54 protein-coding genes and 1 tRNA gene (2 of these 55 only partly in view) are annotated in these 56,310 nt (G+C 65.2%); 22 read left to right on the forward strand and 33 right to left on the reverse strand.

Annotated features, from left to right (window positions below; genetic code table 11):
• Positions 1-51: the 5' end (the start) of a mycothiol-dependent nitroreductase Rv2466c family protein gene (locus ACWW36_RS28005; RefSeq protein ID WP_456139172.1), read on the reverse strand. The gene continues 558 nt to the left of window position 1, outside the view; 51 of the gene's 609 nt are visible here — the first part of the coding sequence; it begins with the start codon at positions 49-51; its stop codon lies beyond the left edge, outside the window.
• 201 nt (positions 52-252) lie between these two features.
• Between ACWW36_RS28005 and ACWW36_RS28010 the strand changes: the two genes are divergently transcribed.
• The 3 genes from ACWW36_RS28010 to ACWW36_RS28020 are packed head-to-tail and all read left to right on the forward strand — an operon-like array spanning position 253 to position 3,640.
• On the forward strand, positions 253-588 hold the full coding sequence (locus tag ACWW36_RS28010) for a DUF732 domain-containing protein (RefSeq protein WP_456142653.1): 336 nt from the start codon (positions 253-255) through the stop codon (positions 586-588).
• 42 nt (positions 589-630) lie between these two features.
• Positions 631-3,228 carry an aminopeptidase N gene (gene pepN, locus ACWW36_RS28015; RefSeq protein ID WP_456139173.1) on the forward strand — a complete coding sequence of 866 codons (2,598 nt, stop codon included), beginning with the start codon at positions 631-633 and terminating at the stop codon, positions 3,226-3,228.
• A gap of 28 nt (positions 3,229-3,256) precedes the next feature.
• A complete protein-coding gene (locus tag ACWW36_RS28020) occupies positions 3,257-3,640 on the forward strand; it encodes an HNH endonuclease (protein WP_456142654.1) in 384 nt (127 codons plus the stop codon).
• Here the strand turns inward: ACWW36_RS28020 and ACWW36_RS28025 are convergent.
• The 3 genes from ACWW36_RS28025 to ACWW36_RS28035 are packed head-to-tail and all read right to left on the reverse strand — an operon-like array spanning position 3,629 to position 5,011.
• The gene (locus ACWW36_RS28025) at positions 3,629-4,096 is read right to left on the reverse strand and encodes a DUF5130 domain-containing protein (protein WP_456139174.1); all 468 of its coding nucleotides are present in this window, start codon (positions 4,094-4,096) and stop codon (positions 3,629-3,631) included. The two genes, ACWW36_RS28020 and ACWW36_RS28025, sit on opposite strands and share 12 nt — an antisense overlap.
• Entirely contained in the window at positions 4,083-4,328 is a 246-nt protein-coding gene (gene ctaJ, locus ACWW36_RS28030) for an aa3-type cytochrome oxidase subunit CtaJ (protein ID WP_456139175.1), read from the reverse strand. The genes ACWW36_RS28025 and ctaJ overlap by 14 nt, the downstream gene beginning before the upstream one ends.
• Before the next feature lie 26 nt (positions 4,329-4,354).
• Positions 4,355-5,011 carry an HNH endonuclease gene (locus ACWW36_RS28035; protein WP_456139176.1) on the reverse strand — a complete coding sequence of 219 codons (657 nt, stop codon included), beginning with the start codon at positions 5,009-5,011 and terminating at the stop codon, positions 4,355-4,357.
• 130 nt (positions 5,012-5,141) lie between these two features.
• On the opposite strand from ACWW36_RS28035, the gene ACWW36_RS28040 reads away from it, so the two are divergent.
• A complete protein-coding gene (locus tag ACWW36_RS28040) occupies positions 5,142-5,546 on the forward strand; it encodes a globin (protein ID WP_456139177.1) in 405 nt (134 codons plus the stop codon).
• Entirely contained in the window at positions 5,546-7,117 is a 1,572-nt protein-coding gene (locus tag ACWW36_RS28045) for a glycoside hydrolase family 13 protein (RefSeq protein WP_456139178.1), read from the forward strand. Before ACWW36_RS28040 ends, ACWW36_RS28045 begins: the two co-directional genes overlap by 1 nt.
• 97 nt (positions 7,118-7,214) lie before the next feature.
• Here ACWW36_RS28045 and ACWW36_RS28050 read toward each other — a convergent pair whose 3' ends face one another.
• The 8 genes from ACWW36_RS28050 to ACWW36_RS28085 all read right to left on the reverse strand — a co-directional run bounded on the left by ACWW36_RS28050 (position 7,215) and on the right by ACWW36_RS28085 (position 18,501).
• Entirely contained in the window at positions 7,215-7,895 is a 681-nt protein-coding gene (locus ACWW36_RS28050) for a hypothetical protein (RefSeq protein WP_456139179.1), read from the reverse strand.
• The gene (locus tag ACWW36_RS28055) at positions 7,892-8,254 is read right to left on the reverse strand and encodes an acyl-CoA thioesterase (RefSeq protein ID WP_456142655.1); all 363 of its coding nucleotides are present in this window, start codon (positions 8,252-8,254) and stop codon (positions 7,892-7,894) included. The genes ACWW36_RS28050 and ACWW36_RS28055 overlap by 4 nt, the downstream gene beginning before the upstream one ends.
• A 44-nt stretch (positions 8,255-8,298) precedes the next feature.
• Positions 8,299-13,155, reverse strand: a complete 4,857-nt coding sequence (locus tag ACWW36_RS28060; RefSeq protein WP_456139180.1) for an NAD-glutamate dehydrogenase — start codon at positions 13,153-13,155, stop codon at positions 8,299-8,301.
• A 52-nt stretch (positions 13,156-13,207) separates the two neighbouring features.
• Positions 13,208-14,881, reverse strand: coding sequence for an energy-dependent translational throttle protein EttA (gene ettA, locus ACWW36_RS28065; protein WP_456139181.1), 1,674 nt, complete (start codon positions 14,879-14,881; stop codon positions 13,208-13,210).
• A gap of 79 nt (positions 14,882-14,960) precedes the next feature.
• The gene (locus ACWW36_RS28070) at positions 14,961-15,437 is read right to left on the reverse strand and encodes a single-stranded DNA-binding protein (protein ID WP_456139182.1); all 477 of its coding nucleotides are present in this window, start codon (positions 15,435-15,437) and stop codon (positions 14,961-14,963) included.
• Between the two features lie 198 nt (positions 15,438-15,635).
• Complete coding sequence (locus ACWW36_RS28075; protein ID WP_456139183.1) at positions 15,636-16,340, reverse strand: hypothetical protein; 705 nt, start codon at positions 16,338-16,340, stop codon at positions 15,636-15,638.
• A gap of 19 nt (positions 16,341-16,359) precedes the next feature.
• Positions 16,360-17,802 (reverse strand): class I adenylate-forming enzyme family protein, encoded by a 1,443-nt coding sequence (locus tag ACWW36_RS28080; protein ID WP_456139184.1) that lies wholly within the window; start codon positions 17,800-17,802, stop codon positions 16,360-16,362.
• Positions 17,803-17,811: 9 nt separating this feature from the next.
• Entirely contained in the window at positions 17,812-18,501 is a 690-nt protein-coding gene (locus ACWW36_RS28085; protein WP_456142656.1) for a hypothetical protein, read from the reverse strand.
• Between the two features lie 107 nt (positions 18,502-18,608).
• On the opposite strand from ACWW36_RS28085, the gene ACWW36_RS28090 reads away from it, so the two are divergent.
• Genes ACWW36_RS28090 through ACWW36_RS28100 form a run of 3 tightly spaced genes read left to right on the forward strand, consistent with a single transcriptional unit; the run spans position 18,609 to position 20,221 of the window.
• Positions 18,609-19,091 carry a carboxymuconolactone decarboxylase family protein gene (locus tag ACWW36_RS28090; protein ID WP_456139185.1) on the forward strand — a complete coding sequence of 161 codons (483 nt, stop codon included), beginning with the start codon at positions 18,609-18,611 and terminating at the stop codon, positions 19,089-19,091.
• A gap of 3 nt (positions 19,092-19,094) precedes the next feature.
• On the forward strand, positions 19,095-19,727 hold the full coding sequence (locus ACWW36_RS28095) for a nitroreductase family protein (RefSeq protein ID WP_456139186.1): 633 nt from the start codon (positions 19,095-19,097) through the stop codon (positions 19,725-19,727).
• Positions 19,727-20,221 (forward strand): SRPBCC family protein, encoded by a 495-nt coding sequence (locus ACWW36_RS28100; protein ID WP_456139187.1) that lies wholly within the window; start codon positions 19,727-19,729, stop codon positions 20,219-20,221. Before ACWW36_RS28095 ends, ACWW36_RS28100 begins: the two co-directional genes overlap by 1 nt.
• Positions 20,222-20,242: 21 nt before the next feature.
• On the opposite strand, the gene ACWW36_RS28105 is transcribed toward ACWW36_RS28100, so the two are convergent.
• The 4 genes from ACWW36_RS28105 to ACWW36_RS28120 are packed head-to-tail and all read right to left on the reverse strand — an operon-like array spanning position 20,243 to position 27,762.
• A complete protein-coding gene (locus ACWW36_RS28105; protein WP_456139188.1) occupies positions 20,243-22,246 on the reverse strand; it encodes a cytochrome c oxidase assembly protein in 2,004 nt (667 codons plus the stop codon).
• A gap of 49 nt (positions 22,247-22,295) precedes the next feature.
• The gene (locus tag ACWW36_RS28110; protein ID WP_456139189.1) at positions 22,296-24,644 is read right to left on the reverse strand and encodes a glycerol-3-phosphate 1-O-acyltransferase; all 2,349 of its coding nucleotides are present in this window, start codon (positions 24,642-24,644) and stop codon (positions 22,296-22,298) included.
• Positions 24,641-26,281, reverse strand: coding sequence for an HAD-IB family hydrolase (locus tag ACWW36_RS28115; RefSeq protein WP_456139190.1), 1,641 nt, complete (start codon positions 26,279-26,281; stop codon positions 24,641-24,643). Before ACWW36_RS28115 ends, ACWW36_RS28110 begins: the two co-directional genes overlap by 4 nt.
• Positions 26,278-27,762 carry a wax ester/triacylglycerol synthase family O-acyltransferase gene (locus ACWW36_RS28120; RefSeq protein ID WP_456139191.1) on the reverse strand — a complete coding sequence of 495 codons (1,485 nt, stop codon included), beginning with the start codon at positions 27,760-27,762 and terminating at the stop codon, positions 26,278-26,280. Before ACWW36_RS28120 ends, ACWW36_RS28115 begins: the two co-directional genes overlap by 4 nt.
• A 131-nt stretch (positions 27,763-27,893) precedes the next feature.
• Here ACWW36_RS28120 and ACWW36_RS28125 point away from each other — a divergent pair.
• From ACWW36_RS28125 to ACWW36_RS28140, 4 genes are all read left to right on the forward strand, one after another.
• Positions 27,894-27,967 (forward strand) — tRNA-Arg (locus tag ACWW36_RS28125).
• 140 nt (positions 27,968-28,107) lie between these two features.
• Positions 28,108-28,608, forward strand: coding sequence for an Rv2253 family sensor-like surface protein (locus tag ACWW36_RS28130; RefSeq protein ID WP_456139192.1), 501 nt, complete (start codon positions 28,108-28,110; stop codon positions 28,606-28,608).
• Between the two features lie 121 nt (positions 28,609-28,729).
• Positions 28,730-30,139, forward strand: a complete 1,410-nt coding sequence (locus ACWW36_RS28135) for a PE-PPE domain-containing protein (RefSeq protein ID WP_456139193.1) — start codon at positions 28,730-28,732, stop codon at positions 30,137-30,139.
• A gap of 34 nt (positions 30,140-30,173) precedes the next feature.
• Positions 30,174-30,473, forward strand: coding sequence for a hypothetical protein (locus tag ACWW36_RS28140; protein ID WP_456139194.1), 300 nt, complete (start codon positions 30,174-30,176; stop codon positions 30,471-30,473).
• 1 nt (position 30,474) lies between these two features.
• Here the strand turns inward: ACWW36_RS28140 and ACWW36_RS28145 are convergent, their stop codons facing one another.
• Together ACWW36_RS28145 and ACWW36_RS28150 are read right to left on the reverse strand one after the other, a co-directional pair.
• Entirely contained in the window at positions 30,475-31,062 is a 588-nt protein-coding gene (locus ACWW36_RS28145; protein ID WP_456139195.1) for a sensor domain-containing protein, read from the reverse strand.
• Between the two features lie 100 nt (positions 31,063-31,162).
• Positions 31,163-31,693 carry a hypothetical protein gene (locus ACWW36_RS28150; protein WP_456139196.1) on the reverse strand — a complete coding sequence of 177 codons (531 nt, stop codon included), beginning with the start codon at positions 31,691-31,693 and terminating at the stop codon, positions 31,163-31,165.
• 396 nt (positions 31,694-32,089) lie between these two features.
• Here ACWW36_RS28150 and ACWW36_RS28155 point away from each other — a divergent pair, with 396 nt between their 5' ends.
• From ACWW36_RS28155 to ACWW36_RS28180, 6 genes are all read left to right on the forward strand, one after another.
• Complete coding sequence (locus ACWW36_RS28155; protein WP_456139197.1) at positions 32,090-32,764, forward strand: MspA family porin; 675 nt, start codon at positions 32,090-32,092, stop codon at positions 32,762-32,764.
• Between the two features lie 29 nt (positions 32,765-32,793).
• On the forward strand, positions 32,794-33,456 hold the full coding sequence (locus tag ACWW36_RS28160) for an MspA family porin (RefSeq protein ID WP_456139198.1): 663 nt from the start codon (positions 32,794-32,796) through the stop codon (positions 33,454-33,456).
• Positions 33,457-33,513: 57 nt separating this feature from the next.
• Positions 33,514-34,206, forward strand: a complete 693-nt coding sequence (locus ACWW36_RS28165; protein WP_456139199.1) for a hypothetical protein — start codon at positions 33,514-33,516, stop codon at positions 34,204-34,206.
• Between the two features lie 124 nt (positions 34,207-34,330).
• Entirely contained in the window at positions 34,331-35,545 is a 1,215-nt protein-coding gene (locus tag ACWW36_RS28170) for an MFS transporter (RefSeq protein ID WP_456139200.1), read from the forward strand.
• Between the two features lie 137 nt (positions 35,546-35,682).
• Positions 35,683-36,435 (forward strand): enoyl-CoA hydratase, encoded by a 753-nt coding sequence (locus ACWW36_RS28175; RefSeq protein WP_456139201.1) that lies wholly within the window; start codon positions 35,683-35,685, stop codon positions 36,433-36,435.
• 60 nt (positions 36,436-36,495) lie between these two features.
• Positions 36,496-36,753, forward strand: coding sequence for a hypothetical protein (locus ACWW36_RS28180; RefSeq protein WP_456139202.1), 258 nt, complete (start codon positions 36,496-36,498; stop codon positions 36,751-36,753).
• Here ACWW36_RS28180 and ACWW36_RS28185 read toward each other — a convergent pair whose 3' ends face one another.
• From ACWW36_RS28185 to ACWW36_RS28205, 5 genes are all read right to left on the reverse strand, one after another.
• Positions 36,754-37,950, reverse strand: a complete 1,197-nt coding sequence (locus tag ACWW36_RS28185) for a dihydrolipoamide acetyltransferase family protein (RefSeq protein ID WP_456139203.1) — start codon at positions 37,948-37,950, stop codon at positions 36,754-36,756.
• A complete protein-coding gene (locus ACWW36_RS28190; protein ID WP_456142657.1) occupies positions 37,947-38,942 on the reverse strand; it encodes an alpha-ketoacid dehydrogenase subunit beta in 996 nt (331 codons plus the stop codon). Before ACWW36_RS28190 ends, ACWW36_RS28185 begins: the two co-directional genes overlap by 4 nt.
• A gap of 64 nt (positions 38,943-39,006) precedes the next feature.
• Positions 39,007-40,107, reverse strand: a complete 1,101-nt coding sequence (gene pdhA, locus ACWW36_RS28195; protein WP_456139204.1) for a pyruvate dehydrogenase (acetyl-transferring) E1 component subunit alpha — start codon at positions 40,105-40,107, stop codon at positions 39,007-39,009.
• Between the two features lie 225 nt (positions 40,108-40,332).
• A complete protein-coding gene (locus tag ACWW36_RS28200) occupies positions 40,333-41,634 on the reverse strand; it encodes a DUF1214 domain-containing protein (protein WP_456139205.1) in 1,302 nt (433 codons plus the stop codon).
• Positions 41,624-42,769 carry a sulfotransferase family protein gene (locus ACWW36_RS28205; protein ID WP_456139206.1) on the reverse strand — a complete coding sequence of 382 codons (1,146 nt, stop codon included), beginning with the start codon at positions 42,767-42,769 and terminating at the stop codon, positions 41,624-41,626. Before ACWW36_RS28205 ends, ACWW36_RS28200 begins: the two co-directional genes overlap by 11 nt.
• A gap of 56 nt (positions 42,770-42,825) precedes the next feature.
• Between ACWW36_RS28205 and ACWW36_RS28210 the strand changes: the two genes are divergently transcribed.
• Complete coding sequence (locus ACWW36_RS28210; RefSeq protein ID WP_456139207.1) at positions 42,826-43,692, forward strand: LLM class flavin-dependent oxidoreductase; 867 nt, start codon at positions 42,826-42,828, stop codon at positions 43,690-43,692.
• A gap of 150 nt (positions 43,693-43,842) precedes the next feature.
• On the opposite strand, the gene ACWW36_RS28215 is transcribed toward ACWW36_RS28210, so the two are convergent.
• The 6 genes from ACWW36_RS28215 to ACWW36_RS28240 are packed head-to-tail and all read right to left on the reverse strand — an operon-like array spanning position 43,843 to position 50,337.
• Positions 43,843-44,307 carry a MarR family winged helix-turn-helix transcriptional regulator gene (locus ACWW36_RS28215; protein WP_456139208.1) on the reverse strand — a complete coding sequence of 155 codons (465 nt, stop codon included), beginning with the start codon at positions 44,305-44,307 and terminating at the stop codon, positions 43,843-43,845.
• 16 nt (positions 44,308-44,323) lie between these two features.
• Positions 44,324-45,130 carry an HpcH/HpaI aldolase/citrate lyase family protein gene (locus tag ACWW36_RS28220; RefSeq protein ID WP_456139209.1) on the reverse strand — a complete coding sequence of 269 codons (807 nt, stop codon included), beginning with the start codon at positions 45,128-45,130 and terminating at the stop codon, positions 44,324-44,326.
• A complete protein-coding gene (locus tag ACWW36_RS28225; protein WP_456139210.1) occupies positions 45,130-45,618 on the reverse strand; it encodes a MaoC family dehydratase in 489 nt (162 codons plus the stop codon). Before ACWW36_RS28225 ends, ACWW36_RS28220 begins: the two co-directional genes overlap by 1 nt.
• On the reverse strand, positions 45,615-46,778 hold the full coding sequence (locus ACWW36_RS28230) for an acyl-CoA dehydrogenase family protein (protein ID WP_456139211.1): 1,164 nt from the start codon (positions 46,776-46,778) through the stop codon (positions 45,615-45,617). Before ACWW36_RS28230 ends, ACWW36_RS28225 begins: the two co-directional genes overlap by 4 nt.
• Complete coding sequence (locus tag ACWW36_RS28235) at positions 46,771-48,783, reverse strand: acetyl/propionyl/methylcrotonyl-CoA carboxylase subunit alpha (protein ID WP_456139212.1); 2,013 nt, start codon at positions 48,781-48,783, stop codon at positions 46,771-46,773. The genes ACWW36_RS28230 and ACWW36_RS28235 overlap by 8 nt, the downstream gene beginning before the upstream one ends.
• A 3-nt stretch (positions 48,784-48,786) precedes the next feature.
• Positions 48,787-50,337 carry a carboxyl transferase domain-containing protein gene (locus ACWW36_RS28240; protein ID WP_456139213.1) on the reverse strand — a complete coding sequence of 517 codons (1,551 nt, stop codon included), beginning with the start codon at positions 50,335-50,337 and terminating at the stop codon, positions 48,787-48,789.
• A 92-nt stretch (positions 50,338-50,429) separates the two neighbouring features.
• Here ACWW36_RS28240 and ACWW36_RS28245 point away from each other — a divergent pair, with 92 nt between their 5' ends.
• Entirely contained in the window at positions 50,430-51,053 is a 624-nt protein-coding gene (locus ACWW36_RS28245; RefSeq protein ID WP_456142658.1) for an SACE_7040 family transcriptional regulator, read from the forward strand.
• A 3-nt stretch (positions 51,054-51,056) separates the two neighbouring features.
• On the opposite strand, the gene ACWW36_RS28250 is transcribed toward ACWW36_RS28245, so the two are convergent.
• The 3 genes from ACWW36_RS28250 to ACWW36_RS28260 form a co-directional block, all read right to left on the reverse strand.
• On the reverse strand, positions 51,057-51,212 hold the full coding sequence (locus ACWW36_RS28250; protein ID WP_456139214.1) for a hypothetical protein: 156 nt from the start codon (positions 51,210-51,212) through the stop codon (positions 51,057-51,059).
• A 39-nt stretch (positions 51,213-51,251) separates the two neighbouring features.
• A complete protein-coding gene (locus ACWW36_RS28255; RefSeq protein ID WP_456139215.1) occupies positions 51,252-51,461 on the reverse strand; it encodes a hypothetical protein in 210 nt (69 codons plus the stop codon).
• A gap of 94 nt (positions 51,462-51,555) precedes the next feature.
• Positions 51,556-53,433, reverse strand: a complete 1,878-nt coding sequence (locus tag ACWW36_RS28260) for an alpha/beta hydrolase family protein (RefSeq protein WP_456139216.1) — start codon at positions 53,431-53,433, stop codon at positions 51,556-51,558.
• Between the two features lie 119 nt (positions 53,434-53,552).
• Between ACWW36_RS28260 and ACWW36_RS28265 the strand changes: the two genes are divergently transcribed.
• Positions 53,553-54,299, forward strand: a complete 747-nt coding sequence (locus ACWW36_RS28265) for an MmpS family transport accessory protein (protein ID WP_456139217.1) — start codon at positions 53,553-53,555, stop codon at positions 54,297-54,299.
• On the opposite strand, the gene ACWW36_RS28270 is transcribed toward ACWW36_RS28265, so the two are convergent.
• Positions 54,296-55,624, reverse strand: coding sequence for an MFS transporter (locus ACWW36_RS28270; protein ID WP_456139218.1), 1,329 nt, complete (start codon positions 55,622-55,624; stop codon positions 54,296-54,298). The two genes, ACWW36_RS28265 and ACWW36_RS28270, sit on opposite strands and share 4 nt — an antisense overlap.
• Before the next feature lie 26 nt (positions 55,625-55,650).
• Between ACWW36_RS28270 and cmrA the strand changes: the two genes are divergently transcribed.
• Positions 55,651-56,310: the 5' portion of a mycolate reductase gene (cmrA, locus tag ACWW36_RS28275; RefSeq protein WP_456139219.1), read on the forward strand. It continues 147 nt past the right edge of the window; only the first 660 of its 807 coding nucleotides appear in the window; its start codon is at positions 55,651-55,653; its stop codon lies beyond the right edge, outside the window.

Here is a 56,310-nt window from a genome sequence, read left to right on the forward strand (position 1 = left end):
CCACGGGCACAACGGGTCGAACCAGAAATCGGCGACGGACTTCTCGGGCATTGACGCATCCTCTCGAGGTCGAACGACAGAACTTCGTTCAGCACAACCATGCTGTCGGTGGAGCTGTTCCCGCTACGACGCCTTTCGCACAGCTGCAACACAGGACACGCATAAGTGCGCAACCGTTATGCAACCGTGTTATCAATGTGACCGCTGTGAACCACTGTTGCTCCCGTGACTAAATCGAAACGATATCTCGCCATGACCCTGGTCGGGGCCGCGACGGCAGTAACGCTCGCGGCGCCGGCATCCGCCGACCCCCTCACCGACACCTCGTTCCTCAATGCGCTGACCAATGCCGGAATCGGCTACAACGATCCGGCGAGCACCGAGCAACTCGGACAATCGCTTTGCCCGATGCTGGTCGAACCGGGCAAGTCCCTCGCGTCGGTCTACTCGACCGTCTCGAACAACGGGATCAACCCCGGCATGGCGGCGTTCTTCACCGGCATCGCCATCTCGATGTACTGCCCACAGATGATGTCCTCGATCGGCAGCGGCACGTTCCTGAACTTCCTGCGACCGCTCGGCCAGTAGCACCGCCAGGCCGCTTTGCGCGCCAGCCGATAGGTTGGACGCGTGGTTCTTCCCAATCTCACGCGCGAGCAGGCCGTCGAACGCGCTGCCCTCGTCACCGTCGCCAACTACCGGATCGTCCTCGACCTCACGGACGGGACAGGTAAGCCGAGCGAAAACACGTTCCGCTCGGTGACCATCGTCAACTTCGACGCGCTGGCCGGCGCCGACACCTACATCGACCTCGCCGCCGACACTGTGCGCAGCGCGATATTGAACGGCCGCGACATCGACGTATCCGGTTATGACGAGTCCACCGGCCTCGCGCTGACGGGCCTGGCCGACCGCAACGTGCTCGTCGTCGAGGCGGACTGCTACTACTCCAACACCGGCGAGGGACTGCATCGGTTCGTCGATCCCGTCGACGGTGAGGTCTATCTCTACTCGCAGTTCGAGACCGCCGACGCCAAGCGGATGTTCGCCTGCTTCGACCAGCCCGACCTCAAGGCCGCCTTCGAAGTCACGGTCACCGCGCCGGCGCATTGGGAAGTGGTGTCCAACGGCGCCACGGTCACGGTCGAGGACGACGGCAGCCAAGACGGAAAAGCCAAGCGGCACATCTTTACCCGCACGCCGAGGATGAGCACCTATCTGGTGGCGCTGATCGCCGGCCCGTATGCGCGGTGGGACGACACGTACACCGACGAACACGGCGACATTCCGCTGGGCCTGTTCTGCCGCAAATCGCTCGCCGAGTTCATGGACGACGAGCGGCTGTTCACCCAGGCCAAGCAAGGATTTGGCTTCTACCACAACAACTTTGGCGTCCCCTACGCGTTCGGCAAGTACGACCAGCTGTTCGTCCCCGAGTTCAACGCCGGCGCGATGGAGAACGCCGGGGCGGTGACGTTCCTGGAGGACTACGTCTTTCGCAGCAAGGTCACCCGCGCCTCGTATGAGCGACGCGCCGAGACGGTGCTGCACGAGATGGCGCACATGTGGTTCGGGGATCTCGTCACGATGCAGTGGTGGGACGACCTGTGGCTCAACGAGTCGTTCGCGACGTTCGCGTCGGTGCTGTGCCAGGCCGAGGCCACCGAGTTCACCGAGGCGTGGACGACATTCGCGAACGTGGAGAAGTCGTGGGCTTACCGGCAGGACCAGTTGCCGTCGACGCACCCGGTAGCCGCTGACATTCCTGACCTCGCCGCCGTCGAGGTCAACTTCGACGGCATCACCTACGCCAAGGGCGCCAGCGTCCTCAAGCAGCTGGTTGCCTACGTCGGCTTGGAGGAGTTCCTATCGGGTCTGCGGGATTACTTCCGCGACCACGCTTTTGGCAACGCCACATTCGGCGATCTGCTGGGCGCGCTGGAGAAGGCCTCCGGCCGCGACCTGTCGGGCTGGGGGCAGCAGTGGCTCAAGACGACGGGGCTCAACACGCTGCGGCCGTCGTTCGATCTGGACGCCGACGGGCGGTTCACCCGGTTCGCGATCGAGCAGAGCGGGGCCGCGCCCGGCGCCGGGGAGACACGGGTGCACCGGCTCGCCGTCGGCGTGTACGACGACGACGGCAGCGGCAAGTTGGTGCGGACCCATCGGGAAGAGCTCGACGTCGAGGGTTCGGTAACGGATGTTCCTGCCCTGCAGGGAGTTTCGCGGGGCAAGCTGATCCTGGTCAACGACGACGACCTGACGTACTGCTCGCTGCGGCTCGACCCGGACTCACTGCAGACGGTGCTGACGCGGATTGCCGACATCGCCGAGCCACTGCCGCGCACGCTGGCCTGGTCGGCGGCATGGGAGATGACCCGCGAGGCGGAGCTGAAGGCACGCGATTTCGTGTCGCTGGTCATGGCCGGCGTGCACGCCGAAACCGAAGTCGGTGTGGCACAACGGCTGCTGTTGCAGGCGCAGACCGCACTCAATGCGTACGCCGACCAGGACTGGGCGTGCGCGCAGGGCTGGCCGAGTTTCGGCGACCGGCTACTGGAGTTGGCGCGCGCCGCCGACGCCGGTTCGGACCATCAGCTGGCATTCGTCAACGCGCTGTGTGCGTCGGCGTTGTCACTGCGCCACGTCGCGGTGCTGGCGTCGCTGCTGGACACCGATCCCGCCGAAGCCGGCCTGCTTGGCCTGGTCGTCGATACCGACCTGCGGTGGCGGATCGTCACGGCGCTGGCGGCTTCGGGCGACGTGGACAGTGACGGGCTGGAGACGCCGTTCATCGACGCGGAGGCGCAGCGGGACCCGACCGCCGCAGGCAAGCGGCATGCCGCGCAGGCGTCAGCGGCACGGCCGCAGCCCGCAGTGAAGGCGGCGGCGTGGGAGCAGGTGATCGAGGACGACACGCTGGCGAACATCACCGCACGATCGATCATCGGCGGCTTTGTGCAGCTCGGCCAGTCCGAACTCCTGAAGCCGTTCACGCCCAAGTACTTTGACGCGATTTCCGGCGTGTGGGAGCGACGCTCGAGCGAAGTCGCGCAGACAGTCGTGATCGGGCTGTACCCGTCATGGGACGTCAGCCAGGCGGGTCTGGACGCCGCCGATCAGTTCCTCGCCGATCCAGAGGTGCCGCCAGCTCTGCGCAGGCTGGTGATCGAGGGCCGCGCGGGTGTCGAGCGGGCGTTGCGGGCCCGCGCGTTCGACGTGAGCTAGCCGCGACACGCCGACCTCTTTCGGCATTCTGCGCGCGCTCGGGCTGCATGCTCTTGGGGTGGCGGTCAATCAAAGTCGCAGGGCACGTGCTGCGCGCAAGCGGAAGCGCCGCATGGACCTCGCCGACAACGATCTCACCGCTGCACAATGGGCGACGCTCAAGGAGTCCTGGAACGGCTGTGCCTATTGCGGCGCGACCAACCGTCCGTTGCAAAAGGATTGCGTGATGGCGATCTCCCGGGGCGGGCGATACACCATCGACAACGTCGTGCCTGCCTGCGCGTCCTGTAACACGAGCAAGTGCAATGAAGAGGTCACAACCTGGCTGCGCCGCAAACGGCTTGACGAGCGCGCGTTCCTGGAGCGCTACGTGCAGATCCGCGCGGCGTTAGTTCAGATATCAGCGGGGTGAGACGCCGGCGCTCAGCACGCGGACGGCGCTGATCAGCCCGTCCATCAGGTTGCCGTCCTTGAACGACGCGGCCGCCGCAGAGACGCCCAACGGTGCCGCCTCCTCGATGCCACGGCCCTTGACCTCGGCGCCGTAGACCACCTCGATCGCGCGCTGATTCGGCGAGACCGCCAGCAGTACGGCGTTGTCGGGCGTCGGCACGGTGGCCAGGATCTCGCGCGCCGTGGCGGCGGTGTCCTCGCCGAGTTCGCCGAGGTAGACCGCGAAGCGGGCCTTGGCCGCGCGCGAGCCGTACTTCAGCGCGTCGTCGAGGACGACCAGGTCCTTGACGGGGAAGGGATAGGTGACCGACACCTCCCCCGGCTGGGTGACTCCGGAGACCCGTCCGCTGGAAGTTACGACGAAACCGACTGGGAGATCGGCCCGTTCGATGGTCGCGATTTCACCACTTGCCACTGGCGCCGCCTCCAATCGTCACCGGGTGCGAGCCATGGCCGCCATGGCCGTGGTCGGCGGGTTCGTCGGACGCCCACAAGATGGGTTCATGCGTCCAGGGCTCGGACAGTTCGTAGGTCGCCGGGTGCGGGCCCTTGCGGTGCTTGCCGACGCCCCAGATCAGCGCGACCAACACCAGCGTGATAGCCAGCGGAACGCCCCCGAGGAGCGAATGAGTCAATGCGGTGCTCACGTCGCAAACCGTATAACAGGCGGGGACTAGGCCGCGCCCTCACCCAGGTATCGCACCCACGCCGGGTCGAGTTCCTTCACGCTCGACAGCAGCCGCCAGTGCTGTCCCTTCGGCGGCACCGGCACCGAGTGCAGTGTCCAGCCGAGCTCGGCGAGCAGCCGGTCGGCCTTGCGGTGGTTGCAGGTCGAGCAGGCCGCGACGCAGTTCTCCCAGGAGTGGGCGCCGCCGCGGCTGCGCGGAACCACGTGGTCGACGGTGTCGGCCTTGGACCCGCAGTACGCGCAGCGGAACCGGTCACGGTGCATCAACGCCGCCCTGGTCATCGGGATGCGGGCTCGATACGGCACGCGCACGTAGGCATGCAGCCGGATCACCGACGGCACCGTGATCGACCGGGTCGCTGAGTGGATGACCGGGCCGTTCGGGTCGTCGTGCACGACGGTCGCCTTGCCGCACATCAGCATGATGACCGCCCGCCGCATGGGCAGAGCGGTCAACGGTTCGTAGGTGGAGTTCAGCAGCAGCACGCGCCGCCTGCCCCAGATGGAGCCGTCGTTGGTACTAGGCGGATGCGTATCGACGCTGTGCAGGACGCGCGACTGCGCATGGGGTACCGCGGGCCCGGATAAGCCCGCCGCGGCTCCGTGGCTTCGGTGGCCGCGACCCTTTTTGCGCTGCGCCATACGTCCTCCGACCGACAGTCCACCATGGATTGGGATCGAACGCACGACAATTCTGCCCGTGTTCGCTGGTCAGTCCAGTGAACAGCATGTGACATCACCGGTTGGGCGCCGGTTACCTGCGATAGGGACAATGGAGCGCGTGACTGTTCCGCAGCGCTCGTTCTACGACGAAGTCGGTGGCCACGACACCTTCCACGCCATTGTGTCGCGGTTTTATCAACTGGTCCGCGAGGACGAGATCCTGCTTCCGCTCTACCCGCCAGACGAGCTCGACGCCGCCGAAGAACGATTGCGGATGTTCCTCGAGCAATATTGGGGAGGGCCGCGGACGTATTCCGATCGGCGCGGACATCCGCGCCTGCGGATGCGCCACGCCCCATTCCGGATCGGCTACATCGAGCGCGACGCGTGGCTGCGATGCATGCACACCGCCGTCGGCGAGATCGACTCGGAGAGGCTCGACGACGAGCACCGCAAAGAGCTGCTCGCCTATCTGGAAATGGCCGCCCATTCGATGGTGAACTCGCCCTTCTGATGAGCAAATCGCTTCCGTGGTGGTCGAACGCGGTGTTCTACCAGGCGTATCCGCGTTCGTTTTGTGACAGCGACGGCGACGGCGTCGGCGACCTCGATGGTGTGACCGCCAAGCTGGACTACCTCGAGTGGCTCGGCGTCGACGCGATCTGGCTCAACCCCGTGACGGTCTCCCCGATGGCCGATCATGGCTACGACGTGTCCGATCCGCGCGACATCGACCCGCTGTTCGGCGGGATGGCGGCGTTCGAGCGCCTGATCGAGGCCGCACACCGCCACGGCATCAAGATCACCATGGATCTGGTGCCCAACCACACCAGCTCGCAGCATGCGTGGTTTCAGGCGGCACTGGCCTCGAGCCCAGGCAGCGACCAGCGCGAACGCTACATCTTCCGCGACGGGACGGGCCCCGGCGGCATCCATCCACCCAACAATTGGGTGTCGATTTTCGGCGGGCCGGCCTGGACCAGGATCACCGAGCCCGACGGCAACCCCGGCCAGTGGTATCTGCACCTGTTCGACTCCGAACAACCCGACCTGAACTGGGACAATCGCGAGGTCTACGACGACCTGGAGAAGACGCTGCGATTCTGGCTGGAGCGCGGCGTCGACGGGTTCCGCATCGACGTCGCGCACGGCATGGCCAAACCGCCGGGACTTCCCGATATGGAGGTCATCAAGGCCGAAGTCCTTCTCGCCGACATGGACGACGATCCGCGGTTCAACCACGACGGCGTGCACGACATCCACCGCCACATCCGCACGGTGCTCAACGACTACCCGCACGCGGTCGCCATCGGCGAGGTCTGGGTATACGACAACGAGCAGTTCGCCCGCTATTTGCGGCCCGACGAACTGCACCTGGGCTTCAACTTCAGGTTGCTCCGCGCCGAGTTCGACGCAGCCGACATTCGCGGAGCAATCGAGAACTCGTTGGCAGCGGCCGCGATCGAAGGCGCCACACCGACCTGGACGCTGGCCAACCACGATGTCGAGCGTGAGGCCACCCGCTACGGCGGCGGCCGCACCGGCCTGGCGCGAGCTTGGGCGATGGCCCTGGTGATGCTTGCGCTGCCGGGGGCGGTGTTCATCTACAACGGCGAGGAACTTGGGCTGCCGAACGTCGAGCTGCCCGACGAGGCGTTGCGCGACCCGGTGTGGGAGCGGTCAGGGCACACCAGGCGGGGCCGCGACGGCTGCCGTGTGCCGATGCCGTGGGCGGGCGACACGCCTCCGTTCGGGTTCTCGGCCAATACCGATACTTGGCTGCCGATCCCGCCGGAGTGGTCGAAGCTGACGGTGGACATGCAGCGCGACGATCCCGACTCGACATTGACGTTCTTCCGACGTGCGATCGAATTGCGCAGGGACCGAACAGAATTCGACGCCACTGCCATCGAATGGCTGGACTCCCTCGCGGACACTCTGGTGTTCCGGCTCGACAGCGGATTGGTATGCGCGCTGAACGCGGGCCGTCGCGGGATGGCGTTGCCCGCCGGCGAGGTGCTGTTGGCCAGTGGTCCGCTGGTCGACGGCAAGCTACCGCCGAACACCGCGGCGTGGCTGGTCTAGTTCTTCCGCCGAGCTGGGCCCACGCGAAGCTGGGGAACGCAAAGTGCTCCAATCCCTCGGCGTGTCGGGGACTTTTGCGTCTGCTCGCGGGAAGAAGTTACCTCAAGACCAAGGCGGGGTCGCCGCGACGGCGATACACCGACCCGAATCGGGCGTCGATGCGCAGCCATGACGGATGCACACGAACCCGCACGATCTCGTCGGCGGCCACAGTGCCGGGGTCAAGCTGCTCGGACGCCTCAGATTGCGGTAGGAAACCCATTGCGGTCAAAGCAAATACGCAGCGCATCGGGATACCGACACTGACGTCGCCGGAGTGGACCGCCACCACCTCCTGGTCGAGCAGCGACGCAGGCGGTCCATGCGCGCTCGAATGTTCCTTGGCCAGCGCGACACCGCTCTGCGCCAGATCGAGCACCACGCGTGCAGGCACGTCGTCGAGATGGACGAAACCCGACTCGGGAGGAAGCACACCCCGCCACGCCGAATCCATCGGAAACCCTGGCTCCACATAGCCGCCGCGGCTCATCGCGTTCAACCCCGACGCAAGTGTGTCGGCGCCGGCACTCAGGTCCGCCGGCCTGATCCGCCCGCCCACCACCCGGCTGGCCAGAACGTCGAAACCCGTTGCCACCCAAGCGACGACGAGGCCGCCCGATCGTTCCCGCAGCCGGATGACCGCGGCATCGTCGAGCCGCAACGCCCGATCGACGAAGGTCGCGAGGTCTTCGCGGTGAGTGGCGTCATCGAGCCAGATACCGCGTTCGGGGCTGCTCATCGCAACCAGCGTTGCAAGTACCCTCGTTGTTCGGGAGAAAGCCGTTGCAGCCGTTGCTCTTTGATGTGTACGGCGGCCAACTGCGTTTCAGCTATTACCGACGGTTTCGAATCAGGTGCCGCGGTCAGCGACCGCACCTCGTAGCCGATGGTGAAGTCCACGGCGCGCACTCGCTTCGACCACATGGTGACCTGCAGCGGTGAGTCGACCAAACGCAGCTGACCCTTGTAGAGGATGTTCACCTCGTGGATCAGCAGGCCGATGGTTTTGATGTCGGCCTCGAACGGCTCACGCAGAAAAGGGATTCGGGCCTCTTCGAGGATGGTGACCATGGTCGCGTGATTGATGTGCTGGTACATGTCGATGTCCGACCAGCGCACATGCACCGGCGCAACAAACCCTGTCACCCAGAGGACCCCGTTCCACTCGTTCTTGTCATGCTTCGAATCTGGCGCGCCGCGACCGACAACGTCGCCAGGTCATGCTCGCCACTGTCATAAATCTCCGTCAACGTGCGCCGGGCACGCGAGACGCGGGAGCTGTTGGTCATCTCCCACTCAGCGATCTTCTCCTCGCCACTTTCGGTCGGCTCTCCGACGGCCAGCACATCGAAGCACAATGCCCGCAGCGATCCATAGATGTCGTCGCGAATCGCCAAGCGGGCCAGCGAATGCCAGCGATCGTCGCGCTCAAGCCGCGATACCGCCGTGAGCAGGCCGTCCGTACCCAAATGGTCCATCAGCGCGAAGTACGCGTCGGCGACCTCGGCCGGGTCGCGGTCCTTGATGTCGGCGATGTCGATGACGTCGAGGAGACTGTACTGATAAAGGCCCGTCGCCACCAGGTACGCCAGATCCTCCGGGATTCCGTGCGAACAGAATTCGCCCGCTTCCTTGGCGACGATCGCCTTGTCGGCGCCGCGCAGCCACTCCGACATGCGCGGCGTCAGCGTCGCGACTTTCTGTGCGAAACGGTTGATTTCGGCGCCGACGGCCAACGGTTGAGGGCGGTAGTTGAGCAGCCAGCGGCCGGCGCGGTCGATGAGCCGCCGCAGATCCAGCGTCATCCTGTCGGTCACCGCCACCGATACCCCGCTCTCGCCGGACGCCCGGATCTGCCGCCACACCTCGCCGACGCGGAAGATCGCATTGGTGGCGACATAGCTGCGCACGGCGTCGGCCGGTCCGACGCCGACGTCCTCGGAGATCCGATAGGCGTAGCTGATGCCGGCGGTGTCGACGAGATCGTTCACGAGCATGGTCGCGACGATCTCGCGCCGCAGCTGATGCGAACGGATGTCGCTGCCGAACTGGTCGCGCAGTTTGGTCGGGAAGTACGACGGCAGCCTGGAGGCGAACACCTCCTGGTCGGGCAGCTCGCTGCCCAGCACATCGTCCTTGAGGGCGAGCTTGACGTGGGCCATCAGCGTCGCGAGTTCGGGCGATGTCAAGCCGATACCGGCTTCGGTGCGCCGCCGGATCTCCTTCTCCGACGGCAACGCCTCCAGCTCTCGGTTCAGCCCGCGCTCCTTGACGAAGTCCTTGATCATGCGCGCGTGCACGGGCAGCAGGCTGGCCGCGTTGGCGCGGCTGGTCCCCATCAGATCGTTCTGGTCCACGTTGTCTTCGAGCACCAGCTGCCCGACCTCGTCGGTCATCGACAAGAGCAGATCGGTGCGTTCCTGCGGGCTGACCTTGCCGGAGGTGACCAACGAGTCAATCAAGATCTTGATGTTGACTTCGTGATCCGAGCAGTCGACGCCGGCCGAGTTGTCCAGCGCGTCGGTGTTGATTCGGCCGCCCGCCAGGTCGAACTCGATGCGGCCCAGCGACGTCACACCGAGGTTGCCGCCTTCTCCGACGACCTTGGCGCGCAGCTGGTTTCCGTTCACGCGCACCGGATCGTTGGCGCGGTCACCGACGTCGGCGTCCGACTCCGTCTCGGCCTTGATGTAGGTGCCGATGCCGCCGTTGAAAAGCAGGTCCGCAGGCGCCTTGAGTATCGCCTTGATCAGAGCCGGCGGCGTCATCTCCTCGGCGGCGTCATCGATGCGAAGAGCGGCCCTGGCCTGCCTGCTGATCGGGATGGCCTTCTGCTGGCGGCTGTACACGCCGCCACCCTCGCTGATCAACGAGTGGTCGTAATCCTCCCAGCTGGACCTGGGCAGCTCGAAGAGCCGTTTACGTTCGTCCCACGACCTCGCGGCGTCGGGATCGGGGTCGATGAAGATGTGCCGATGGTCGAACGCGGCCAGCAGCCGAATGTGCTTGGACAGCAGCATGCCGTTGCCGAACACGTCGCCGCTCATGTCGCCGATGCCGACGACCGTGAAGTCCTCGGATTGAGTGTCGACGCCCATCTCGCGGAAGTGTCGTTTGACGGATTCCCACGCCCCTTTGGCGGTGATACCCATCGCCTTGTGGTCATAGCCGACGGAGCCACCGGAGGCGAACGCGTCGCCCAGCCAGAAGCCGTATGACTTTGCGACGTCGTTGGCGATATCGGAGAACGTCGCGGTGCCCTTGTCGGCGGCCACGACGAGGTAGGCGTCGTCGCCGTCGCGGCGCACCACCTCAGGAGGGCTGACAACCTTGCCCGTGGCCTTGTCGACGTTGTCGGTCACGTCGAGCAGGCCGGCGATGAACAACTTGTAGCAGGCGACACCCTCACTGCGGGTCGCGTCGCGGTCGGCCGCGGCATCACCGGTGGCCACGGGCGGCTGCTTGACGACGAAGCCACCCTTGGCGCCGACGGGAACGATCACGGCGTTCTTGACCGCCTGGGCCTTGACCAGTCCGAGGATCTCGGTGCGGAAGTCTTCCCGCCGGTCCGACCAGCGTAGGCCGCCGCGCGCGACGTATCCGAACCGCAGATGCACACCCTCCACGCGGGGTGAGTACACGAAGATCTCGAATTTCGGCCGGGGCAGCGGCAATTCATCGATCAGGCCGGGATTGAGCTTGAACGACACCACGTTCTGCAGCCTGGCCGAATCCGGCCCGGTGACAAAGTAGTTGGTGCGCAGGGTGGCCTGGATCATCGACGCGAATGCGCGCAGCACGCGGTCGGTGTCGAGGCTGACCAGCGCGTCGATGTCGGCCGCCACGGCCGCGGCGGCGGCCTGCGCGTCGCGATGATTCGGCGAGTCCGACGGCGCGAACAGCGCTTCGAAGAGCTCGATCAACGACCGTGCGGTGCCGGCGTTTTCGATGATCACCGACTCGATGTGGGCCTGGCTGTACGGAAAACCCGCCTGTCGCAAGTACTTTGCGTAACTGCGCAGAATGACTACCTGCTGCCACGTCAGAGCCGCACGCAGGACAAGCTCGTTGAAGCGGTCTATCTCGACGCGGCCGTGCCATATCGCGGTCACCGCATCGGCGAACCGGTCAGCCATGGCATCGCGTTCCGGACCTTTGGGCGCCTGCGGGATGGTCTGATGCGGCGAGATCTTGAGCTGATAGATCCACACCGGCAACCCGTCGGGCCGCGTGACGGTGAAGGGTCGTTCCTCGAGCACCACCACGCCCATGGACTGCAGCATTGGCAGCAGTTCGCTCAATGACGCCGAACGGCCACCGAGATACCAGGTGAGCTGCGCGATGCGCTCCTCGTCACTGTCGGCGAGGACGAGCTTGACCGAATTGTCTTGCAGCTCTTCGATGATCGCGATGTCGTTGATGGCAGCAAGTGGCGAGACGGCCTGCTTGTAAACCTCGGGGAACGCGACAGCGTAGTGTTCGGCCTTGGTCTGGCTGATCGAGCCGTCCTTGACCGCGCCAAGCAACCGGTCGCCCCAGGTCCGCGCGGCCTCGGTCAGCAGGTTCTGGATGCGCGTTTCGTTGTCCAGCGAGACGTCGATGCTCTGCGGGCGAGACCCTTCGGGTAGACGAACAGTGAAATGAACGACCGCCCAGGGCGATTCGCTGACTCTGGCGGCATAGTCGATGCTGACGCCACCCAGCTCGCGCACCAGGATGTCTTGCATCGCCAGCCGCACCGCGGTGGTGTAGCGGTCGCGTGGCAGGTACACCAGGCAGGACACGAAATGGGCGAGTTGATCGGCGCGCAGGAACAGCAGTGTGCGTCGACGCGACCCGAGGTCGACGACGGCCATCGCCATGTCGAGCAGCTCCTTCGCGGAAAGGGCGAAGAGCTCCGATCGAGGGATGGTTTGAATGATGTCGAGCAGCAGCTGTCCGGGATGGCTAGGATCCCGGTGCGCCATGGCGAGCGCGTCGTTGACTCGCCGCGAAATAAGCGGAATTTCAAGCACATTGGCGTTCATCGCGGCAACGGTGAACAGGCCGACGAAACGATGCTCGATCGCCGTGTTCCCTGCGCGTTCGCGGACCACGACGATGTACGGATAGGCACCGTAGCGCATATAGCTCGGCATGGTGGCCTGGGCCAGCACGAGTGGGTCGTCGCTGCTCGTGAGTGGCGGCAGCACGTCCTCGCGCAGCCGCAGCACGCCAAGGCGGCTCGACGGGTCCACCGATGAGTGACCGTCGCGAACCGGACAGCGTTGGTAGCCCAGCAGCACAAAGTGCCCGTCGGCCAGCCAGCGCAGCAGCGCGGCGACGTCCTTGCGATCGTGCCCGGGGAACCGGCCTTCGTGATCGCTGTCGAGTTCGGCGGCCACGCTGCGCAGCGCCGCGCCCATCGCCATCGAGTCGAGGGCCACCTGCCGCGCGTCGGCGAGCACGCTGGGCAGCAGACGCTCTGCCTCTTCCAGCGACTTGCCCTCCACCGAGCCGGCGAGCTGGACGTGGATCCACGACTCGTCGATGCCGTCACGGAACGCCGCAGCCGACGCCGGCTCGATCTCGAGCAGCTCCCCCGCCGGTCCGCGACGGACCCGGAATACCGGGTTCATGATCGCGGTGTAGGCGACGCCGAGCCTGTGCAACAGCACGGTGACGGAGTCCATCAGCATCGACGCGTAGTCGGTGACGATCTGCAGCGACGGGCCGAATCCACCTGGGTCGTTTTCGCCGTAGATGGCGACGCGGGTATCGCCCATTCGCCGGCGCCCGCCCAATCGGTAGTGGGCCTGGATCAACGACGGTGACAGCAATCCCGCGGCCGTGCGGTCGACGGGACCAGTAACGGCTGCATCGGCTCCTGGCGCGTCGGCATGCGGTCCGCGGTACGTCGCAAGGTAGGCACGCGCGAGCCGGGCAAGGGTGTCCTGACTCAACGTCGGCGAGTGGGCCTGTCCGTCAACACCTGTGCCAGTACGCGGATTGACCGACATGCGACACTCCTGACTCACACCTGTGGACCGGCACTGGCCCACAATTTGGACACTAGTCGCGTGTCAGTCGGCGGTGGGTCACCCTATGCGGACGGGCCGCATCGATACCAAGTCGTTCCACTTTGTTCTCTTCGTAGGCAGCGAAGTTGCCCTCGAACCAGAACCATTTGGCTTCGTTGTCGTCGTCGCCCTCCCACGCCAGGATGTGCGTGCAGGTGCGGTCGAGGAACCAGCGGTCGTGGGAAATCACGACCGCGCAGCCGGGGAAGTTCTCCAACGCGTTCTCCAACGAGCTCAGTGTCTCCACGTCGAGATCGTTCGTCGGCTCGTCGAGCAGGATCAGGTTGCCGCCCTCCTTGAGGGTGAGCGCCATGTTGAGCCGGTTGCGTTCACCGCCGGACAGCACGCCGGCCGGTTTCTGCTGATCAGGCCCCTTGAACCCGAACGCGGAGACGTAGGCCCGCGACGGGATCTCGTTCTGGCCGACCTCGATGTAGTCCAGCTTGTCGGACACGACCTCCCAGACCGTCTTCTTGGGGTCGATGCGCGCCCTGGACTGGTCGACGTAGCTCAGCTTGACGGTCTCCCCGACTTTGACGGTGCCGCTGTCGGGCTGCTCGAGGCCGACGATCGTCTTGAACAGCGTCGTCTTGCCGACGCCGTTGGGCCCGATGACGCCGACGATGCCGTTGCGGGGCAGCGTGAACGACAGGTCCTTGATCAACGGCCTGCCGTCGAAGCCCTTGTCGAGGTGATCGACCTCAACGACCACGCTGCCCAGCCGCGGCCCGGTCGGGATCTGAATCTCCTCGAAGTCGAGCTTGCGGGTCTTCTCGGCTTCGGCAGCCATCTCTTCGTAGCGCTGCAGACGCGCCTTGCTCTTGGCCTGCCGCGCTTTGGCGCCGGACCGAACCCATTCCAGCTCGTCCTTCAGCCGCTTCTGCAGCTTGGCGTCCTTACGGCCCTGAACCGCGATGCGCTCGGCCTTCTTTTCCAGGTAGGTGGAGTAGTTGCCCTCATAGGGGAACGCGCGGCCGCGGTCGAGTTCGAGAATCCATTCGGCGACGTTGTCGAGGAAGTACCGGTCGTGGGTGACGGCCAGGATGGCGCCCTTGTATTCAGCGAGGTGCTGTTCTAGCCACAACACGCTCTCGGCATCGAGGTGGTTGGTCGGCTCGTCGAGCAGAAGGAGATCGGGCTTGGACAGCAGCAGCTTGCAGAGCGCGACGCGGCGGCGCTCGCCACCCGACAGGTGGGTGACGGGCTCGTCGGGCGGCGGGCAGCGCAGTGCGTCCATCGCCTGCTCGAGCTGAGAATCGATGTCCCATGCGTCGGCGGCGTCCAGTTCCTCCTGCAGATGGCCCATCTCCTCCATCAGCTCGTCGGTGTAGTCGGTGGCCATCAGCTCGGCGACCTCGTTGTAGCGGTTGAGTTTGGCCTTAATGGCCACGCCGTCCTCGACGTTCTCGCGCACCGTCTTTGTTTCGTCGAGCTCGGGCTCCTGCTGCAGGATGCCTACCGACGCGCCCGGCTGCAGCAGCGCGTCGCCGTTGTTGGGAACGTCCAGTCCGGCCATGATCCGCAAGACGCTCGACTTACCGGCCCCGTTCGGGCCGACGACGCCGATCTTCGCGCCTGGAAGGAAGTTCAGACTGACGTCGTCAAGGATCACCTTGTCGCCGTGCGCCTTGCGGACCTTCCGCATCGAATAGATGAATTCGGCCATGCCGTGTGGTTGCCTTTCCGCGAAGCAATGTGAGTCTTTGGTAATGCTCGCGGACCATCGTAGGCGTGGCCGAATCTAGCTACGCCGACAGAGGCAGCGCCTTCGCATCGGGTGCAGACTCGTCATCGCCGCTGGCCGTGGATTCATCGGCAGTTTCAGGGGCTGACGAGTCGGCCTCGTCGACATTGCTGCTGGTGTGGCTCGTCTTTTCGATGATGCGCACGATGCAGCGTGCAAGATCCGGTCCCACCGAGGTGGCCCGCATTTCCACCGATGAGCGTCGGACGCCGTCGCGGTCCTCGTACTCGCTGGTGTACACGTGGCCAACAACGATCACGGGCGAACCCTTCCCCAACGCAGCGCCGACGCCGGTGACGAGGCGACTCCAGCAGTTGACCGTGACGAACAGCGAGTTACCGGGCTCCCACGTGCCATCGGCTGTGCGCCGCCGCGAATTGCTCGCGACGCGGAACTTGATGACCTCCTGGTCGCCGACCTGGCGGCGGACGGGGTCGTTGACGATGGTGCCGACGACTGTGATCGGTGTCTCGAACATTTCTGATTCCTTCTGTCATTGATTCATCTGAGTCCGACGAAACGCCGGTACCAGCCATTGACGTCGGGGTCGCTGACAGATCGACGACCGCACAGGGCGGACTGGCCTGGGCTGTGGATGAATTGCGGACTGTGGATGGCCCGCTGGCCGCGGAAGGGGACTTTCGACACTCGGGTTGGCGAGGGCGCCGTACCGGTCTTAGTACAGAGGTGACCACGCCGAGGTTCGCAGAAGCCGGCTCTCCCATTGGTCGCGGTATTTGAGCGCCTCGAACATGTACGTGCCCGGCCCTCGGTGCTCGGGTGGAATCTCGGCGGTGAGCAGATGGACGAGGGTGGCGTAGTCGTTGGCAGATGAAATCCTCTGCCACAGCATGGCTTCTCGCCTCTTGTAGCTGCCGTGCGCGACCTGAAAGCACGCCTGGATGTCCAGTATCTGCGATGTCTTTGACAGCGGTCGGTAGTAGATCTCATCCCATGCGCGGATGTAATCGTCTAGCGGCGCGGAGGGCCACCCGGTGTCCTCCATGAAGAGGCTCAACGGATGCGTAGCCCCGTCGGTCGGCACCCTGGCCAGGTCCACCTCCTGCAGTGGCGACCAGTCGACCGGAAGCAAGATCTTGCCCGTCACCTCGTGACGCAGGTTGTCCAATTCGCTCATCCACGGCTGCAGATCGCCCGCTTGTGCTCGACGTCCCAGCCGCTCCCACGCGGCGCCGTCGGCGATCGCGGTGATGGTGACGACGTTGTAGGACAGTCCGGAGCCGTGAGCGTGGTTGGTGTACCAGAGAAGACGCGCCTCATCGCCCTCGGCCAGTGTGGGCATCCAGCCCTCGCGGTAGGCGGCCTCGAACTCGTCCTCGCGCGCACCTACCACCTTGTGCGTCTCGTGAAGGAACAGCACGGCAGCTCCTCTCGCTGGCTTAGGCCCCGTCGGCAATCAGAGCGGCGAGCCGACGTCGGTTCACCTTGCCGGTGTCGTTGTACGGAATGTGGTCGACGATCCTCAGGCGCTCCGGCAGCTTGAAGTAGGCGATCAGCTCGCGGCAGTGCGAGCGCAGTTCGTCGAGCGTCAGCGACGTCCGCGCCACCACCGCTGCACCCACCCGCTGACCCATCTCTTCGTCGGCGATACCGGCGACCGCCACGTCGCTCACGGCTGGATGCGTCCGAATGGCCTCCTCGACCTCGATCGGACCGAACTTTTCTCCTGCGCGGTTAATGGTGTCCTTCAGTCGGCCGCTCGGATAGATGTAGCCGTCGGCGTCCCGGTGCGCGAGATCCCCGGTGTGTAGCCAGCCGTCGACGACGTTCTGGCTCGTGTTCACCCACAACTCCCCGACAGTTCCCGGCTCGACATCGATACCGGTGTCGGGGTCGACCACTCGGACCTCGACGCCCGGCAGCGGTCGGCCGACAGAACCCACGCGGTTGGGATCTCGGTGATCGTCTGGCAGCAGAGTCGTGTACGCGCCCAAAGTCTCGGTCTGCCCAAATACATTGGCGAATCCCACATGTGGCAGCGCGTCCATCGCCCTGCGCACCAACGCGGCAGGCGCGGCCGCGGCCCCGTAGGCGATGACGGCCAGCGACGAGAGGTCGGCGTTCTCGAAGTCGGGATGATCGAGGATCCGCTGCAGCATCGTCGGTACCATGAAAGTGGAAGCCACCCGGTGTTCTTGCACCAGGCGCAACCACTCTCCGGCGTCGAACCGGTCCTGCACCACGTAGGTGTTGCCCGAGTACAGGTTGCCGAGCACGCCGACGGCGCCGCCGACGTGGAAGAAGGGGACGCTCATCATGCTCACCGTGGGCGCGGCGTCTGCCCGAAATGGTGTGGCGACTCCCTTTATTCGCGCTGTCAGCTGCCGGTTGGTGATGCCAATCGCCTTCGGCAGACCGGTTGTGCCACTGGTGAACAGGACGAGGCCGTCGCGGTCATCGACATCGTCGGCCGTCGAAGGCGTGGCAGCCACACCGTCGAGCAACAGGTCACTGGCCGTAAGCGCCTGAGCCACACCGGCTTCCACCAAACGTGCCGCATATGCCTGCCCTGCGACACCCACATCGGCGCAGTCGGCGTTGGCGACGAGACCGCGAATCTCAACAGATGTCAGGGCGGGGTTCATCAGTGCCGCCGCGGCACCGATCCGCGCGGCGCCCAACATCGTCGCGATCGACAGCTCGCTGCCGACGTCCACGACGGCGACGCGCCGACCCGTCAGCCCATGGGCGGACAGCCGGGCTGCGCAGCGATCGACGGCCGCTGCCAGTTCGCGGTAGGTGATCGTTCGCCCACCGATGATGAGCGCGGCGCGGGCAGGATCGCCGGCCGCGGGCGCGTCGAGGATTGTGCTGATGTTCATCTGCCGCGCTCAGTAAAGGGGTGACCAGGCGGAGGTTCGCAGCAGCCGGCTGGTCCACTGATCGCGCAGCTCGAGCGCGTCGTGCATCCACGTCCCTGGGCCGCGGTGCTCAGGAGGAATCTCGGTCTGAATGAGCTTCAGAAGCGCCTGTGGGTCGTGGATGCGCTGCATCAGCGCCACCTCGCGGCGCAGCTGGCTGCCAAGGGCAGGCTGGAAGGCGGCCTCAATGGTGAGCAGCGGGTTAGGCCGGTCCAGGCTCTTGGAGTACACCTCCCCGCATCGCTCGATGTACTCACCAAACTTGTCCTCGTAGGGCCACATGGTGTCTTCCATGTAAAGGGTCAGCTCATGCTCCCGGCCATCCGCGGGAACCTGGTCGAACTCCACGTCCTTCAGTGGCGACCATGCAAGTGGGACAAGCAATTTGGCTTCGACGTCGTGGCGGAGCTCATCGAGGTCGCGCATCCACTTCCGCAGATCTCCACTCTGTATCCGCAGCGCCAGGCGCTCCCACGCGCTGCCGTCCCGAACCGCAGTCACCGTCACGACCGTGTAAGCGGGCCCGGTCCCATGCGCCTGGTTCGCGTACCACAGCAACCGGGCATCGTCGCCGCTGCCGAGCAAAGGCATCCAAGCGTTACGAAAAGCGGCTTCGAAGCTGTCTTCGGCGCGACCGCGCACCTTGTGTACCTCATGCATGAAAAGCACGCCGAGACCTCCAAGCGCGGGCGCTGCATCTGGACAGCGACACCGAGAGTCTGGTTTCCTCACAAGGGTAACGGCCCTCGCATGCAGGGAGTTCGATGATGGCAAGGCTCGATGTGCCCGACGGCCCCGGCGGCGAAGCCGCGATGATCTGGACGTTACGACCTCAGCTCTGCGCCATGGTCGAGCGGATGATCCGCGGCGCCTATCAGGACAGCATCCTGCCTGCGAACGAGCGTGAACTCGCCAGGATGCGAATCGCCCAGATCAACGATTGCACCGCGTGCTCGGACTTTCGCGCGCCGTCAGTGCTGGACGCGGGCATCGCACCAGAGCTCTACGAGAACGTAGCTGCGTACGCCACCTACCCCGGTTACACGCCGCGCCAGCGCCTTGCGATTGAGTACGCCGATCGCTTCGCCATTGACCACGCCTCCATCGACGACGCATTCTTCGAACGACTACACGAGCTGTTCAGCGACGAGGAGATCCTCGACCTGACACTGTGCGTCGCTGTCTTTCTCGGCCTCGGTCGGACGTTGACCGTGCTCGGCGTCGATCAATCCTGTGCGATCGACGTCTGACCGGTGGACATCGCCTCGGTCGACGAACTTCTCACCACCACACGGTCGGTGCGCAAACGCCTCGACCTGACGCGGCCGGTCGAACGTCACGTCATTCTGGAATGCGTGCGGCTCGCGATGCAGGCACCCACCGCGAGCAATGCCCAAGACTGGCGCTGGCTGGTGGTCACCGACGCCGACAAGCGCACCGCGATCGCCGAGATCTACCGCAGCATCGGTGCCGAATATCTTGCGCACGCCGCCTCAACGGAATCCGACTCCCAGACCCGACGCGTGTATGAAAGCGCCCTCGGGCTCACCGAGACCCTGGCGAAGGTTCCGGTTCACGTAATCCCTTGTCTGACAAGCCGTATCGACGGCAGCAACCAGGTGGCCGCCGCGTCGGCGTGGGCCTCGATCATCCCTGCCGGCTGGAGTTTCCTGCTGGCGCTTCGATCACGCGGTCTGGGGTCCGTGTGGACGACCATGCATCTGGCCAAAGAACGCGAGGTCGGGGAACTCCTGGGAATCCCCGCCGGCGTGACCCAGGCGGCGCTGTTCCCGGTGGCCTACACAATCGGCAATGACTTCCGGCCGGCCTCGCGGCCACCACCGGAGACCGTCACGTTTTGGAACTCCTGGGAAGGAGAGCACTGATGCAGTCCTACACCGTGCGATTCCACATCGACGCACCTCCGAGAAGGGTGTGGCGCGTGCTGCATCCCCCGGTGCCCCCGAACTCGCCAAGACCGCGCGTCCTCAAGTGGCCTACGGGCAGCATGGAGATCCTCCACGAAGGCGACGAGGCCGGTGAGGGTCTCGTGCGCACCTGCATCTTCGAGGTACCCAAGTATCTGTTGTCGGGGGGCAAGGGGCGGTCGTTTGAAACGGTGACCGAAGGCAAGCTCAACAAGCTGTCGCGGTACATTGCGGTCGGTGCGCCGCTGTGGTCACGCGCCGAGGGCTATCACGAACTCGAGGAACAGTCCGACGGCACAACGGTGCTCACGTTCCACGAGACGTATCACGCCTATAACCCCGTGCTGCGATTCCTTCTGGAACGTCCCGTGCACGCGAAAATCTCTCGCGACAATCTTGAGACTTACGAGCACGCGCTGGGCTTCGCCGGCACCGTCACGCGATTGACTTAGTGTGCCGGCGGTTCGCCGCCGCTAACGCGACTGCCCATCCCGACGCGCCAATTCTGTCAGCATCGCGTTGTACGCGGCCAGGTCCGCATCGTCGTCGCGATCAGCAGCGCGGTCGAGTCGCTTGGCGGTGCGTTCGTCGCTGCGGCGCCACTGGATCAGCAGCGCGATCATCACCACAACGAGCGGCACTTCGCCTGCCGCCCAGGCGATTCCACCTCCGAGACGCTGATCACCCAACAGATCGGTATGCCAGCTGAGCTGCAGCGAGCGGTAAAACGACTCGCCCAGAACGGTTTTCATACTCATCATCACCACACCGAAAAACGCGTGCAGCGGCAATGACGCGAACACCATCGCAAGCTTGCCCAATTGCGGTATCTGCCGAGGCGTCGGGTCGATGCCGATCACCACCCAGTAGAACAGGTAGCCCGACAGCAGGAAGTGGACGTTCATCAGCACATGCGCGGCGTGATTGTCGACTGCGGCGTCGAAGAGGCCGCCGAAATACAGCCCGTAAAAGCCCGCGACGAACAGCACCGTCGCCACGATCGGGTGGGTCAGGAACTGCGACACCCGCGAGTGCAGCGCCGCCAGCAGCCACTCCCGCGGCCCCGGTGGATCGCCGCGACCTGCCGTCGGAAGCGCCCGCAGAGCCAGCGTCACCGGCGCACCGAGCACCAACAAAATCGGCACCAGCATCGACAGCAGCATGTGCGCCACCATGTGCATCGAAAACATCGCCGGCATGTAGCGCCCGAGGCCCGACGACGTCGCGAACAGCAGCGCCGCGCATCCGCACAGCCACCCCAGCGTCCGGCCCACCGGCCAGGCGTCGCCGCGGCGACGCAACCGGCGCACACCGGCCAGGTACAGCACCGCCAGAACGATCGCGGCCGTTCCGAAGATCAGGTCGAAACGCCAATCGAACAGCACGCGTGCCAGCGTCGGCGGCCCGGCGAAGTCATACCCGATCGCCACCTCGACAGGACTCGGCTCCCGCAGCAGCGGCGGCGGAGGCGTCCTACCCAAGCCGACCGCGATGCCGAACGTCAGCCCGAACACCGCAGCCTCGACCAGCGCCAGGCGGATCAGGGGACCGCGCGCCGACGGATCGGCTCGCAAGGCCACGAGGCTGCTTCTGCGCTGCCGCCAGCCGAGCAACCCCAGCACACACAAAGCCACAAACTTGCCGATCACCAGCCAGCCGTAGTCGGTGCGTACCAAATCGGGCACAGGCACCCGCACCAATGCATTGACCACCCCGCTCGCGGCCATCGCGACGAAGCACCACAACGCCAGAGCCGAGAACCGCCGGGCCGCCAGGTCCGCATGTTCACCGGCGCGCATCGCGTGCACCAGCAGCGCCAACAGGCCGCCCGCCCACAAGGCGCCCGCAGCCAGGTGGATCAGCAGGCTGTTGGTCGCCATGTCATGTGCGCCGCCGGCAGACGAATGGCCCGTCAGGCCCAGCGGCGCCAACGTCAGCAGCGCCCCGGCAAGCAGCACCGGCGTCCACGCCCACCGCAACACCGGCAGGCTGGCCACCGTCACCGCCGCGGCGAGGAACGCGGTCCACCGCCACGCTCCGGCGATGTCGACAATGCTGGCCGCCGACCAGATACCGGCGGGATTGAGATGTTCGCGCAGCGGCTGGCCGGAAACGTCTGACACCGTCAGCGGCACGAGCAGCGCCGCGCACACCGTCCAGACCGCCGACGCGGCCGTTCCCAGCCGCAGCGCACGGTATCCGGCGGCGTCGAGCACGCCGTTCGGCTGTGGCGGCACCAGAAACGCCGCGAACAGAAACGACCCGGCGGCCAGCACCGCGGCGATCTCCCCCGCCGCCCGCACGAACGGCAAGCCGTAAGTGGTCACGGGTCCCGGGTCGGGCAGGCCCGTCGCGGTCAGCGCGTCAGCCAGCGACAGCGCGCCGATGCCCGCGGCGGTTGCCCCGGCCAGCACCGCGACTCCGACGAGCACGGGCCACACCGCGCTGGTGCGCACAGTCGATGCCGCCGTGGTCATAGGCACCAGCGTATGGCGTGAACCCTCGCTGGCCTGCGGGCCGTCCTCGCTACGCGGACTCGCTGCGTAGGCCGCGGCGCTCCATCTCACGGGCTGCGAACTGCTCACGAGAGATCTGCTCGACCTCGTCCATGTCTTGCAGAACGGCCCGCAGTTCGTTGCGGAATTGGGCCCGGCGCTCGCCCAGATCGGCGGCGGGTTCCAACAGATGCTGGTCGGCGGCGACCTGACGCGCGGTGGCGAACAACAACGCAGAGACTGCGTCGTTACTACGCACCCGGTCCTGTGCCGCGTACTGGCGGCCCAAGCCAAGCGCTTTGTTCGTCAATTCCTTCTCGCCGATCTCGGCGGACGCGTCGCACAAGACCTCGGCCACGATCTCGTACGCCTCGAAGAACGGGCGCAGCATGGCCCCGACGACAAGCGGTCGCTTGGCTCGCAGCAGCATCTTGATCTGGTCGCCGCCGGCTGCGACTTGGTTTTCCCAATTCTCATGCCAGGACATCTCTTCTGCGATGTGCTCGCGAAAGGCTGCCGAGTCAGCGAAGTAGAAGTCGAACTTCAGTAGATCGCGCAGTCGCGCCACCTGAGCCCAAAACACTTGCACGCCATCACCGTCTGCCCGGTGCGCGTGAGCGAGCGCCAACTCTATGATTGACGTCTCCAAGAACGCGTCGATCAACGTGTTGCGGTAGAACGATGCCTCGTGTTCGTCCGACGGCGCGATGTACCAAACCGGCTCGCGGCCGCCGTCGACCCTCGTGATCGGGTGTCCGTTCGACAACGCGTCGACCGCGGCGCGGACACCGTCCGGTGTGCGAAGTCGCAACGCGCTGTTGGTCATCGGAGTCTGTTTGCGCTCCAGATAGTCGAGCGAATCCTGCAAGGTGTGGTGCAGCTGGTCCAGGGTCAGGGCCCTGCCGCGGGCGGCGAGCAGCAGCGCCGACACCAGCGCGGTCGCATTTACAGGGGTGGCCCGCAATATGCGCCACGCCACTTCGAAAGCCATCTTCTGCATCGCCAGACGTTTGGCGTCCTTGTCTGTGGCCATCTGGCCGTGCGGCTCGCCGAGGTATTCGCGCATCGAAACGGCCTCGGGGAAGCGGACGTAGATCTTGCCGTAATTGCGCTCGCCCTGAGCCTTGATGAAGTGGTAAAGCCACCCCAGCCCTTCGGGTGTCTTCTCGCCGCCGCGCGCGTAGGCCGCATACTCGGCCGTCTCATGCAGTTGATCGAAACTGATCGACACCGGCTGCAGCAGGATGTCGTCGCTGCGGCCGTCGAGATATGCGTCAGCGACGTAAGCGAGCAGGCCGAGTTTCGGAGGCAACATCTTTCCGGTCCGCGAGCGTGTCCCCTCGATCGACCAGCTCAGGTTGAATCGCTTCTCGACGATGTATCCGACGAACTGCCGCAGAACATACTTGTACAGCGGATCGTCGAGCTTGCGTCGAAGGAAGATTACGCCGGAGTGGCGCATCAGCGGCCCCATGAACCCGAACGACAAGTTGATGCCAGCGAACGTATGTACCGGCGGTAACCTGTTCTCTTGCATGGCGACTGGCACTATTACGCCGTCGAGGTAAGACCGATGGGAGAACAGCAGCACGGCCGGATGAGTCTCCAGCGCGCGCCGCATAGCTTCGACCTGATCGCGGTCGTAGTCGATGTTGGGATCGAAGCCGCGACTGAAGATGGCACGGCCCAATGCCGGAATCAGATCGACGGAGAACCGACTCCAGCCGGTGGAGAGCTCATCGAGCATCTCCCCCGCTTTATCGACGTCCGCATCCGGGATCTGTTCCAGCCCTTCACGAAAGCGCGCCGAAGCCAGCAGCTCGGGCTTGATCAACCGGGGTGACTTGTACTCCGGTCCGAGCAGGCGCAGCTCGACGCGTTCGATCGCGAGGATGGCCCGACGCAGGACGAACCGCGCGAACTCGCGCGGGTTCTCCGCTGTGGTGTTGTCGCTCCACTGCTGGCGCAGCTCAGACACTTTCGCGGGTTCGCCAGCCACCACTCGTGCGCGTGACGGGTCCTTGTGAAGAATGCGACGCTGCAGGATTTCGGGTGGCCGGTAGGTGTCACGGCCGGACAGGAACGCCACGACCTTGGATCGGGTGGGCAGTCCACCTGGTATCCAGAACACACGCACCGGCACGACGGACCGGTCTTCGTCGGCGTCAAGAAGTTCCACCAGCTGGGCCAGCACTGCTCCGGGGGGATCATCGTCGACGGGTAACCGAAGCACTTCCACATTTGAGTCTGGGTGTTCCCGCCGCTGGCGTTCCAGCCAGTCGTTGAGCAGCTCCTGTTCGGCGGGCGACGACACCGACGCGAGCACCAGCGCGTCGTCAGTGGCGGTGAAGGGCGCGTAACTGTCGGCGGGGACTTTCACGGCCGGCCTTTCGCGGCGGCCTTTTTCGTCGCCTTCTTGGCTGCTTTCTTCGCCGGTGCGTCCGCCGCTTTCTTGGCTGTCTTCTTCACCGCTTTCTTGGCGGCCTTCTTCGCAGGGGCTTTCTTGGCCGGGGCCTTCTTCCGGTCGTAGAGCTCGGCGGTGGGCACCGCGTCGTGCGGCCAGGCCTTGAGGGTGTCGAGATACAGCTGGCGGACTTCGGCGATGCGCTCGGGAAGGTTGTCATGGGTCCAGTCGTCGACCGGAATCGGCGGATACACAACGACGTCGACGGTGCCGGGGTTGAAGGTGCTCGAGTCGCGCGCGGCGATGACCTCAGCGTTGCGAATGATTATGGGCACGATCGGGATTCCGGCCGACATCGCGATGCGGAAGGGTCCCTTCTTGAACTGGCCCACTTCGGTGGTGTCGAGGCGCGTGCCTTCCGGCGCGATGAGAATGGACAAGCCTTTCTTGGCGAGTTCCTCCACCTTCCTGAGCCCTTCGACCGCCTTCTGCGGGTCGTCGCGGTCGATGAAGGCCGCATCCATGATCTTTCCCATGGTGCCGACGATGGGGTCGTTCTCGAGCTCCTTCTTGCCGACCGAGGTGAAGTTGTCCTTGACCAACGTGCCCGCGATCATCGGGTCAGCCTGGTTACGGTGGTTGAAGATGAACACCGCAGGCCGCTGAGCGGTCAAGTTCTCCCTGCCGAGCACGTTGAGGTTGATCCCCGTGAGGGTCAACAAAGTGCGGCCGAACGTCGACGTGAAGAAGTTGACGCCGGTGCGCTTGTTGCGGGTAAGCAGCCCAAGGCCGAGGGCCCCTGCCGCGATCGGCCCCAGCGACGCGATACCCGCAACCGTCCGCAATTGCGAAACCGGGTTGGCGCCACTACGGCTGGTGAACCGCAACACCGGCCAACCGCGTTTGGCCGCGACAGCGGCGAGCTTGCCCGCCGGGTTGGTCGGCCGAGGATTGCCGACGAGGTACATCAACGCGACGTCTTCGTCGCCGTCGGCATAGAAGTAGCTCTTGGACAGGTCGACGCTGTTCTTCGCGGCGAACGCCTGTACCGCCCTTGCCTTGCCTGGCCCCCACAGGATTGGCCTGAGCACTTCCCCTGTGATGCAACCGTTTTCGTCGGTCTCGAACTTGTTGCTCAGCACGTTGTCGATGCCGAGGTATCGCGCCACCGGTTCCACCTGCACCGTCAGCGCCGACGAGCTGAGCACGACGGTGTGCCCGCGGGCCTGGTGGGCACGCACGAGATCGCGCATTTCCGGATAGATGCGGCCGACGATCTTCTGCTCGAACAGGCGCTCGGCAAGCTCGTCGATGTCGGCGAGCGAACTGCCGCGCAGCATTCGGGCGCCCTTGCCGATGAGGTCCTCGAACTCCGAGCGGCCCAACTGATGGTTGAGCCCGGCCTGCACCATCCCGATGAATTCGCCGACGGACATCTGGCGTCGGCGTAACCGGTCTTGGGTCATGACGACGCCGGTGAAGCCGGCGACGAGAGTGCCGTCGAGATCGAAAAACGCGCCCACCTCGGGCCCGGACGGGCTGGCCTCGATCTCGGCGACCGATCCGGGCAGCCGCAATGTACGGGGATTGGACTGACCGTTAGCCGAAGTCATTGTGCCGCACTTCCGTTGGAGGAGACCGGGTTGAGTTCGGCGGTGTCGGTCGCGAACGACGCCGGCGCCGCCCGACCCTCACCGCCAAGGGCAAGCACTTCGTCGAACCCGGCCAGCAGGCAGCGCGCCCACAGCTCCGGGTCGGTGATCGACGCGCGGTCGTAACGCGTCGTGATCGTGCAATATCCGGCACGGGATATCAGCACGACCATCATCGCCACGCCGGGCAGCGGGCCAATCCCATACTGGCGCAGGATCTTTGCGCCCGCGATGAATGTGTCACCCGCATAGACGGGCACGTTGCTGGCCTGCACGTCGGAGTTGACGATCGAGCCGGCCATCGACTCAAGGACGGTGTCAGGCAGCAGGCTGAGCACCGGTGCAATAGCGCCCATCATGTCGATCGCGCGCTCGTCGCGCTTGCGGGTCATCTGGGAGCGGATGTTCTTGATCCGCACCTGCGGGTCGGTGAGGCTGATCGGGGCAGCCAGGTTGACCCCTGCGAAGCGGTTACCGCCGGCCGGGTCCGCCTCGGAGCGCAGGTTGACCGGCACCGCCATCGGCAGCGCGTCGATCGGAACACCCTTGGCTTCGTGATACATACGCAGGGCCCCGCATAACCCGGCGAGATAGGCGTCATTGATGGAGCCGCCCGCGGCCTTGGAAGCCCTGTGCAGGTCGCCGAACTCGATGTCGATCGCCTCGGTACGTGACGACAGGCTGCGGCGACGAAGCACCGGCGACGGCGGAGCGACAGGACCGACGACGCGGGCACCCGACATCGCGTACTCGACCACGTCGCCCATCCGCGATATCGGATCGCGGATCACTTCGCCCACCACGTGTGCGGCGCCAGAAAGCACACCTCCCAGCCGGCCCGCGATGGTGCTGGGCAGCCGGTTAATCCCTTGGCGCATCAGGTCGTTGGGTGAGAGGTCCTGCGGGATGGGCAGCGGCGGAGGGGCCTGCGCCGGTGGGTCGCGCTCGAGGTCGTAGATGTTGGCGAACATCTCGACGGCTCCGACGCCGTCGGTCACCGCGTGGCTGAGATGCATCATCACGGCCGCACAGCCGCCCTCGAGTCCTTCGACAAGGGTCGCCGTCCACAGTGGCCGTGAGATGTCGAGCGGTGACTGCGTGGCCACCTCGGCAAGGTCGAAGAGCTGGCGCAGCGTCCCGGGGTCGGGAACGCGGAGCCGACGGACATGGAAGTCCAGGTTGAAGTCTGGGTCGATCACCCAGCGCGGCGCCACGGTTGGCAGTGTCGGTGTTACGACTTTCTGACGGAGCCGCAGCACCTTGCGTGAGGCGTTCTCGAACCTGGCCCGGAAGCGATCCCAGTCCGGCGTCGCGTCGAGGATCTCCAGGGTCATGATGCCGGAACGGGTCCGCGGGTTGGCTTCGCCGCGATGCAAGATCTGGTCGAACGCGCTGAGTTCCTCCGGAAGTCCTGCCGCGTCGAGGTCCGGCACGTCACTCATGCTCGTCGCTCTCCTCCCCGGTCGAAGTGTGCTGCCACCACGCTAGTCCGCCGCCCGTTGGTACGGAGTGCCTTTATATAGCTGTTGCGGGCGCAGGGTTCCCTGTCGCAGCGAGATAAACTCGCGAGGTTGCCCCCGTAGCTCAGCTGGATAGAGCAAGAGCCTTCTAATCTCTAGGTCGCACGTTCGAGTCGTGCCGGGGGCGCTGATTAACTACTTTGCGTCGCCGCTTGTCACAGGGAGTTTTACGGCTCGATCGCGGCTTCGATCGGGCCCCATTCACCTCCTCCTGAACCACTGACTCTGGGAAACTCATTCGTGGTACAGATCCCACGAGGAGAACCGATGACCCGATTTCGGCTGAGCAGTTTCGTCGGTTTGGGCGCCGCGTCGCTGACGATCGCGCTGTCGCTTTCCCCGACGGCCACCGCCGACGCTGCGTCCTGGAACGGCGAGTACGCGATCACGTTCATCGTCGGCCCAAAGGCCGGGACGAGCATCGCGGCCGGCCAGCCTGAGGTTCAATACACCGACACCTACGGGTTCAGCTCGAGCTGCTCCGACAGCAACTGCACGGCAACGATCACCAGCGGCCCTCCGCCGAGAAATCCGACGGTTCCGCAGCCGATTCAATTCACCTGGGATGGGTCGTCCTGGACACAGGTCAGCGATTTCCAGTGGGACTGCATGATGGACGACGGCACGATCCAATGGAGTCCCGCGCGAGCCGATGTGCGCTACACGCCACAACCCGACGGGTCACTTTCCGGCACCATGCACACCGACATTTTGAGCGGCCCGTGCCAGGGCACGCTCGAGATGAACATGACGGCCGAACGCGCGTAACTCAGCGGCGCTCCAAGAAATTGTTGAATACGTAAATACCGGCGGATATGCTGTCCGGGACTCCCCTGGCACTGGGTGGCACGATAGGTTGCTATCTGTGGCTTGGGGGAGGACGCCGGAGATGAGCAAGACCGGTAAGAACCGGATAAAGAAGACGACGATGCGCGTCGCGGCGGTCGGGGTCGCGACGAGCATTGCCGGAGTTGCTGCGATGCAGCCGGCGTTGCTGTCGGCGCCCCTTGTGGATCTTGCCGCGCTGATCGTCGTCGGCAGCTCCACGCACCCGGACGGCAGTGGCAACGAGAACTTCTACCAGGGCAAGTTCGATGCGGCGCCGTACAACACCACGGGCACCGACATCACACACGTCAACTTCTTCACCGGGCCATGGGGTATCAACCAGGCGCTGCAGGACAACGCCGGCGAGCAGAACGCGATCCTGTCCTCGGGCTGGGGTGCCGCCAATGCCAGTTTGCTGCTGATGCAACTGCAGGCGCAGCACGATCCGGCCCTCCCGCAGACGGTCTTCATCCTTGACAACAACGTCGCCCGGCCCAACGGCGGCTTCGGCACCCGTTATCCGTGGTTTGCGTTGATCGGCGTCAACCCGTTCCCCACGCCTACCGACACCGACGCTGCGGCCCTCGTCGACGTCGGATACGCGTACGACTACAACTCGAACGCTCCCGCGGACGTATGGAACGTCGTAGCAGACGTGAATTCGTTGGTCGCGTACTTGTACCGGCATCTGAACCAGGACCAACTCGACCTACCGGTCAACGTTGACGGCTCGCCGAAGTACACCTGCGGGTCGGCCAACACGTGCGGCATCACCGACAACGGTCAAGTCCTCGAATGTCCTGACGCTCAATGCGGTGCAGTGCCCGCCGGCGACCGCGTGGCCGCGTACGTCACCAAGCGCGGCAACACCACCTATGTGACGTACACGAGCAACGGCCTGCCGCTGACCAACCTGATCCGCGACGTCGTGCCCGTGTTCGGCAATTTCATCGCTGATCTCACCGAACCGCTGCTGACCGTGCTCGTCAACTCGGCCTATCCCGGTGGCAATCCGATCCCCGCGGACCCCAGCAAGTACGAGCCTGCACGGCTTTTCCCGCCGCCGGCCGAGATCGTCGCGACGGCAACCAAGATTCCCGGGGCGATCCAACAGGGGCTGGAGGCGGTCACCGGTGGCGGGTCCGCCGCGACGACGACGTCCACGACAACCCTCACGGCCGACGCCGTGGCAACGAACAAAGATGTGCAAGCGTCGACAGAAAAGGATGCCGCCCTCCCTGAGAAGGACAAACCGAAGCCGTTGACCAATGTCGTGCGCGATAGCGAGAAGGCCGTCCCGCAGCAGCTCGGCGAGCAAAAGACATCGGGCGTCGACTCCGAATCCGTTGAGACAACGAGCACTTCGACATCGCCGACGCCGAAACCGACGACGGAAAGCGCGCCATCCACCGAGTCTTCGACCGGCACCGGCGAACAGACGGGTAGCGAGAACACCGGCGCGGCTGCGTAACCGTCCTCACCCGACGCCGTGGCACAGTCTGTGTATGCCCGTCCGGAGTGATCGTGACTACTGGAACCACAACACCGCACCGACCGGCGAGATCGCGGTCGTCGGTGTTGCAGCCAATAAGACTGTGCGCGACTGGTTTTGGGACGTGCTGCGCCTTCCCGCTGCACGCGCCGGATCCTGGCTGCATTCCGAGACCGGCAACATCGGCGTCGCGGTCGCCGATCCATGCGAGGGCCTCGACGACATCCGGCGCACCGCGGAAGAACTGCTGCCCGGGGCCTCGGTGCGGCGAGGCCTGTACTACAGGTATCTGTTGCGGTGGGCCAGAGCCTGACTCACCGGGGAAGTTTCGACACGATCTTGTCGGCGATGTCGGCGGCCTGGGTGACCGCGGCCTCCTGCTGTGGCGTGCACGCCTGAATGTCCAGAATCACGTTGGCGGCAAGTTCGAGCGCTCGTTGACATGACCTGATCTGGTCGCCGTTGGTCCGGGTATACGGCATCGCGAGCTGGTTGTCGGTCTTCGTCAGATCGCCACTGCGCCACTTCGGCAGCTTCTGGCCGTTGAGTTCGATGTTCACGTTGTGGTTCGTGCACTTGGACCATCGGTCCGTCGACTCGGTGAAGAATTGCCGCGCCCCATCGGCCGTGCGGTAAGACACGATCGACTGCACGACAAGGGAATCCCATTCGTCGTTGTCCGGCGCCCGAAGCATCTGCTGGCGAACCGATTTCCAGTGACTGGACTCGTAGATCGGAGCTTCGTTGACCTGCCAGACACCCAGGCAATTCAGGTTTGGCAGAAGATTGCGGTGATCACCCATCGCAGTGGCGGGCGGATGCGCCGTCATCCCGCTGGTCCCCATGACGGCGTTGATCTCGTCGGCGCTAAGGAGCGATCCGGTGAGGGCGTTGTCCGGCACCAACCTCAGTGGTTCCGAAGCCCCCGACGCAGCGCCACCCCCGCAACCGGTGACCACGAGGCTGAGCGCAACCGCCCCAATGTGTAGACGTTTCACCAGATTAGGCGTGCGTCCCTGCGGCCGCGCAGGCCACTTGAACGTTGGTGGCGTCGTTGTTCATGTCGTTCGCGGTGGTGTTCAAGCTGTCGCCGGGTATGCGCAGACCCATCTTGAGGAGCAGCTTCGTCGCGCCGACCGACCAGGACCGCATGGGATCTGCGATCCCCGGGTCCAAACCGGGTGTATTCGCTGTGCTCATCGCGAGCGCGGCGGATTCGCGCAGCGCGGTCCGGCCGACGGAGTTGCTACTGGCGACGGCGGGGTCTGAATAGTCGGAGCCTTCGAATGAGTCGGCGAAATCGCCGTAGTAGGCGGACGATCCGTCGAGGATCTGGGCGAACTGAGCGCATGCCGCCAGCGCCGCAGGATCGGCGTTGTCCGCCGTCGGCCCGGGAGCCACCTGAACCGGGCCCGGTGACGCCCCGTCGACCGTGACGTCGTCAGCGGAGGCCGTCGGAATGACCGTCGCCCCAAGGCTGAACGCGACGAAAGATGCGGCCAGCGCTCGCTCGTATACGTGAGATGAACTCAACGTTTCCTCCAAGGTAGTCGGTCTCGCAGGGTTAGCTGGTTTTGCTCCACCCGCCGGCATGCATTGCCGCCAGCCAAACCCACGTCGACGAGCCCCGTCCAGTCTCGAGGGCAGTAACTCGAACTACCGTCGATTGGCCAGGTGTCTGAAAGGTGAACACCGGCCCAACGCATGATTTCCAATCGCGGTCCATTGCCTGTCTTCGGGCTGTGGTTTTGATTGAGACTGCTTAAGCCCCACATGAGACCGCAGCGCAGAGACGCTTACTCGATGGAAACCATGCGCTAATTGTTTCCGGTCCGTTCACCGTTTGGCAACTCCACCATTAGAGGCTCCCTCGCGACAGATCCGTTGGATCCCCTTGGATTCCGACCCACGAGAGGCGTCTTAACACCCATGTTGAATCGTTTTGCCGCACTGGCTGCTTGCCTGCTGGTCCCGGTCGGGACTGCGCCCCTCGCGTTGGCCGACCCCCCTCCACCGCCGGACCCGGCGGTAGTTCCCGTCACCAACCCGCTACCGCCGGAGGGTGCCGTGCCCTCGGCTCCTCCCGGTGTCCTTGATACCCCGGACGGGTGGCACCTCGAGGTCGTCGGTAGCAATGAGACGCAGTTGCCGGTGGCGCCGCTGACCACCGCCATCTCGTCGCGCGAATACCTGGTGGCGGGCACCTTCACCGGAAAGATCTCCGGTGGCGGCAAGACCAAACTGACCGGCGGTTCGTTCGAGGCCGGTGAACAGATCGGTTGCGGCATCATCTCCGACGAAGTCGAGATCAACCCCGGCGCCAGCTTCACGCCCGGCATTAACATTCCGTTCACCAACGCCAACGCCGGCCTGGGCGTCTTCCTGCAGGGCAAGGTCTACCTGAAGCCCGGCACGGTGACGACGGTCGCCATCGACAAGAAGAAGTTCAAGGGCACCTCGACGCGCATCACGATCACCGGCGTCCGCATCAAGACCGACCAGTGCGCCGGCCAGTCGTTCATCCGCTCGTACGCAACCCTGACGAGCTCGACCGACAACACCGACGACGTCATCACCTACCTCGGCGTCACCAAGGCCGTCTGACCCCTGCGAACTCGAACGGAAGAGAAAACATGTTGAATCGCTTTGCCACAGTGGCTGCTTGCATGCTGATCCCGCTCGGGACCGCACCCCTCGCGCTGGCTGACCCGCCGGCCGACGACGCCGGGCCTCCGCCGGACAACGGCGTCGTGGCGTCGGCGGATCCCGGGATCGTGACGACTCCAGATGGTTGGGTGTTGACCGTCGTGGCCAAGGACGAGACGCAGCTGCCGGTGGCACCGCTGACGACCGCGGTCTCGTCGCGCGAATACCTCGTGGGTGGCACGTTCACCGGAACGGTGACGGGCAAGGGCAAGACCAGTCTGAAGGGCGGGACGCTGGAGGCCGGCTATCAGATCGGTTGTGGCATCGAACTCGGCCAGGTCAGGCTCATCGGCCAGGCGGGCATCAGCACCTCAGGCTCGTCGCTGACCGGCGGCATCGTGCCAACCGGCATTTCGTTCCCGATCTCCGGAACGATTGAGATCCACGCCAAGCCCGGCACGGTGTCCACCGTCACCGTCGACAAGAAGGATTACAAGACCGCGCCTGTGCGTGTCACCCTCAAGGACACCCACATCAAGGTCGACGGCTGCGTCGGTCAGTCGTTCCTGCGGTCCTACGCGACGCTGACAAGCGCGACCGACGACACCGATGACGTGGTGGCGTACTACGGCGTGACCAAGGCTGTCTGAGCCAAGCGTCGAACACTAAGGGAGAGAAGACCATTCGCCATGATTGATCGAGATCGCATGGTCATCGCAAAGAATGCGGTCGCGAACGTTGCGGCAGTAGGTTTGGTCACTTTCGGAGCGGCGGTCGCCTTCGCGGCGACCGCCGCTGCCGACCCTCCACCGCCGGAGCCCTTGCCGGTGCCCGGCGAGCCCGCGCCTCCGCCTCCCCCCGGTCCAATGGTCCCAGTCGTCGGCGCGCCTCTTGGGCCCAATGGGCTCAACGTGCTGGCGCAGAACGGACTACCGCCCGCCGATGTCCCTGGCGCACTCGGCGCACCGCCGGTCGTCGGTCTTGACCAGGCGACCGTTCTCGGCCAGAATCCGTTGCCCGCGATACCGGGCGCCAATCCGGGAACCCCGCCGAATCTCAATCCGTTCAACAACGGGTACGGGCTGGGCCAAAACCTGAAACCCTCGGCACCCGGCGAGGGCGAGCAGTTCGACGTCGCTCCCGGTGACGAGCATGCAGATGTGAGCCGTCGTGAGTGGTTCGGCCGGTACATCGACATGTACCGCGCGGGCATGCTCAAGGGCGGCTTGCTTGGCCAGATGCCCCAGGAACAGCTCGGTGAGCCGCTTCCCGGCACCGCGCCGCTGCCCGGCACGAACGTTCCGTCCGGGCTGGGTCAGTTCCTGCCCGACCCGGCGGACGCGCCGCCGCCACCTGCGCCGGGCGCGCCACCGCTCGTGCCGCCTCCACCCGCGGGCTGATTTCGCAAATAGCCCTGTGCACCAAGGGGTTTAGTCCGCGATGACGGATTGATGCTCGGCCGCCCGACGGTGGTGTCCGTTTTCCGCCAGCATCCCAGGCGGTCGCCTTCCTACCGTCGGTGCCATGCAAACCGACGTCATCGCGGATACACGCTCCGAAACCCTGAAAACCCCCGTTGTTTGGTTCATGGCGGTCGCGGCCGCCCTGGGCACTTCCAGCATTTATCCGCTGCAGCCAGCGATCGCCGACGTCGCTGATTCTCTGAATACATCGATTACAGCGGTTGGCGTTGCCCTCGCCTGCGGGCCACTCGGGTACCTCCTCGGACTCGCGTTGCTCGTGCCTCTCGTGGACAGGTTTGCGCCAAGGCATGTGCTGTCAACGCAGTTCGGCGCGCTGGCCGTGGTGTTGGCCGTCAGCGCGAGCGTCGGCGCACCGTGGCTTCTCGGCCTCACCACAGGTCTGATCGGCGCTGGATCTTCGGTCGGTGCGCAATTGAGTTCGATAGCAGGGCGGTTCGCGAACCCTCGGCGGCGCGCCACGATCCTGGGGATCGTAACCGCAGGAATCTCGGCAGGAATACTCGCGGGACGAATCATTGGTGGGTGGCTTGACGGCGAGATTAGCTGGCGTGGAACCCTTTTGACCCTTGCGATCGTGTGCGGCGCAGTCGCGTTGTATGCGTTCTTCGCGCTCCCTGTCGCGGCCGGCAGTGTCACGGCGGGATACTTCGCATCGCTTCGCGCGCTTCCGGGCCTGTATCTCCGTTTTCCTGCGCTTCGGCTTGCTGCTGCGCGCGGATCCCTTTGGTTCTTCACGTTTTGCGCCGTGTGGGCCGGCCTTGCGGTCGCGCTGTCGCAGCCGCCGTTTTCGTATTCGTCGGAACACATTGGCCTGTTCGCCTTCGCCGGCCTGCTGGGTATCGTCGCGACCCGGATCGCCGGCGTGTGGACGGATAGGGTCGGCGCACGCAAAGTGATCCTGGTCGGCCTGGCGTTGGCCCTCATCGCCGCAGCGACACTCGGTGCTTGCTTATCCAACACCCCTGTCACCCTTATCTGCCTTGGGGTGTTCGACGCTGGACTATTCGCGGCCCAAGTAGCGAACCAGAGCACCGTGCTGGCGATCGACCCATCCGCGCCAGCCCGGTTCAACAGTGCGTACATGTTCGTCTACTTCATCGGTGGCAGTCTTGGGGCCGCATTCGGCGCGGCCGCAGTCGGATGGTTCGGCTGGCACATCACCACCGCCGTGAGCGCGGGTGCGGTTGCGCTGGCCATGGTCATCACGCTCACCGCTCGCCGCACCATCCGATCGCCAAAGCGCGTACGGACCTGACACGGATTCGAGGTGACGGGTGTCGAAATACGGTCGGCCTATTCGTCATCTCCTTCAACCGGCAAGAAACGGGTGGAGGACAACAACTACGAACCCGCCGCACACGCCTGAGCGTTCGGCACCCTTAAGCTGAGGCCGTGTCCGATCCAGTACTGGTCCAGGTCGACGAGCGCGTCGCCGTCATCACCGTCAACGACCCTGAACGCCGCAACGCGGTCACCGCGGAGATCTCGGCGGCGCTGCGCGCGGCCATCGATACGGTCGAAGCCGATCCGGACGTGCACGCGGTCATCGTGACCGGTGCCGGGAAGGCGTTCTGCGCCGGCGCCAACCTGACCGCGCTCGGCGCCGCAACGGAAGACGGATTGCGCGGCATCTACGACGGTTTCCTCGCGGTCGCCAACTGCGCGCTGCCGACGATCGCGGCGGTCAACGGGGCTGCCGTCGGCGCGGGGTTGAACCTGGCGCTGGCCGCCGATGTGCGAATCGCCGGTCCCGCAGCGCTTTTCGATCCGCGCTTCCAGAAGCTCGGCATCCATCCTGGCGGTGGCGCGACATGGATGCTGCAGCGTGCGGTCGGTCCGCAAGTGGCTCGCGCCTCAATGCTTTTCGGCATGCGCTTCGACGCCGAGGCCGCGGTGCGCTACGGACTTGCGCTCACGGTCGCCGACGATCCGGTAGCCGCCGCACGTGAACTGGCAGCCGGCCCCGCCGCCGCACCACGCGAAGTCGTCATCGCCACCAAGGCATCCATGCGCGCAACCGCCAACCCCGGCGTCGTCGACACCGAGCAGCATCGGATCGCCGTCGACACCGAGATTGGGCCGCAGGCCGACTCGATCACATCGCCCGAATTCGCCAGGAGGCTGGCAGCCGCACAGCGAAAGTGACCCGCAGCGAGCCGATTGCGGCATACGCTGCAGTGGGCCGGGCCGAGAAGGGGGCATGAAATGAAGAAGCTGGCAGCAGTGCTATCTGCGGCTGTGGGAATTGCGGTAGTGCCGGTGGTCATAGCACCGGCTGCGAATGCCGACGTGTGCGCTGCCGGGGGCGGACGCCATTTCTCCGTGGGTGGCTGCACCGACATCGCCGGTGACGCGGCAGCCGTGGCCGTCGCGTCGTCGCACGTACCGTACTATCCGGGCGAAATTCCCTGCTACACCGAAGAAGGCGTGCCGTACTTCACGCCTGACGGCGATCCCTGCTGATCAGAGGTCCAGCAGCGCCAATTCCGGCGACTCGATGAGGTCGCGCAGTTCATTCAGGAACGCCGCCACCTGAGCGCCGTCAACGATGCGATGGTCGAACGCACACGTCAGTGACATGGTCGGCCGTGAGATCACTTCGCCGTCGATGACGACCGGCCGCGGTTTGAGTGAGCCCATCCCGAGAATGGCCGCCTCCGGGTAGTTGATCACCGGCACACCGTCGTCCAACCCGAGTGCACCGAAGTTCGACACTGTGAAGGTCGAGCCTTGCAGGTCGGACGGCTTGAGCGTGCCTGCCCGGGCGTCGCGAATGAGCCGGGACACGACGTCGGCCAGTTCCCGCGTGGTCTTGTCTTGCGCATCGCTGACGACGGGCACCAGAAGACCACGCGGTGCGGCCACACCGAAGCCCAGATGCACCGCCGAATGCAGGTGAATCTGAGGCCCTTCGGTGGTATCGACCCACGTCGAGTTCAGGTTCGGGTGATGCCGCAACGCGATCGTCAGCAGCCGCAGTGTCAGCACGAACGGCGTGACGGGTGCGTCTTCGCCCGCGATGTCGCGCATCCGATCGCGCAGCCGCAACAGGCCCGCGCAGTCGACCTGCACGCCTGCATGTGCGTCCGGAATCTCCCTGCGCGACACGGTCATTCGATGCGCCATCTCGGCCTGCACACCGCGCACCGTCACCATGTCGGGACTGGGCGCCGACCTGCCCGCGGCGGCCAACACGTCCTCGCGTGTGATGATTCCATCCGGGCCCGAACCCGTCACATGCGCCAGGTCAACGTTCAACTCGGCGGCCAGCTTTCGCACCAGCGGCTTCGCCCGTGGGCGTGCGCCGACGGATCCCCGCCTGCTGCTGTCCATCTCGTCGTCCGTGCCGTAGCCGACGAGCACCGGCTTACGCTTGGGGCTGCCGTTCTGCGACGGTACAGTCTGCGCCTCAGAGGTGGCGATGCGAATCAGGACGGCGCCGACGTCCAGCGTCTCCCCTTCGGCGCCACCGAGTTCGACGACGCGACCGGCATATGGACTCGGAATCTCGACCTCGGCCTTGTTCGTTTCGACCGTGCACAACGTCTGGTTCAATTCGACCTCGTCGCCGACCGCGACGCTCCAATTGGTGATGGTCGCATCCTCGAGCCCCTCCCCTAGGTCGGGTACCAGAAAGTCTCGTACGCCGGGCTCGCTCATGGCTGTTCCATCGCCCGCTCGACGCAATCCAGCAGTCGATCCGGCCCTGGCAGCCACAACTTCTCCAGCCGCGCTGGCGGATACGGCGTGTCAAAACCGGTGGCGCGCAACACGGGTGCCTCCAGGTCGTAGAACAGCTCCTCCTGAATCCTCGCGGCCAACTCGGCGCCGAACCCCAATGTGCGCGGGCCCTCATGCATCACCACGGCACGCCCAGTTCTGCGCACTGACTCCGCGACGGTCTCGAAGTCGAGCGGGTTCAACGATCGCAGGTCGACGACTTCGAGACTCCAACGGTCGGCGGCCAACTCCGCAGCGCTGAGAGCAGTCGCGACGAGAGGGCCGTACGTCAGCACCGTGACGTCCTCGCCGGGTCGTCTGATCGCTGCCCGCCCGATCGGCAGCGCCGGTGCGTTGGTGTCGACGGGTTCCTTCGCCCAATACCGGCGCTTGGGTTCAAGGTAGATGACCGGATCGCGACTGGTGATTGCCTGCCGCAGCAGCCAATACGCGTCCGACGGGGTTGACGGCGCCACCACTTTGAGCCCGGCGGTGTGAAGCCAGTAGCTTTCCGTGGACTCCGAATGATGCTCCACCGCACCGATGCCGCCGAACGACGGAATGCGAATCGTGACCGGCATGTCCACGTCGCCGCGGGTGCGCATGCGGTACTTCGCCAAGTGACTGACGATCTGATCGAACGCAGGGGCAGAGAACCCGTCGAACTGGATTTCTGGTACGGGTACAAACCCGCGAATTGCGAAGCCGATCGCAATCCCGACGATCGCCGACTCGGCCAGCGGTGTGTCGAAACAGCGTTGGTCACCGAAGGTTTCGGCCAGGCCCTCGGTCACCCGGAACACGCCGCCGAGCTTGGCGACGTCTTCACCGAAGACGAGCACCCGCTCATCTGCCGCCATCGCGTCGTGCAGCGCGCGGTTGATCGCCTGCACCATGGTCAGGGTCGGTGCCGTCGGTACGGCCGTCAGCATCGGTCCGCGTGGCTCCGGCGTATCGTCGCCGTGCATCGGGGGTCGTTCGATGATCTGCGTCATGTCAGGCCTCCTTCGCCAATTCGGCCAGCAGCTTCCGACGCTGATCCGCCAACGCTGGGGTGATGTCGTGGTATACGGTGTCGAACATCTCGGTGATGTCGAAGTCGTCAGCCTCGACCACCGACTGGCGTAGCTCGCCGCGCAGACGCTTCGACCTGGCCGCGACCCGCTCCTCCAACCGTTCCGTCCACACCCCGACGGACTGTAAATAGTTGCGATATCGCGCAATTGGATCGCGCGCTGTCCAGAGGTCGACCTCCTCTTGCGAGCGATATCGGGTCGGGTCGTCGGACGTGGTGTGCGGGCCGACCCGGTAGGTGATCGCTTCGATCAGCGTCGGGCCACCGCCCCCACGTGCCCGCTCGGCGGCCTCGGTCATCACCGCGTAGCAGGCCAGCACGTCGTTGCCGTCGACCCGGATGCCCGGCATCCCATAGCCGATGGCCCGGTGCGCGATCGACGGTCCTGCCATCTGATGGCTGACGGGCACCGAGATCGCCCATTGGTTGTTCTGGATGAAGAACACGCACGGCGCCTTGTACACCGAGGCGAGGTTGAACGCCTCGTGGGCGTCGCCCTCGCTCGTGGCGCCGTCTCCGAGGAACGCCACGGTCACCGAATCCTCGCCAAGCCGTTGCGCGGCCATCGCGGCCCCGACCGCGTGCAAGCCGTGCGTGCCGATGGGAATGGCGATGGGGGCGACGCACTTCTTCGTGAATTCCAGCCCGCCGTGCCACTTGCCCCGCCAAACGGCGCCCATTTGGCCCGGCGTGATGCCGCGCAGGAGGAAAGCGCCGATCTCGCGATATTGCGGGAACAACCAGTCGGTCTTACGCAGGCACGCCGCCGCCCCGATCTGGGCCGCCTCCTGGCCCCGGCACGACGCGAAGAGCGCCAGTTCACCCTGCCGCTGCAGGTTGACGAACTCGACGTCGAGGTCGCGCGTAACGACCATCATCTCGTAGAGCCAGCTCAGCGTTTCGGGTGGAAGATCCCGGCTGTAGCGGTTCTCAGACGTCGGGGCCCCGTCGGGGGCGACAAGTTGGACCGGCTCAACGTCGACGGCCAGGGGCACGTCAGTCGCCGCAGATACATCAGCCATACCGCCTCCTTTTCGGTGACGGCATGTTCCGCCGTCAGACCGCGAGGTGCTCAGCGCGGAGGCGGTCAGAGCAAAACCCCTGGTGAGAGGCTGTCAGCTAGCCACCGGGGTGGGGCGCTAGGCCGACGATGCGCTCTGCTCGCCGCAGCACTGGGGCAATTCCATTATGCGCTCGTATCGAGGTACGCCCGGCTCATCGCGGGGCGCGGCGGCGACGTGTCGGTGTCAGTACTGCCGATATCGGCGCTGCACGTGTGCTTGACGGATCCGGATCTGCTCGCGGCGTTCGTCGGGTGAGACGAGGCGCGTGGAAGCGGGCAGTTGTTGTCGGATGCCGGCGAGCGGCAGCTTGCTCACGTTCACCTTCGGGAGTTCGTCCGGCGGCACGGGATACGTCCACCGCACGGTCAGGAACCCTCGCCGCAGTCCGGTGGTGTCCAGCCAGTTCGGCACGCCCGGGTCGGTGTGGGCAACGACGTAGCGGGTGATTCCGTCGGCGTCGGTCTCGGCCTGAAACCCGTTCAGGCTGGTCACATGATTGGCGTAGTCCAATGACTCGCCCCAGAGGTTGCCCAGATGAAATCCCGTATAGGAGGGTTTGACTGGGACGTCGACTTCGATCAGGAGGGCCTCGTCGGGAGCGAGGTCGAACATTCCGCCGGAGTAGACGTTGGTGCATTGCCCACCGCCGGTCGCGAGGTTCGCCCGCGCGGGCTCGTTGAGTCCGTTGGTCGGCATGAACGTCTGCCCATCGCCGTTCCTGTCGCCGTGGGCCTCGAGAATCAAGTCGTAGAACTCATTCCAGAACTTCATCTGGTTTTCGACGATTTCGCCGACTCGGCGGATCTTCGTGGCCGCGGCTGGTGGGTCGATAGGCCGTGGATGGCCGCCTTCCCGACCTACCTGGACGATGTGCAGATCCGGCGATATCTCGTTTTCCCAGTCGTGGAAGAGCATCCGGACGATGAGATAGCGCGCGGTCTTGGCGCCGTCGGCGCCGGCAACGAAGTTGCCGGTGTGCTCGGGGGGCCTCTGCGGGGCGACGAGGATCTCGAACCGACCGTCGTCGCCGATGATCAGATCGGTGCTGTCCAACGACCCGGTGATGGCACGTTCGCTCGGGCTGAGTTCCGCCAGGCTGCCCGAGTCGCCGGCGTATGCGGTGTGCGCCTCGAAGATCATGTACTGCGGCGGCTTCGATCCGGCCAGCCGGCCTCGCACCCGATAAGTCTTTGCGCCGTCGATCGAGGCCGACAGGTACAAGGCGTCGGCGTTGTCGATGGTCGCCTTGTCGACGGGTTGGATGGCGCGCCGGAAGTACGGGAAGTCGGAATCTTCACAGAAGGCGCGTTCGATCGCGCTGAACGCAAAGCCGAGCAGATAGCGATAGCCTTCCGCGAGTCCGCGCTCGGTCTCCGGCGGTGCGTGCAGATCTGGTGAGTCGATCGCATTGCGGGCCCTGTTCAGCCCGTCGATCAAGTCAGTCCACGCCGCGCGGAGCGCGGGCGCGGTGGGGTCAGTGGACACGTGCGTGCTCTCCTTCGACATCCCATCCGAAGCGCTCGAAAAGCGCGGCGAGGTGGGTATGGATCTCATCGGGGTCAAGGCCGAATTCTTCGAGGCTGTAGCGATGGGTCGACTCATGCGCTCCGCCGCGGGCACTATGGATCGCTTCGGCGGCCGCCGGCCCGAGTTCGAGCCCGAGCTCGTCGTAGACGCGGCGCATGGTGGCCTCGGGCTGGCTCACCAGGTCCCGATAATCGACGACACACGAACGCGTCTCCGGATGTCTGGCCAAGACTTCGAGGGGGTGTTCATACGCGTCGAACGACTGGTCGGCCAGCACGCGCAGGGAGTTGTTGATCAAGTGGTCGTCGCGGCCGCGCAACCTCCACGCGGTCTGCAGCATCTTCAGCAGGCTCGGGATCGTCTCGTACGGATTGCGCACTGGAACAACGAATCTGGCGTCCGGAAACGCCTCGATGAGGGCTTCGACGCGGCCGCAGAACGTCGGGTTCTTACTCAAATGGATTCCGCCGCCGTTCAAGGCCAGCTGGCGGCGCACGCATTCCTTGTAGAAGGTCATCACGCGCCGGCGCTTGTGTGCGCGCCAGTGGTCGACGTGGTAGAAGTCCAACTCCCCCATGTAGGGGAACATGACGATCCAGAAACCGGATGCCAATGACCATGTGAGCAGGAAGTCGTCCTCCTCTGGCGCGAAGAATCCTGTTCTGTGCATATCGTTCGTCTCGGCGAAGGCGCGCTCTTCAATCGCGTCGAGTTTCCGCCGCAAGCGCTTACCGAACATGTCGTCGATTCGAAACAGCAATCGCAGGAGGCGTTTTTCCAACAGCGACGGGAAGAACATCTCGTACATCAGGACGTAGCTGAACTGTGGGTCTTTGGCCATCAGTCGATGAAGATACGTCGTGCCGCTTCTGGCATGTCCGACAGAGAAGACCGGCTCACGCACCTGCGTGCGTCGCAACGACGGGAAAAGAACCGGATCCAGGGCGAAACAGATTGCGTGGACGGCGACGATGACCGGCACGGCGATCAGGAAGGTGCCGAACATCTTTCGACGTTGCGCTGGATTTGGTTCCTGACGCAACAACCTGAGCATCGTGCGGTAGTTGGCCCAGTCGAAGTAGAAGCCGACCATGAAGGGAGGTTAATCGTAGAAATTTGACAATGTCAAGCAAATGATAAGGTCCGGACATGAAGGTGTATGCCGTGGTGGACCCGCAGCTGCTGGCTGCGGTCGGCGCCTACGCGCGACGCGTCGAGCAACTGGGGTTCGACGGCCTGCACGTCGCTGAGACGATTCACGATTCACTCGCGGTCGCCCTCTTGGCCGTTGAGCACACCACGCGGGTGACCGTTCGCACCGCGGTGACGCTGGCGTTCGTCCGCAGCCCGACCCTGGTGGCGTACGCGGCCTGGGACCTGTCGACGCTGTCCGGCGGACGGTTCGAGTTAGGGCTAGGCACTCAGATCAAACAGAACATCCAGGATCGCTACGGCATGCCGTGGAGCGAACCCCGCTCGCGTTTAAGGGATTACGTCGGTGCATTGGACGCACTGTTCAGCGCATTCCGCACGGGCGGTCCCGTGCACTACGAGGGCGAGCACTATCGGTTGACCCGCATGCAGCCATACTTCAATCCTGGACCCAGCGATGCCGTGACGCCCCCCATCTGGTTGGGCGCGGTGAACGCCGGCATGTGCGAACTCGCCGGCGAAGTGGCCCACGGCGTCGTCACCCACTCGACGAACTCCGACCCCGCATATCTACGCGACGTCGTCCGTCCAGCGCTGCGCCGAGGCGCCGCCAAAGCCGGGCGCACCGTCGACCCGCTGATCATGGCGTCGACGGCCATCGCCACCGGAGGCAGCGACGCCGCGGTTGCCCGCGAACGGGAACGACAACGCCGCATGCTTGCCTTCTTGTACTCAACCCCGGCGTACGCAACGGCGCTGCAGCGGCGACGCTGGACCGAACTGCCCGAGCAGCTTCGGGCTCTGGTCCGCACGGAGGCTCTGGGACGAACTGCCGTCTGTCCTCAGCGATGCGGTGCTCGATGAGCTTCTCATCTGCGGTCGCTATGACGAGCTACCCGCGCTCCTCACAACGAGATTCGCAGATGTGGCGGACGGGGTTGTACTGCCTCCGCTCGGTGATACGCGTGACGACGAACTGCTGGCGGCATGCGTCGCCGAACTGAAGCAGGAGACCTAGGCGTCGTCTATCGCGGTCGCGGTCGTATCGGCGAGGAACCGCGTCAACAGTCGGTTGAAATCCTCTAGCTCCGCGGCCGACCAGCGCGAAAGCGCGCGCTCCAGGTGACGCCGTCGCACGCCTTGCAGCGACCCAGCAACCCGCTTGCCGTCCGCGGTCGCGGCCACCAGTGAGATGCGGCCATCCGCAGGATCCAGCTCTCGCGTTACGAGTCCGGCGTCCACAAGCCCACTCACCTGCCGCGTGGCCATTCCCATATCCATGTGGGCGATTCGGGACAAGGCGCCCATCGGGAGCGGACCCTCATCGATCAGGGTGCGCAACAGGACGTACGACGGTTGCGACAGGTCAACATCGGCGGCCGCGGCCTGTCGCGCGAACATCGACCGGCTTCCGCTCAGCCGCATCACGCGGGCGAGCGTGTGGTTGATGGAATCCAGCGACTCTTGCCGACCCGACATTGGCACATCATGCACGCTACGGCGCGAGCGCGACGATCCGTTCGGCACGCCGAAGCACGGGAGCGTCGACCATCAAGCCGTCGTGTTGGAACACGCCCCGCTCGTCGGCGACCCTGGCCAGCACTGCGCGCGCCCATTCCACTTGGTCGGGTGTCGGCGTGTACCCGTCGCGGATGACCGCAACCTGCGACGGGTGGATCGCCACCTTGGCGTCAAAGCCCACCGCGACCGCGTCGTCGACCTCGGCGCGCAGCCCGTCGAGGTTCTTGATGTCCAGATACACCGAATCGAGCGCCATCCGTCCGTACGCCTTGGCCGCCAGCAGGGTCTGCGACCGCACGTGCTTAGCCACCTCGCGATAGGTGCCGTCCGGGTATCTGTTGGCTGTCCCGCCCAGCACCGCGAACAAGTCCTCGGCACCCCACATCAGAGCCGTGGCGTTGTCCATCCTCACCAAATCGTTGACCGCGATTGCGCCAAGCGGCGTCTCGATGAGCACCACGACGTCCAGGGGCGTCAGGTCACGAATCTGTTGTGGATCTTCGGTTTTCGCCAACATCACCGTGGTATAGGACGTGCGCGACAGCGCTTCCAGGTCGAGTTGATGGTCGGCGGTCGCGCTCGGGTTGACACGGACCACCGTGCGGTCAGGATCAAGCGGCGTCTCGACCAATGCGGCGCGGGCCGCTTCGCGGTCCTTGGCCGCCACACCGTCTTCGAGGTCGAGGATCACGACATCGGCAGCCGCGGCGGCCTTTTCGAAGCGCTCCGGCCGGTCCGCCGGGCAGAACAACCACGCGGGGCCCGTCTGCTCGAGCGCCATTACTTCTCCCCGGCGGGACGCTTGCGCACCATGGTCTTTCGGACGGCGGTGGCCACCACATCACCGTGCTGATTCCGTGCCGTGTGCGCAAGGGTGACGACACCTTCGCCGGGTCGGCTCTTGGATTCGCGCTTCTCCGTCACCAGCGTCTCTGCATACAACGTATCGCCATGGAAAAGCGGTTTGGGAAAGGCGATTTCGGAAAAGCCGAGGTTCGCCACGATAGTGCCCTGAGTCAGTTGCGCGACCGACAACCCCACCATCGTCGACAGGGTGAACATCGAATTGACCAGCCGCGCATGAAACGGCGGCAACGCGTCGGCGAACGCCGCGTCCAGATGCAGCGCCTGGGTGTTCATCGTCAACGTCGTGAACAAGACGTTGTCGGCCTCGGTGATCGTGCGGCCGGGGCGGTGCAGATACGTGGTGCCAGGTTCGAATTCCTCGTACCACAGACCACGCTGTTCGACGACGGGACCGTCGGTCATAGGCCGGCCTGCCTGGCGATGAGCATCAACTGCACCTCCGTTGTCCCCTCCCCGATTTCGAGGATCTTGCTGTCGCGGTAGTGCCGCGCCACGGCGAACTCGTTCATGAAACCGTAGCCGCCGAAGATCTGCGTGGCGTCGCGGGCATTGTCCATCGCCGCCTCGCTGGCCACCAGTTTGGCGATCGCGGCCTGCTTCTTGAACGGCTTGCCCGACAACATCAACGCCGCCGCGTCGTAGTAGGCCGTGCGCGCGGTGTGCGCACGGGCCTCCATACGCGCGATCTTGAACGCGATGGCTTGATTCGCGCCGATCTTCTGGCCGAACGCTTCGCGTTCCTTGGCGTACTTGATGCTCTCGTCCACGCAGCCCTGCGCGGCGCCGACCGACAGAGCGGCGATCGCGATGCGGCCCTCGTCGAGGATGCGCAGGAAGTTGGCGTAGCCGCGGCCGCGCTCGCCGAGCAGATTCTCGGCCGGTACCCGCACATCGTCGAAGCTCAGCGGGTGAGTGTCCGAGGCGTTCCAGCCGACCTTGTTATACGCGGGTTCCGCGGTGAACCCCGGAGTGGGAACGGGCACCAGGATTGACGAGATCTCCTTGCCGCCGTCTTCGCGTTCGCCGGTAACCGCAGTGACCGTCACGAGTTTGGTGATGTCGGTGCCGGAGTTGGTGATGAATTGCTTGCTGCCGTTGATGACCCACGTTGATCCATCCATCTTGGCAGTCGTCTTGGTCGCTCCCGCGTCGGTACCGCCACCGGGTTCGGTCAGGCCGAACGCGCCGAGGGCCTTGCCGCTGGCCAACAGCGGCAGCCATTCCTGCTTCTGCGCGTCGTTTCCGAAGCGGTACACCGGCATCGCGCCCAGTGAGACACCGGCTTCCAACGTGATCGCCACGCTCTGGTCGACCTTGCCGAGTTCCTCGAGCGCAAGGCACAACGCGAAGTAGTCGCCGCCCATGCCGCCGTATTCCTCCGGAAACGGCAGCCCGAACAGGCCCATGTCGGCCATGCCGGACACCACCTCGTACGGGAACGAATGCTCTTCGTCATGTTTGGCAGACACGGGCGCCACCACGCTCTGGGCGAAGTCGCGCACCGTCTTGGCGAGCTGCTCGTAGTGGTCGGGCAGCATGCCGGTGGCAAGAAAGTCAGTCATGTGCTTCTTCTTTCACTTCTGCTGGATTGCCGGCTCCGCCGGCGGCGATTCTGGCCAACGGCTGGCCCACCTTGACCTGGTCGCCGGTGGCGACGAGTAGTTCGACCACGCCGTGTATCGGCGCGGCGAGCGCGTGTTCCATCTTCATGGCCTCGACGGTGACCACGACGGTGCCCGCTTCGACCCGCTCGCCGTCCGCAACGCCAACGGCCACAACCGAACCGGGCATCGGGCTGGTGAGCTCGGCGTCGCCGCTGTGCTCGTCGTCTGGCCGGACCGGAGGTTCTCTCAGCTCATCGATAACCGCGGTGTGCCCTGCGCCGGACAGCCAGATCTGGCCGTCGGCGGCAGCGACGAGGTATTCGGTGCGCACTCCGTCAAGCGTGAGCGCCAGCCGGTCACCGTCGAGTGACGCTGCGAGGGAATGTGTTTCGCCATCTTCGACGACTGCGGTCGCCGCTGTCGGTGAGCCCGTGAGGTAGACATGATCGGTTCGCTCACCCGCATGCAGGCGGAACGTCGTCGGTGCCCGCTCCCCCATCCGCCATCCCGTCGGCACCTCCCACAAGTCACCGACTCGCGCGGGCCACGCGCGCAGCCATTTGTATGCCGCGGCGGCGATCAGCTCGTCGTCACCGGGCAGCGCAGGAGAGTAGTCAGGCGTGCGGCGGTCCAGCAGTCCGGTGTCCAGGCGGCCGGCGACCACGTCCGGATCGGTCAGCAGGAAGCGGAGGAACTCGATGTTGGTGGTGACACCGAGGACGGCGGTATCGGCCAACGCTCGATCCAGCGCGCGAAGCGCGCCCTCGCGATCACCGGCGTGGGCGATGACCTTGGCGAGCATGGGGTCGTAGTCGCTACCGACCACGGTGCCGCGGGCCAACCCGGAATCCACCCGGACTCCCTGACCGCGAGGTTCGGTCAGATCGAGCACGTCACCGCCTGTGGGCAAGAACCCGTTCGCCGGATCCTCGGCGTAGATGCGGGCTTCGATGGCGTGCCCACTCATGGTGATGTCGTCCTGGGCGATCGGCAGCTTCTCGCCTGCCGCGATGTGCACCTGCTGCTCCACCAGGTCGATGCCCGTGACCATCTCGGTCACGGGGTGCTCGACCTGAAGGCGGGTGTTCATTTCCATGAAAAAGAACTCGTCGGGCCGGTCCGCGGACACGATGAATTCGACTGTGCCTGCGCCGGTGTAGTCGACGCTGCGGGCGGTGTCGCAGGCAGCCGCACCGATGCGCGCTCGGGTGGCCTCGTCGAGCAGCGGTGAGGGCGCCTCCTCTATGACCTTCTGGTGGCGCCGCTGGAGGCTGCATTCACGCTCGCCGAGGTGTACGACGTTGCCGTACCCGTCGGCGAGTACCTGCACCTCGATATGCCTGGGGTTCAACACGAATCGCTCGATGAACAGCGTGTCGTCACCGAACGCAGCTGCGGCCTCGCGGCGCGCGCTGGCCAGCGCGCCGGCCAGTTCCGACGGCTGATGCACGACCCGCATGCCCTTGCCGCCCCCACCGGCCGATGGCTTCACCAGGACGGGGTATCCGACGTCGTCGGCGCCGGCGATCAGGTCGGCGTCGGTGAGGCCGGGCCGGGATACGCCAGGAACGACCGGCACGCCGAACGCCGACACCGCCGCCTTCGCGGCAATCTTGTCGCCCATGGTCTGGATCGCCGCGACCGGCGGCCCGATGAACACGATGCCAGCGTCCAAAAGCGCGGCGGCGAATTCGGCGTTCTCGGAAAGGAACCCGTATCCGGGATGAACGGCCTGGGCGCCGGTGCGCCGCGCGGCCGCGACGACGGCTTCGATGTTGAGGTAGCTCTGCCGCGCGGGGGCGGGCCCGATGCCGACGGCGACGTCGGCCTCCACGACGTGGCGCGCACCGGCGTCGGCGTCACTGAACACCGCGACCGAACGGATGCCCATCGCCCGCAGTGTGCGGATCACCCGCACGGCGATCTCGCCGCGGTTGGCAACAAGGACAGTGTCAAGCCTCATGCATCACATCCGGAATACGCCGTAGGAAACGGACTCCAGCGGCGACTGTCCGACGATCGAAAGTGCCAGCCCGAGAACTGTTCTGGTGTCGGCAGGATCGATCACGCCGTCGTCCCACAGCCGCGCCGTCGAGTAGTACGGGTTGCCCTGGTCCTCGTACTGCTGACGGATCGGTGCCTTGAACTTCTCTTCCTCTTCGGCGGTCATCTCGCCGCGCACGGTCGCAAGCACAGAGGCCGCCTGCTCGCCGCCCATCACCGAAATGCGGGCGTTCGGCCACATCCACAGGAAGCGTGGGGAATACGCGCGCCCGCACATCGAATAATTGCCTGCGCCATACGAGCCCCCGATGACCACTGTCAGCTTTGGTACCCGCGCGCAGGCAACCGCGGTCACCATCTTGGCGCCGTGTTTGGCGATGCCGCCCGCCTCGTAGTCGCGGCCCACCATGAAGCCGGAGATGTTCTGCAGGAACAACAGCGGTGTCATCCGTTTGTCGCACAGCTCGATGAAATGCGCACCCTTCAATGCCGATTCGGAGAACAACACGCCGTTGTTCGCCACGATGCCGACGGGATGGCCGTGTATGCGGGCGAACCCGGTCACCAGCGTGCTGCCGTAATCGGCTTTGAACTCCGCGAATTCGCCACCGTCGACGATTCGGGTGATGACCTCGTGCACGTCGTAGGGCACCCGGGAATCGACAGGGACCACGTCATACAGCTCGGTCTGGTCAGCAATGGCGTCGACCGTCGGCGTTACTTCCCACGGCAACTCTGTGCGCGGACCGAGGGTTGCGACGATGCGGCGCACGATCCGCAACGCGTCGCGGTCGTCGTGCGCCAAATGGTCTGTGACACCGGAGGTCTTGGAGTGCAAGTCTCCGCCGCCGAGCTCTTCGGCGGTCACCACCTCGCCGGTCGCGGCTTTCACCAGGGGCGGGCCGCCGAGGAAGATAGTGCCTTGGTTGCGGACGATCACGGCCTCGTCGCTCATCGCGGGCACGTATGCACCGCCGGCCGTGCACGACCCGAGCACCGCGGCGATCTGCGGGATGCCTTCAGCGGACAGGTTGGCCTGGTTGTAGAAGATGCGACCGAAGTGTTCGCGGTCCGGGAAAACCTCGTCCTGGCGCGGCAGGAACGCCCCGCCGGAGTCGACGAGATAGATGCACGGCAGCCGGTTCTGCCCGGCGATCTCCTGCGCGCGCAAATGCTTCTTGACGGTGATCGGGTAGTAGGTGCCGCCCTTCACCGTCGCGTCGTTGGCCACGATCATGCATTCGCGGCCGGATACTCGCCCGATGCCCGCGATCATTCCCGCGCCGGGGCATTCGTCGTCGTACATGCCGTCGGCGGCCAGCGGGGCGAGTTCGAGGAAGGGGCTGCCTGGGTCGAGCAGACCGTCGACGCGGTCGCGCGGTAGCAGCTTGCCGCGGCTGACGTGGCGTTCACGGGCGCGCTCCGGGCCGCCGAGGGCGGCGGTGGCCAGCTTCGCGCGCAGCTGATCGACAAGCGCGAGATGCTCGTCGCGGTGTGATGCGCGCGGTGCCATCGGAAAACCCGTTCGTTTGAGTTAATGACGACTAACTCGTGGTATGTTAGTCACGATTAACCGAAATGTCTACCAGCGGGTGGGAGGAGCCGATGGTCGCGTCGACGCCCGCCACCACGCGCCGCAGCAGGGCGAAGTCGGATCGGCGTAGTCAACTGATCGCCGCTGCCGAGCGGCTGGTGGCTGAGCGTGGGTACCTGGCGGTGCGGCTTGAGGACATCGGTGCGGCGGTGGGCGTCTCCGGGCCCGCTATCTATCGGCATTTCCCCAACAAGGAAGCGCTGCTGGTCGAATTGTTGGTGGGGATCAGCACGCGGCTATTGGCCGGTGCCACTGATGTCGTTGCGCGTGCTGAAGATCCGGCCACCGCACTTGACGGCTTGATCGATTTTCATCTGGACTTCGCGCTCGGCGAATCCGATTTGATCCGGATCCAAGACCGCGATCTCGGCCACCTGCCGCCGACCGCCAAGCGTCAAGTCCGTAAGGCACAAAGGCAATACGTCGAAATCTGGGTCGATGTGCTCACCCAGCTTGACGACACACTCAGCGAAGCGGATGCGCGGCTGATGGCGCACGCTACGTTCGGGCTGTTGAACTCGACCCCGCACAGCGTGAAGCCCGGTGCCGCGAAGACGGCCGAGGCCGGTTCGCGAGCCGTCTTACGAGCAATGACGGTCGCTGCCCTGACCTCGGCCGAATGCGCTGGCCGCTAGGCGTTAATACCAGACTCGTCTGCCGCCGACGGGCCGGCCCACGGACCCGAGGATCCAGAAGATGGCGCCGATCACGAGCAGTACGACCCCGATGTAGGTGAGGATCGAAATCCCGAACACCAACCCTAGGATGAGCAGGATCGCTCCAAGGACAATCATTTCCACTCCATTTCTTCCGAGTTATTGCCTGCCAGTTGATTACTGACTCGGCTGGGGAACATTGCAGTTCGTCACCTTGGGGTTGACACCCGCGTAGTTGAGCGGTCCTGCAACGACCGTCAGCGCGATGCTGCCTGCTGTGGCGCAATTGCTTTCGCCATTCTTGAAGTAGTCGCGCTGATAAGCAGCCACCACACCGATCAGCAACCAGACGAGCACAATGACGCCGAGAATTCCGCCACCTCGCATGCTGCGCCTCCATCCGTGTATGCGCCGCTCACCGGCGCAGATGCGGTTTACCCGCCGGACAATTTCGCTAAACGTACTGCGACGCGCAACCAGATCAGCGTGACGTTGCGGGTGCGAAGGCCTCAAGTAGCCAGTCGCACATGGCTTTGACCAGCACAGCGCGGTTTTCCCGCTTCACGATCTCGTGGCCGTCGTCGTCGAACACCAACAGCTCGGCGCTGCGGCCCAGCGCACGCAATGCGTCGTACATTTGCTGAGACTCGCTGGGCGGGACGTTGGTGTCGTGCAAGCCATGAACCAGCAGCAGCGGCGCGGTCAGCGCGTGCGCGCGCAGCAGCGGCGACAGCCGGTCGAGCAGTTCACGGTCTGCGACCGGGTGTCCGTATTTCGGGTGCGCGGCTGCCGCGATCCACGGCTCGGTGTTGCGGTACCACGTATTCAGGTCGCTCATGCCGCAGATGCTGATTCCCGCGACGAACAGTTGCGGGTGAAAACTCATCGCCGCCTGGGTCAGGTAACCGCCGTATGACCACCCACAGCACGCGATGCGGTCCGCGGCTACGACATCGCGATCAACGAGGAACCCGACGGCGTCGGCGACATCGTCGATCGCCGCGAAGCGCTGTTCTCTGTCGTCGGCGTGCATGAAGGAGCGGCCGAATCCACCCGAGCCCCGCACATTCGGGAGGAACACCGCGATCCCGGCTTCGAGCAACGGCGGGAAGAATTCGTTGTATCCCGGACGGCCCTGGCCTTCCGGACCGCCGTGCAGGAACAGCATGGCGCCAATCGATTCGACGCCCGGCGGCGGGCGGAACAGCCACCCGGTGAACTCCAGCCCATCGCGGGCGCTCACCGTCTCCAGCGTGGGATCCGCTGCGACGGGCCCGCTGCTGGGTTCGCGGTCGACCGGCTCCCATTCGCGGGTGCGCGGGTCGACCAGTTCGACCGTCGGCGGAATCGACGGGCCTTCCACCGTCATCGCCAGCATCGATCCGCCCGCGCTGATGCTCAACTCGCTGGCCACCATGCCCGGCAACGGGATCGGCTCGTGCAGTGTGTTGTCGGGTAATTCGAGGATCTGTAATTCACTGGCGCCGTTGATGTTCCACAACATCGCGACCGTCGACCCGTCGTCGCTGACGGTGAACTCGTCGAGTTCGTATCCCGGACGCTCGGCGACAATGAAGTAGGAAACTCCGTCGGGCGTGGAAGTCACCTCGAGAAGACGCGCGTGGTCGGCACCGTTCTCGCTACGGATCAGTGCGCGCACATACCCTTCGGCGCTGTTGAGCCCGTAGGTCTTGGCCGGGTGGTACAGCTCGGTGAGTTCACCTTCCAGGCCCGCCCGCAACCGACGCGGACTGTGATCGTCGAGAATGATCCCTGCATCCGTGGTGGAGCCGGGATCGTATGGCAGCAGCGCGATTTCGGTCAGGCCGCGGAGCATGATCAGATCGCGGTAACCGCGCGGCCCGACACGCACCAATGATGCGCCGGCCCAGGCGTCGACGAGCCTGCCGCTCGAGCGTCGGTCGAGCACGACCGTGGTGCCGTCGGTGGGGTCGATCAGACACGAGCTGCCCACGCCGTCCTCACCGGTGAGAATCGCGGCGACCTGAGTGCCGTCCCAGGCGATCAGTTCGGCGGTACCTTCAAGCGCGCCTACGGGCCACCGGTCGATCCGCCTGGCGTCACGGTCGTCGGGATCAGTTGTCACTACCCAGATCTGAAGGCGCGTGCCGCCCTCGGGCGCTACCTCACATGCCAGCCAGTGCCCGTCAGCGGAATGGAGAACACGGGTGACGGCACCTTCGACGGGCAGCTCTACGTCACGTGAGGAACTCGCCCGCCAGCCACGCAGGAATCGCTGCACCGCCCGCGGGTAGCCGCCGTCGTCGACGATGTGGGCGAACGCGGTCGCATCCGGCGACATCGAGGCGCCGTAGATCCGGCGGACGTGTTCTCCCATCGTGTCGATTCTGCCTCGTCAACCACCAGCCAGCGGCGCGCGACTCACATTGAGCCAGGTCGGTGGAGGTAACGGCCGACTGAGCGGGTGCACAGGTACCCTGCAGCCATGAGGTGGGTATGACCGAGTCACCACGCCGCGACGGGACCGAGCCGACCCAACGGCTGCCTAACAGCTACCCCGGATACACGGACCCGGCCTATGCGAGCCAGGCGCCCTACGGCCCCACGTACCAGGCATCCAATCCCACCGAGCAGCTCCCGGCGTACTCGCCCTACGGCTACGACCCCTATGCAACCGGGCAGTTCGGCCCGGGCGAGCCGCCCCAACAGCCTCAGGGGCCGAAGGCTCCGCGATGGTTGTGGCTGGTGGCCGCGATCGCGGTATTGCTGGTGCTCGGCCTGGTCATTGCGCTGGTGATCATCAACAGCTCGCGGCAGGACACCGTCGTCGCGCCGCTTCCTTCGCTGCCGGAGCCCAGCCTCACGACGCGCACCCCGACCACGACCTCGCGCACGCCGACGGTCCCGGTTCTGCCAGTGCCGACGCAACCGACGCAGCCGACGCGGCCGTCACCGACCACGTCGGCACCGTCTGGCGCGACGCAAACCGTTGTTTATTCGGTCACGGGCGACGGCCGCGCCATCAACATCACCTATGTCGACACCGGCGGCGTGCTGCAGACGGAGTTCAACGTGGTGCTGCCGTGGAGCAAGGAAGTGCAGCTGGCCAGCCCGGCCGAAAGTTCGGCCAGCGTCAGCATCATCAACGTCGGCCGCGAGGTGTCCTGCACCATCAGCGTCAACGGTTCGCAGGTTCAGCAGCGCACCGGCACCGGACTCACCATTTGCACGGGCGCCGGTTAGACGGCCACCGCCCTGCGCGGCACTTGCACGAACAGCATCGCGCTGAGACCCGCAGCGAGTACCAGAAGCAGACCGGCGATACCGGCGCGGTCGGCGCCGAACACGGCGACGAAAGTGGAGAACAAGAACGGAGCCAGCGGCGCGACGGCCCGGCCGGTCATCGTGTAGAGGCCGAACGCCACACCCTCCTTGCCGTGAGCTGTTATCCGCAACAGAAGGGTGCGCGCCGATGATTGCGTCGGCCCGATGAAAAGGCACAGCAGCAGCCCGCAGACCCAGAATGCCGCGGCACCGGACACCGCCATCAGGGTCAGGCCAACGGCGATCATCGCGGCGAGCGAAGTGACGATGACGGTCTTTGAACCGACGCGGTCGTCGAGCAACCCGCCGAGCACCGCTCCCACCGCGGCCACGATGTTGGCCGCGATCCCGAACAGCAGCACATCCGCCGCGGAAATGCCGTACACATTGACGCCGAGCACCGCGCCGAAGGTGAACACACCGGCGAGCCCGTCGCGAAACACCGCGCTTGCAAGCAGGTAGTAGACGACGTTTCGGTCGCGCCGCCACTCGGCGACGAGGTCCGTCCACAACTTGCGGTAGGCGCCGAGCACGCCGGTCGGCGGCGGCACCGGCTGCTCGACGTCGACCGGCGGCGGCGGAACGAGAAGCACCGGCAGCGCAAAGGCGGCCATCCAGACCGCGGTGAGCAGCATGGCCGCGCGAACGTTCTGCCCGTCGGCGGTAGAGACGCCGAAAAACCCGCCCGTGGGGCCGTCGGCCATGAATCCCACATAGACGATCAACAGCAGCGACATACTGCCGACATAGCCTGCGCCCCAACCGATTCCAGACACCCGGCCAGCCGTCTCGGGAGTGGTCAGCTGCCGCAGCATCGCGTTGTACGGCACACTGGCAAGGTCGTTGCACGCCGCCGTCAACCCAAGCAGCAGAAGGCCTGCCCATAGGTAGCTGGAGTCGTCGCGGATCAGGCTCATTGCCGATGTCAGCAGCACGACGATCGCGGTGAGGAACGCCAGCGTGCGTCGCCGTCGATGCGGCCTGTCGACCCACACGCCGGTCACGGGGGCGAGCACGGCAACCACCGCCCCGGAGAAGAACAAGGCCCAACCGAGCAGGCTCGCCGGGCTGGTGCCCCCGGGCAGGTCGTCGCCGACGGTACGGGTCAGGTAGACGGAGAAAACGAAGGTTACGACGATCGCGCCGACACCGGTGGAGCCGCAGTCCCACAGCGCCCACGCCAGCACCCGCAACCGCCCCGCTGTTTGCGCGGGCGGCCGGCCTGAATCGGGTGGGCCGCTCATGGTCCGCCCACGATATAGTCCCGCCCATGCCAGTACCCGCTCCCAGCGCGGATGCCCGCGCTGTCGTCACGGGCGCGTCGCAGAACATCGGCGAGGCGCTGGCCATCGAGCTTGCCGCTCGCGGGCACAACCTGATCGTCACGGCGCGCCGCGAGGATGTGCTGCGAGCCCTGGCTGACCGGATCACCGAGCAATACGGGGTGATCGTCGAGGTTCGACCGGTGGATCTGGCCGATCCGGCCGAACGCACGAAGCTGTGCGACGAGCTGGCGGCACGCGAGATTTCGATCCTGTGCGCGAACGCCGGGACGGCCACGTTCGGGCCAGTGGCGGCCCTGGATCCCGCCGGGGAGAAGGCGCAGGTTCAGCTGAATGTCCTTGGCGTGCATGACCTTGTGCTCGCCGTGCTGCCGGGGATGGTTGCGCGTAATGCGGGTGGCATCCTGATTTCCGGTTCGGCAGCGGGCAATTCGCCGATACCGAACAACGCGACGTATGCGGCGACGAAGGCGTTCGTCAACACGTTCAGCGAGTCGCTGCGCGGGGAGCTCAAGCGTGCCGGCGTACACGTCACGCTGCTGGCGCCCGGCCCGGTGCGGGAAACGCTGCCCGATGAGCACGAGCAGTCGCTGGTGGAGAAGCTGATCCCGGATTTCCTGTGGATATCGACGGAGTACACCGCGAAG

The sequence above is a fragment of the Mycobacterium sp. MMS18-G62 genome (assembly GCF_053877835.1).

Excerpts from the sequence above, each read along its gene's own strand:
- ACWW36_RS28010 (WP_456142653.1), top strand. The coding sequence starts at position 253 with ATGACCCTGGTCGGGGCCGCGACGGCAGTAACGCTCGCGGCGCCGGCA.
- ACWW36_RS28035 (WP_456139176.1), bottom strand. The coding sequence starts at position 5,011 with ATGGCGCAGCGCAAAAAGGGTCGCGGCCACCGAAGCCACGGAGCCGCG.
- ACWW36_RS28040 (WP_456139177.1), top strand. The coding sequence starts at position 5,142 with ATGGAGCGCGTGACTGTTCCGCAGCGCTCGTTCTACGACGAAGTCGGT.
- ACWW36_RS28045 (WP_456139178.1), top strand. The coding sequence starts at position 5,546 with ATGAGCAAATCGCTTCCGTGGTGGTCGAACGCGGTGTTCTACCAGGCG.
- ACWW36_RS28050 (WP_456139179.1), bottom strand. The coding sequence starts at position 7,895 with ATGAGCAGCCCCGAACGCGGTATCTGGCTCGATGACGCCACTCACCGC.
- ACWW36_RS28055 (WP_456142655.1), bottom strand. The coding sequence starts at position 8,254 with ATGTACCAGCACATCAATCACGCGACCATGGTCACCATCCTCGAAGAG.
- ACWW36_RS28060 (WP_456139180.1), bottom strand. The coding sequence starts at position 13,155 with ATGTCGGTCAATCCGCGTACTGGCACAGGTGTTGACGGACAGGCCCAC.
- ettA (WP_456139181.1), bottom strand. The coding sequence starts at position 14,881 with ATGGCCGAATTCATCTATTCGATGCGGAAGGTCCGCAAGGCGCACGGC.
- ACWW36_RS28070 (WP_456139182.1), bottom strand. The coding sequence starts at position 15,437 with ATGTTCGAGACACCGATCACAGTCGTCGGCACCATCGTCAACGACCCC.
- ACWW36_RS28080 (WP_456139184.1), bottom strand. The coding sequence starts at position 17,802 with ATGAACATCAGCACAATCCTCGACGCGCCCGCGGCCGGCGATCCTGCC.
- ACWW36_RS28085 (WP_456142656.1), bottom strand. The coding sequence starts at position 18,501 with ATGCATGAGGTACACAAGGTGCGCGGTCGCGCCGAAGACAGCTTCGAA.
- ACWW36_RS28090 (WP_456139185.1), top strand. The coding sequence starts at position 18,609 with ATGGCAAGGCTCGATGTGCCCGACGGCCCCGGCGGCGAAGCCGCGATG.
- ACWW36_RS28100 (WP_456139187.1), top strand. The coding sequence starts at position 19,727 with ATGCAGTCCTACACCGTGCGATTCCACATCGACGCACCTCCGAGAAGG.
- ACWW36_RS28105 (WP_456139188.1), bottom strand. The coding sequence starts at position 22,246 with ATGACCACGGCGGCATCGACTGTGCGCACCAGCGCGGTGTGGCCCGTG.
- ACWW36_RS28115 (WP_456139190.1), bottom strand. The coding sequence starts at position 26,281 with ATGACTTCGGCTAACGGTCAGTCCAATCCCCGTACATTGCGGCTGCCC.
- ACWW36_RS28120 (WP_456139191.1), bottom strand. The coding sequence starts at position 27,762 with ATGAGTGACGTGCCGGACCTCGACGCGGCAGGACTTCCGGAGGAACTC.
- ACWW36_RS28130 (WP_456139192.1), top strand. The coding sequence starts at position 28,108 with ATGACCCGATTTCGGCTGAGCAGTTTCGTCGGTTTGGGCGCCGCGTCG.
- ACWW36_RS28135 (WP_456139193.1), top strand. The coding sequence starts at position 28,730 with ATGAGCAAGACCGGTAAGAACCGGATAAAGAAGACGACGATGCGCGTC.
- ACWW36_RS28140 (WP_456139194.1), top strand. The coding sequence starts at position 30,174 with ATGCCCGTCCGGAGTGATCGTGACTACTGGAACCACAACACCGCACCG.
- ACWW36_RS28155 (WP_456139197.1), top strand. The coding sequence starts at position 32,090 with ATGTTGAATCGTTTTGCCGCACTGGCTGCTTGCCTGCTGGTCCCGGTC.
- ACWW36_RS28160 (WP_456139198.1), top strand. The coding sequence starts at position 32,794 with ATGTTGAATCGCTTTGCCACAGTGGCTGCTTGCATGCTGATCCCGCTC.
- ACWW36_RS28165 (WP_456139199.1), top strand. The coding sequence starts at position 33,514 with ATGGTCATCGCAAAGAATGCGGTCGCGAACGTTGCGGCAGTAGGTTTG.
- ACWW36_RS28170 (WP_456139200.1), top strand. The coding sequence starts at position 34,331 with ATGCAAACCGACGTCATCGCGGATACACGCTCCGAAACCCTGAAAACC.
- ACWW36_RS28180 (WP_456139202.1), top strand. The coding sequence starts at position 36,496 with ATGAAGAAGCTGGCAGCAGTGCTATCTGCGGCTGTGGGAATTGCGGTA.
- ACWW36_RS28185 (WP_456139203.1), bottom strand. The coding sequence starts at position 37,950 with ATGAGCGAGCCCGGCGTACGAGACTTTCTGGTACCCGACCTAGGGGAG.
- ACWW36_RS28190 (WP_456142657.1), bottom strand. The coding sequence starts at position 38,942 with ATGCTGACGGCCGTACCGACGGCACCGACCCTGACCATGGTGCAGGCG.
- pdhA (WP_456139204.1), bottom strand. The coding sequence starts at position 40,107 with ATGGCTGATGTATCTGCGGCGACTGACGTGCCCCTGGCCGTCGACGTT.
- ACWW36_RS28205 (WP_456139206.1), bottom strand. The coding sequence starts at position 42,769 with ATGGTCGGCTTCTACTTCGACTGGGCCAACTACCGCACGATGCTCAGG.
- ACWW36_RS28210 (WP_456139207.1), top strand. The coding sequence starts at position 42,826 with ATGAAGGTGTATGCCGTGGTGGACCCGCAGCTGCTGGCTGCGGTCGGC.
- ACWW36_RS28215 (WP_456139208.1), bottom strand. The coding sequence starts at position 44,307 with ATGTCGGGTCGGCAAGAGTCGCTGGATTCCATCAACCACACGCTCGCC.
- ACWW36_RS28220 (WP_456139209.1), bottom strand. The coding sequence starts at position 45,130 with ATGGCGCTCGAGCAGACGGGCCCCGCGTGGTTGTTCTGCCCGGCGGAC.
- ACWW36_RS28225 (WP_456139210.1), bottom strand. The coding sequence starts at position 45,618 with ATGACCGACGGTCCCGTCGTCGAACAGCGTGGTCTGTGGTACGAGGAA.
- ACWW36_RS28230 (WP_456139211.1), bottom strand. The coding sequence starts at position 46,778 with ATGACTGACTTTCTTGCCACCGGCATGCTGCCCGACCACTACGAGCAG.
- ACWW36_RS28235 (WP_456139212.1), bottom strand. The coding sequence starts at position 48,783 with ATGAGGCTTGACACTGTCCTTGTTGCCAACCGCGGCGAGATCGCCGTG.
- ACWW36_RS28240 (WP_456139213.1), bottom strand. The coding sequence starts at position 50,337 with ATGGCACCGCGCGCATCACACCGCGACGAGCATCTCGCGCTTGTCGAT.
- ACWW36_RS28245 (WP_456142658.1), top strand. The coding sequence starts at position 50,430 with ATGGTCGCGTCGACGCCCGCCACCACGCGCCGCAGCAGGGCGAAGTCG.
- ACWW36_RS28250 (WP_456139214.1), bottom strand. The coding sequence starts at position 51,212 with ATGATTGTCCTTGGAGCGATCCTGCTCATCCTAGGGTTGGTGTTCGGG.
- ACWW36_RS28255 (WP_456139215.1), bottom strand. The coding sequence starts at position 51,461 with ATGCGAGGTGGCGGAATTCTCGGCGTCATTGTGCTCGTCTGGTTGCTG.
- ACWW36_RS28260 (WP_456139216.1), bottom strand. The coding sequence starts at position 53,433 with ATGGGAGAACACGTCCGCCGGATCTACGGCGCCTCGATGTCGCCGGAT.
- ACWW36_RS28265 (WP_456139217.1), top strand. The coding sequence starts at position 53,553 with ATGACCGAGTCACCACGCCGCGACGGGACCGAGCCGACCCAACGGCTG.
- ACWW36_RS28270 (WP_456139218.1), bottom strand. The coding sequence starts at position 55,624 with ATGAGCGGCCCACCCGATTCAGGCCGGCCGCCCGCGCAAACAGCGGGG.